General features: G+C 65.9%; 51 protein-coding genes and 1 tRNA gene (2 of these 52 only partly in view). 33 read left to right on the forward strand and 19 right to left on the reverse strand.

Features of this window, described 5'->3' with window-relative positions; all coding sequences use genetic code 11:
- The 5 genes from NRG23_RS00455 to NRG23_RS00475 form a co-directional block, all read left to right on the forward strand.
- Window positions 1-24, forward strand: partial view of a cytochrome c oxidase subunit 3 gene (locus NRG23_RS00455; RefSeq protein ID WP_135006701.1) — the final stretch only. It extends 576 nt beyond the left edge of the window; 24 of the gene's 600 nt are visible here — the last part of the coding sequence; the start codon falls outside the window, past its left edge; its stop codon occupies window positions 22-24.
- Window positions 25-34: 10 nt separating this feature from the next.
- Complete coding sequence (locus tag NRG23_RS00460; RefSeq protein ID WP_016702477.1) at window positions 35-295, forward strand: cytochrome C oxidase subunit IV family protein; 261 nt, start codon at window positions 35-37, stop codon at window positions 293-295.
- A 98-nt stretch (window positions 296-393) separates the two neighbouring features.
- Window positions 394-834 (forward strand): cytochrome c, encoded by a 441-nt coding sequence (locus NRG23_RS00465; protein ID WP_016702476.1) that lies wholly within the window; start codon window positions 394-396, stop codon window positions 832-834.
- Between the two features lie 3 nt (window positions 835-837).
- Complete coding sequence (locus NRG23_RS00470) at window positions 838-2265, forward strand: cbb3-type cytochrome c oxidase subunit I (protein WP_257373488.1); 1428 nt, start codon at window positions 838-840, stop codon at window positions 2263-2265.
- A gap of 803 nt (window positions 2266-3068) precedes the next feature.
- On the forward strand, window positions 3069-4904 hold the full coding sequence (locus NRG23_RS00475; RefSeq protein WP_257373489.1) for a nitric oxide reductase activation protein NorD: 1836 nt from the start codon (window positions 3069-3071) through the stop codon (window positions 4902-4904).
- Window positions 4905-5370: 466 nt separating this feature from the next.
- Here NRG23_RS00475 and NRG23_RS00480 read toward each other — a convergent pair whose 3' ends face one another.
- Both NRG23_RS00480 and NRG23_RS00485 read right to left on the reverse strand, forming a co-directional pair.
- The gene (locus tag NRG23_RS00480) at window positions 5371-5565 is read right to left on the reverse strand and encodes a hypothetical protein (RefSeq protein ID WP_028682730.1); all 195 of its coding nucleotides are present in this window, start codon (window positions 5563-5565) and stop codon (window positions 5371-5373) included.
- Window positions 5562-6245, reverse strand: coding sequence for a Crp/Fnr family transcriptional regulator (locus NRG23_RS00485; RefSeq protein WP_009049464.1), 684 nt, complete (start codon window positions 6243-6245; stop codon window positions 5562-5564). The genes NRG23_RS00480 and NRG23_RS00485 overlap by 4 nt, the downstream gene beginning before the upstream one ends.
- 597 nt (window positions 6246-6842) lie before the next feature.
- Between NRG23_RS00485 and NRG23_RS00490 the strand changes: the two genes are divergently transcribed.
- Complete coding sequence (locus tag NRG23_RS00490; RefSeq protein WP_124345051.1) at window positions 6843-8033, forward strand: NnrS family protein; 1191 nt, start codon at window positions 6843-6845, stop codon at window positions 8031-8033.
- A gap of 28 nt (window positions 8034-8061) precedes the next feature.
- Window positions 8062-8502, forward strand: coding sequence for a CopD family copper resistance protein (locus tag NRG23_RS00495; RefSeq protein ID WP_016704283.1), 441 nt, complete (start codon window positions 8062-8064; stop codon window positions 8500-8502).
- A gap of 41 nt (window positions 8503-8543) precedes the next feature.
- On the opposite strand, the gene ytfE is transcribed toward NRG23_RS00495, so the two are convergent.
- Window positions 8544-9260, reverse strand: a complete 717-nt coding sequence (ytfE, locus tag NRG23_RS00500; protein ID WP_257373490.1) for an iron-sulfur cluster repair protein YtfE — start codon at window positions 9258-9260, stop codon at window positions 8544-8546.
- A 155-nt stretch (window positions 9261-9415) separates the two neighbouring features.
- Between ytfE and norR the strand changes: the two genes are divergently transcribed.
- From norR to NRG23_RS00535, 7 genes are all read left to right on the forward strand, one after another.
- Window positions 9416-10942: a nitric oxide reductase transcriptional regulator NorR gene (gene norR, locus NRG23_RS00505; RefSeq protein WP_009049460.1), complete on the forward strand. Its 1527-nt coding sequence runs from the start codon at window positions 9416-9418 to the stop codon at window positions 10940-10942.
- A gap of 443 nt (window positions 10943-11385) precedes the next feature.
- Complete coding sequence (gene pdxH, locus NRG23_RS00510; protein ID WP_257373491.1) at window positions 11386-12033, forward strand: pyridoxamine 5'-phosphate oxidase; 648 nt, start codon at window positions 11386-11388, stop codon at window positions 12031-12033.
- Between the two features lie 97 nt (window positions 12034-12130).
- Window positions 12131-12697, forward strand: a complete 567-nt coding sequence (moaB, locus tag NRG23_RS00515; protein ID WP_016704278.1) for a molybdenum cofactor biosynthesis protein B — start codon at window positions 12131-12133, stop codon at window positions 12695-12697.
- A complete protein-coding gene (gene glp / locus NRG23_RS00520; RefSeq protein WP_257373492.1) occupies window positions 12694-13929 on the forward strand; it encodes a gephyrin-like molybdotransferase Glp in 1236 nt (411 codons plus the stop codon). Before moaB ends, glp begins: the two co-directional genes overlap by 4 nt.
- 110 nt (window positions 13930-14039) lie before the next feature.
- On the forward strand, window positions 14040-15035 hold the full coding sequence (locus NRG23_RS00525; protein ID WP_028682735.1) for a peptidase U32 family protein: 996 nt from the start codon (window positions 14040-14042) through the stop codon (window positions 15033-15035).
- Window positions 15036-15045: 10 nt separating this feature from the next.
- Complete coding sequence (locus tag NRG23_RS00530) at window positions 15046-15936, forward strand: U32 family peptidase (RefSeq protein ID WP_016704275.1); 891 nt, start codon at window positions 15046-15048, stop codon at window positions 15934-15936.
- Window positions 15930-16412, forward strand: coding sequence for an SCP2 domain-containing protein (locus NRG23_RS00535; RefSeq protein WP_016704274.1), 483 nt, complete (start codon window positions 15930-15932; stop codon window positions 16410-16412). The genes NRG23_RS00530 and NRG23_RS00535 overlap by 7 nt, the downstream gene beginning before the upstream one ends.
- Window positions 16413-16714: 302 nt before the next feature.
- Here the strand turns inward: NRG23_RS00535 and NRG23_RS00540 are convergent, their stop codons facing one another.
- From NRG23_RS00540 to NRG23_RS00550, 3 genes are all read right to left on the reverse strand, one after another.
- Window positions 16715-17392: a Crp/Fnr family transcriptional regulator gene (locus NRG23_RS00540; RefSeq protein ID WP_016704273.1), complete on the reverse strand. Its 678-nt coding sequence runs from the start codon at window positions 17390-17392 to the stop codon at window positions 16715-16717.
- Between the two features lie 95 nt (window positions 17393-17487).
- Window positions 17488-18135 carry a two-component system response regulator NarL gene (gene narL, locus NRG23_RS00545; RefSeq protein WP_009049452.1) on the reverse strand — a complete coding sequence of 216 codons (648 nt, stop codon included), beginning with the start codon at window positions 18133-18135 and terminating at the stop codon, window positions 17488-17490.
- Window positions 18132-19946: a HAMP domain-containing protein gene (locus tag NRG23_RS00550; protein ID WP_053269275.1), complete on the reverse strand. Its 1815-nt coding sequence runs from the start codon at window positions 19944-19946 to the stop codon at window positions 18132-18134. Before NRG23_RS00550 ends, narL begins: the two co-directional genes overlap by 4 nt.
- Window positions 19947-20274: 328 nt before the next feature.
- On the opposite strand from NRG23_RS00550, the gene NRG23_RS00555 reads away from it, so the two are divergent.
- From NRG23_RS00555 to NRG23_RS00605, 11 genes are all read left to right on the forward strand, one after another.
- Complete coding sequence (locus tag NRG23_RS00555; RefSeq protein ID WP_101282671.1) at window positions 20275-21570, forward strand: nitrate/nitrite transporter; 1296 nt, start codon at window positions 20275-20277, stop codon at window positions 21568-21570.
- Window positions 21557-22954, forward strand: coding sequence for a NarK family nitrate/nitrite MFS transporter (locus NRG23_RS00560; RefSeq protein ID WP_101282670.1), 1398 nt, complete (start codon window positions 21557-21559; stop codon window positions 22952-22954). Before NRG23_RS00555 ends, NRG23_RS00560 begins: the two co-directional genes overlap by 14 nt.
- Before the next feature lie 67 nt (window positions 22955-23021).
- The gene (locus NRG23_RS00565; protein ID WP_257373493.1) at window positions 23022-26789 is read left to right on the forward strand and encodes a nitrate reductase subunit alpha; all 3768 of its coding nucleotides are present in this window, start codon (window positions 23022-23024) and stop codon (window positions 26787-26789) included.
- Window positions 26790-26798: 9 nt separating this feature from the next.
- Window positions 26799-28337, forward strand: coding sequence for a nitrate reductase subunit beta (narH, locus tag NRG23_RS00570; protein ID WP_025810408.1), 1539 nt, complete (start codon window positions 26799-26801; stop codon window positions 28335-28337).
- Window positions 28338-28339: 2 nt separating this feature from the next.
- Entirely contained in the window at window positions 28340-29095 is a 756-nt protein-coding gene (gene narJ, locus NRG23_RS00575) for a nitrate reductase molybdenum cofactor assembly chaperone (protein ID WP_039968062.1), read from the forward strand.
- A complete protein-coding gene (gene narI / locus NRG23_RS00580; protein WP_009049445.1) occupies window positions 29088-29768 on the forward strand; it encodes a respiratory nitrate reductase subunit gamma in 681 nt (226 codons plus the stop codon). The genes narJ and narI overlap by 8 nt, the downstream gene beginning before the upstream one ends.
- 10 nt (window positions 29769-29778) lie before the next feature.
- Window positions 29779-30741, forward strand: coding sequence for a peptidylprolyl isomerase (locus NRG23_RS00585; RefSeq protein ID WP_257373494.1), 963 nt, complete (start codon window positions 29779-29781; stop codon window positions 30739-30741).
- 10 nt (window positions 30742-30751) lie between these two features.
- Window positions 30752-31744 (forward strand): GTP 3',8-cyclase MoaA, encoded by a 993-nt coding sequence (gene moaA / locus NRG23_RS00590; RefSeq protein ID WP_103331834.1) that lies wholly within the window; start codon window positions 30752-30754, stop codon window positions 31742-31744.
- Window positions 31745-32728: 984 nt separating this feature from the next.
- Window positions 32729-34741 carry a ribonucleoside triphosphate reductase gene (locus NRG23_RS00595; RefSeq protein WP_009049442.1) on the forward strand — a complete coding sequence of 671 codons (2013 nt, stop codon included), beginning with the start codon at window positions 32729-32731 and terminating at the stop codon, window positions 34739-34741.
- Window positions 34742-34773: 32 nt separating this feature from the next.
- On the forward strand, window positions 34774-34941 hold the full coding sequence (gene nrdD / locus NRG23_RS00600) for an anaerobic ribonucleoside-triphosphate reductase (RefSeq protein WP_103331758.1): 168 nt from the start codon (window positions 34774-34776) through the stop codon (window positions 34939-34941).
- Window positions 34938-35633, forward strand: coding sequence for an anaerobic ribonucleoside-triphosphate reductase activating protein (locus tag NRG23_RS00605; protein WP_172833377.1), 696 nt, complete (start codon window positions 34938-34940; stop codon window positions 35631-35633). The genes nrdD and NRG23_RS00605 overlap by 4 nt, the downstream gene beginning before the upstream one ends.
- Before the next feature lie 55 nt (window positions 35634-35688).
- Here NRG23_RS00605 and soxR read toward each other — a convergent pair whose 3' ends face one another.
- Window positions 35689-36174: a redox-sensitive transcriptional activator SoxR gene (soxR, locus tag NRG23_RS00610; protein WP_009049439.1), complete on the reverse strand. Its 486-nt coding sequence runs from the start codon at window positions 36172-36174 to the stop codon at window positions 35689-35691.
- A gap of 95 nt (window positions 36175-36269) precedes the next feature.
- Between soxR and NRG23_RS00615 the strand changes: the two genes are divergently transcribed.
- The 3 genes from NRG23_RS00615 to NRG23_RS00625 all read left to right on the forward strand — a co-directional run bounded on the left by NRG23_RS00615 (window position 36270) and on the right by NRG23_RS00625 (window position 40959).
- Complete coding sequence (locus NRG23_RS00615; RefSeq protein WP_053269268.1) at window positions 36270-37466, forward strand: efflux RND transporter periplasmic adaptor subunit; 1197 nt, start codon at window positions 36270-36272, stop codon at window positions 37464-37466.
- Between the two features lie 12 nt (window positions 37467-37478).
- Window positions 37479-40622 carry an efflux RND transporter permease subunit gene (locus tag NRG23_RS00620; RefSeq protein ID WP_009049437.1) on the forward strand — a complete coding sequence of 1048 codons (3144 nt, stop codon included), beginning with the start codon at window positions 37479-37481 and terminating at the stop codon, window positions 40620-40622.
- A gap of 121 nt (window positions 40623-40743) precedes the next feature.
- Window positions 40744-40959: a DUF3079 domain-containing protein gene (locus NRG23_RS00625; RefSeq protein ID WP_009049436.1), complete on the forward strand. Its 216-nt coding sequence runs from the start codon at window positions 40744-40746 to the stop codon at window positions 40957-40959.
- Between the two features lie 146 nt (window positions 40960-41105).
- On the opposite strand, the gene NRG23_RS00630 is transcribed toward NRG23_RS00625, so the two are convergent.
- From NRG23_RS00630 to NRG23_RS00655, 6 genes are all read right to left on the reverse strand, one after another.
- Window positions 41106-41939, reverse strand: coding sequence for an enoyl-CoA hydratase/isomerase family protein (locus NRG23_RS00630; protein WP_257373495.1), 834 nt, complete (start codon window positions 41937-41939; stop codon window positions 41106-41108).
- A 124-nt stretch (window positions 41940-42063) separates the two neighbouring features.
- Window positions 42064-43347, reverse strand: a complete 1284-nt coding sequence (locus NRG23_RS00635; protein ID WP_257373496.1) for a cation:proton antiporter — start codon at window positions 43345-43347, stop codon at window positions 42064-42066.
- Window positions 43348-43359: 12 nt separating this feature from the next.
- Window positions 43360-43803 carry a thioesterase family protein gene (locus NRG23_RS00640; RefSeq protein ID WP_016703260.1) on the reverse strand — a complete coding sequence of 148 codons (444 nt, stop codon included), beginning with the start codon at window positions 43801-43803 and terminating at the stop codon, window positions 43360-43362.
- Complete coding sequence (locus NRG23_RS00645; protein ID WP_257373497.1) at window positions 43793-44524, reverse strand: glutathione S-transferase family protein; 732 nt, start codon at window positions 44522-44524, stop codon at window positions 43793-43795. Before NRG23_RS00645 ends, NRG23_RS00640 begins: the two co-directional genes overlap by 11 nt.
- 52 nt (window positions 44525-44576) lie before the next feature.
- Window positions 44577-45521, reverse strand: coding sequence for a DMT family transporter (locus NRG23_RS00650; protein ID WP_257373498.1), 945 nt, complete (start codon window positions 45519-45521; stop codon window positions 44577-44579).
- 29 nt (window positions 45522-45550) lie between these two features.
- Window positions 45551-46579, reverse strand: coding sequence for a class 1 isoprenoid biosynthesis enzyme (locus NRG23_RS00655; protein ID WP_038633114.1), 1029 nt, complete (start codon window positions 46577-46579; stop codon window positions 45551-45553).
- Window positions 46580-46855: 276 nt separating this feature from the next.
- Here NRG23_RS00655 and NRG23_RS00660 point away from each other — a divergent pair, with 276 nt between their 5' ends.
- The gene (locus NRG23_RS00660) at window positions 46856-47416 is read left to right on the forward strand and encodes a TetR/AcrR family transcriptional regulator (RefSeq protein ID WP_223815595.1); all 561 of its coding nucleotides are present in this window, start codon (window positions 46856-46858) and stop codon (window positions 47414-47416) included.
- Window positions 47417-47429: 13 nt separating this feature from the next.
- Here NRG23_RS00660 and NRG23_RS00665 read toward each other — a convergent pair whose 3' ends face one another.
- Window positions 47430-48353: a LysR family transcriptional regulator gene (locus NRG23_RS00665; protein ID WP_257373499.1), complete on the reverse strand. Its 924-nt coding sequence runs from the start codon at window positions 48351-48353 to the stop codon at window positions 47430-47432.
- Window positions 48354-48447: 94 nt separating this feature from the next.
- Here NRG23_RS00665 and NRG23_RS00670 point away from each other — a divergent pair, with 94 nt between their 5' ends.
- On the forward strand, window positions 48448-48843 hold the full coding sequence (locus NRG23_RS00670; protein WP_009049427.1) for a heme-binding protein: 396 nt from the start codon (window positions 48448-48450) through the stop codon (window positions 48841-48843).
- A gap of 35 nt (window positions 48844-48878) precedes the next feature.
- Entirely contained in the window at window positions 48879-49658 is a 780-nt protein-coding gene (locus NRG23_RS00675; RefSeq protein ID WP_009049426.1) for an SDR family oxidoreductase, read from the forward strand.
- Between the two features lie 59 nt (window positions 49659-49717).
- On the opposite strand, the gene NRG23_RS00680 is transcribed toward NRG23_RS00675, so the two are convergent.
- The gene (locus NRG23_RS00680) at window positions 49718-50494 is read right to left on the reverse strand and encodes an NAD(P)H-dependent oxidoreductase (RefSeq protein ID WP_041990209.1); all 777 of its coding nucleotides are present in this window, start codon (window positions 50492-50494) and stop codon (window positions 49718-49720) included.
- An 85-nt stretch (window positions 50495-50579) separates the two neighbouring features.
- Here NRG23_RS00680 and NRG23_RS00685 point away from each other — a divergent pair, with 85 nt between their 5' ends.
- Entirely contained in the window at window positions 50580-51473 is an 894-nt protein-coding gene (locus tag NRG23_RS00685) for a LysR family transcriptional regulator (RefSeq protein ID WP_257373500.1), read from the forward strand.
- Between the two features lie 6 nt (window positions 51474-51479).
- On the opposite strand, the gene NRG23_RS00690 is transcribed toward NRG23_RS00685, so the two are convergent.
- Both NRG23_RS00690 and NRG23_RS00695 read right to left on the reverse strand, forming a co-directional pair.
- Window positions 51480-52418: a LysR family transcriptional regulator gene (locus tag NRG23_RS00690; protein ID WP_257373501.1), complete on the reverse strand. Its 939-nt coding sequence runs from the start codon at window positions 52416-52418 to the stop codon at window positions 51480-51482.
- A gap of 45 nt (window positions 52419-52463) precedes the next feature.
- Window positions 52464-53438, reverse strand: a complete 975-nt coding sequence (locus tag NRG23_RS00695) for a quinone oxidoreductase (protein WP_257373502.1) — start codon at window positions 53436-53438, stop codon at window positions 52464-52466.
- Window positions 53439-53890: 452 nt separating this feature from the next.
- Here NRG23_RS00695 and NRG23_RS00700 point away from each other — a divergent pair.
- Window positions 53891-53964 (forward strand) — tRNA-Cys (locus NRG23_RS00700).
- A 401-nt stretch (window positions 53965-54365) separates the two neighbouring features.
- Here NRG23_RS00700 and NRG23_RS00705 read toward each other — a convergent pair.
- Together NRG23_RS00705 and NRG23_RS00710 are read right to left on the reverse strand one after the other, a co-directional pair.
- On the reverse strand, window positions 54366-55304 hold the full coding sequence (locus NRG23_RS00705) for a fimbrial protein (protein ID WP_257373503.1): 939 nt from the start codon (window positions 55302-55304) through the stop codon (window positions 54366-54368).
- 386 nt (window positions 55305-55690) lie between these two features.
- Window positions 55691-56070, reverse strand: the end of a protein-coding gene (locus NRG23_RS00710; protein WP_028682451.1) for a fimbrial protein. The gene runs 550 nt beyond the window's last position; 380 of the gene's 930 nt are visible here — the last part of the coding sequence; the start codon falls outside the window, past its right edge; its stop codon occupies window positions 55691-55693.

Below are 56070 nucleotides of genomic sequence, written 5' to 3' on the forward strand. Positions count from 1 at the left end.
CCGCTGGTCTACGTCCTGGATTGACGAGGTGCGCATGTCCGCTGGCAGGTTCTTGCTGAGCTGTTGGGTCGCCCTGGCCGGTCTCAGCGTCGGCACCGTATGGCTGGGCAGCTGGCTGGGGCAGGGCGCGCCGCGCGGGGTGGTGGTGCTGATCCTGCTGCTGGCGGTGGCCAAGGCCTGGCTGATCGCCGACGGCTTCATGGAACTGCGCCACGGGCCGCGCCTGTGGCGCTGGCTGCTGCTCGGCTGGCCGTTGGCGCTGGCCTTGCTGCTGGGCCTGATCCTCAGCCTGTAAATACCCGAGTAAAACCATCGGCGTTTCTTGATTGCCATCAAGCGGGTTTGCCCCCCGCGCTTCCTAGAATGGCCGGGCCAAGCCAAGAGGAAGCGAGCATGTCGGAAACCTTCACCAAAGGCATGGCCAGGAACATCTATTTCGGGGGAAGCGTGTTCTTCTTCCTGATCTTCCTGGCCTTGACCTATCACACGGAGCAGACCTTTCCCGTACGCAGCAACGACGCGCTGTTGAGCGCGGCGGTGGTGCGCGGCAAGACGGTCTGGGAGCAGAACAACTGCATCGGCTGCCACACCCTGCTGGGCGAGGGCGCCTACTTCGCGCCGGAGCTGGGCAACGTGTTCCAGCGCCGCGGCGGCGAGGAGGGCTTCAAGCCTTTCCTGCAGGCCTGGATGAAGATGCAACCCCTGGGCGTGCCCGGACGCCGGGCCATGCCGCAATTCAACCTGAGCCAGCAGGAGGTCGACGACATCGCCGAATTCCTCAAGTGGAGCTCGAAGATCAATACCAATGGCTGGCCGCCAAACAAGGAGGGCTGAACGATGCGTCTTGCCAATCCACACCTGAAATTCGCCTCGCAAGCCGTGGCCAAACCCTACTTCGTGTTTGCCCTGATGCTGTTCCTCGGCCAGGTGCTGTTCGGTTTGATCATGGGCCTGCAATACGTGATCGGCGATTTCCTGTTCCCGATCATTCCCTTCAACGTGGCGCGCATGGTCCACACCAACCTGCTGATCGTCTGGCTGCTGTTCGGCTTCATGGGGGCGGCCTACTACCTGATCCCGGAAGAGGCCGACCGTGAACTGCACAGCCCGAAACTGGCGCTGCTGCTGTTCTGGGTGTTCGCCGCCGCCGGCGTGCTGACCATCCTCGGCTACCTGCTGGTGCCCTACGCGGGCCTGGCGCGGCTGACCCACAACGAGCTGCTGCCGACCATGGGCCGCGAGTTCCTCGAGCAGCCGACCATCACCAAGATGGGCATCGTGGTGGTGTGCCTGGGCTTTCTCTACAACATCGGCATGACCCTGCTCAAGGGCCGCAAGACCACCGTCAGCATGGTGATGATGACCGGGCTGATCGGCCTCGCGGTGTTCTTCCTGTTCTCCTTCTACAACCCGGCCAACCTGGCCCGCGACAAGTTCTACTGGTGGTGGGTGGTGCACCTGTGGGTGGAAGGCGTGTGGGAGCTGATCATGGGCGCGATGCTGGCCTTCGTGCTGATCAAGGTCACCGGCGTGGATCGCGAAGTGGTGGAGAAATGGCTCTACGTGATCATCGCCATGGCGCTGATCAGCGGGATCATCGGCACCGGTCACCACTTCTTCTGGATCGGCGCCCCCGAGGTCTGGCTGTGGGTCGGCTCGATCTTCTCGGCCCTGGAGCCGCTGCCGTTCCTGGCCATGGTGATCTTCGCCTTCAGCATGGTGAAGAACCGCCGCCGCCAGCACCCCAACCGCGCCGCCACGCTGTGGGCCAAGGGCACCACGGTGACCGCGTTCTTCGGCGCCGGGGTCTGGGGGTTCCTGCATACCCTGGCGCCGGTCAACTACTACACCCACGGCACGCAACTGACCGCGGCCCACGGCCACCTGGCGTTCTACGGCGCTTACGCGATGATCGTCATGACCCTGATCAGCTACGCCATGCCGCGCTTGCGCGGCCTCGGCGAGGCGGCGGACGAACGCTCGCAGACCCTGGAGGTCTGGGGCTTCTGGCTGATGACCCTGTCGATGGTGATGATCACCCTGTTGCTCACTGCCGCCGGCGTGGTCCAGGTGCTGCTGCAACGCTGGGCCGAGGACGGCACGGCAATGCCGTTCATGGCCACGGTGGAGCATCTCAGTGGACTGTTCTGGGCGCGCCTGGTCAGCGGGCTGGGGTTCTTCGCCGGGCTGCTGTGCTACCTGCTGAGCTTCCGCCAGCGCGGCCGCGCCGCCTTGCGCGCACCGGCCCCGGTGGTGTCCTCATGAACGACCGCTGCTGGCGAAACGTATCCCTGTAGCCGCTGTCGAGCGCAGCGAGGCTGCGATCGGCAGCGCAGCGGCCGCAAACCGGGCCATGCGGTCTTTCAGGCAAACCGCGTGCGCAGGTTTTGCGAGGACTACGTCGGAATGCCGCCCACCTCGATCGCAGCCTCGCAGGCTCGGCAGCGGCTACAGGACAACGCACGATGATCTCTATGTAGCCGCTGCCGAGCGAAGCGAGGCTACGATCGGTCGCGCAGCGGCCGCAAACCGGGCCATGCGGTCTTTCTGGCAAACCGCGTGCGCAGGCTTTGCGAGGACTGCGTCCTCGATCGCAGCCTCGCAGGCTCGGCAGCGGCTACAGGACAGGCACGACGACGATCTCTATGTAGCCGCTGTCGAGCGAAGCGAGGCTGCGATCGGCAGCGCAGCGGCCGCAAACCGGGCCATGCGGTCTTTCCGGCAAACCGCGTGCACAGGTTTTGCGAGGACTGCGTCGGAATGCCGCCCACCTCGATCGCAGCCTCGCAGGCTCGGCAGCGGCTACAGGACAACGCACGATGATCTCTATGTAGCCGCTGCCGAGCGAAGCGAGGCTGCGATCGGCAGCGCAGCGGCCGCAAACCGGGCCATGCGGTCTTTCCGGCAAATCGCGTGCACAGGTTCTGCGAGGACTACGTCGGAATGCCGCCCACCTCGATCGCAGCCTCGCGGGCTCGGCAGCGGCTACGAAGATTGGATAGCGCTGGAAAAGGTCGGTCCGGCTGACGTAGCGGACCGTTTTTCTGTACTGGAAAAAAGGAGGTTCCATGGCCTTCACCCTGGAACTGGAAGAGTGGGTCGGCAGTGTCTGGCACCGCTTTATCACCCGCCGCGCCAGCGTGGATTTTCCCGAGGCGCGGGTTGAGCTGGCGCCGCGCCAACGGGCCCTGGCCCTGCTGTTGCGGGCCATGGGCGGCGACGGTCGCGGCGTCGAGGCGGCCAGCGAGCGCGACCTGCTGTTGCGCCGCAGCCTGTTGCAGCAGATCGCCGGCACTTGCCGGCAACTGCCCCTGGCCTGGTGCGATGCCGACAACCTGCGTCTGCCGGCCAGCCTCGCGGTGTTTCCCGAGGCGGCGTTGAACGAAGAGCTGTATCGCTGGCTGGCCCTGCTGGCGGCGCAGTCCGGGCCGATGCGCCATTGGGGCCGGGACAATCAGCGCTGGACCCGGCGCCTGTTGCAACGCTACCCGGCGTTGCAGGATCGCTACCAGCGGCTGGTCGAGGCGCATCTGCAACTGCGCCCCGATCCGGCCTCGCTGAGTCGCCCCGAGGCCGCGCTGGAGCGGGCCTTGTGCCAGGCCCTGCGCGAGCCCGGCAGTGTCGCCGAATTTCCCCGCAGCGAACGCGCGGCCTGGCCCGTGCCGTTATGGCTGTACCCACCGCTGCACCTGGCCAGCCCGCTGGCCGCCGATCTTGAGGGCTCGCCGGAGGATCTGGCGACCACGGCCGGCGAGCAGGCCGGCGGACGCAAGCGCGCCAGCCGGGTCGAGGACCATAGCCGCGACGGCGGCCTGCTGATCCTGCGCCTGGAGAATCTGTTCAGCTGGACCGAGCATGTGGACCTCGACCGCTGGGCCGACGACAGCGAAGACCCGGACGCCGCCCGGGTCGCCGCCGACCTGGATGAGCTGACCCTGTCGCGCACCCGCCTGCGCAAGGGCGGTGGCCTCAAGCTGCACCTCGACCTGCCGCCGGCGGATGTCGATGACATTCCCCTGGGCGAGGGCATCCACTTGCCGGAATGGGACTATCGCAAGGGGCGGCTGCAGGAAGCTTTCGTCAACCTGCAGATGCTGGTGCCGCGCGATTGCCAGGCGCAGCCGCTGCCGTCGCGCCTGAAGCCGTCGGCGCAGCTGTTGCGACGGCAGTTCCAGCAGCTGCGCAACGACCGCCAGTGGTTGCGCCAGCAGCCCCAGGGGTCGGAGCTGGACATGCAGGCCTGGCTGGATTTTCACGTCGAGCGCGCCCATGGCGCCTGTGCCGAGCGCGGCCTGTTCATGGAGCAGCGCCAGACCCGGCGTGACCTGGCGTGCCTGCTGCTGGCTGACGTCTCGATGTCCACCGATGCCCACCTCAACGACGAGCACCGGGTGATCGAGGTGATCCGCGACAGCTTGCTGCTGTTCGGCGAAACCCTGGCTGGCCTGGGTGATGACTTTGCCTTGTACGGGTTTTCCTCGCTGCGTCGCCAGCAGGTGCGCATGCAGGAACTCAAGGCCTTCGACCAGCGCTACGATGACCACACCCGCGGGCGGATCCAGGGGCTCAAGCCGGGGTTCTATACGCGCATGGGCGCGGCGATCCGCCAGGCCACGCGCCTGCTCGCGGGCTGCAAGCGCCAGCGCAAGTTGTTGCTGCTGTTGACCGACGGCAAGCCCAACGACCTCGACCTCTACGAAGGCCGCTATGGCGTCGAGGACACCCGCGAGGCGGTACTGGAAGCGCGCCGCCAGGGGCTGACGCCGTTCTGCATCACCATCGACCGCGAAGCGGCGGCTTACCTGCCGTACATGTTCGGCGCCAATGGCTACACCTTGATCCGCCAGCCCGAGCAACTGCCGCTGCGTTTGCCGCAGTTGTATCGACAGCTGACCCAGCCTTGAGGCGCAACACCCCTCGACGGCAGGCGCCTGGCTCGCCAGTGAAGAGACCCTCGGCTGTTGCCCGCGCCTGGGACACCTTCGCCGGCGAGGGCAGGCGAGGGGGAAGGGTTCAAGGTTCCAGGCAAACCTGGTGTGCAGGCCTTGCGGGGACTGCATCGCAATGCCAATCAGGCAACGCGTTATTTCAGGTAAATCTTGCGCATAGGTTTTGCGAGGACTGCGTCCTCGATCGCAGCCTCGCTAACGCTCGACAGCGGCTACACGTAGAGACCAGAGCCATGCGCGGTCCTGTAGCCGCTGCCGAGCCTGCGAGGCTGCGATCGGCTGCGTAGCGGCCGCAAAACGGGCAACTCGGCAGCGGCTACAGGACCGTGCACGACTCCAGACCTGTAGCCGCTGTCGAGCGTTAGCGAGGCTGCGATCGGCTGCGTAGCGGCCGCAACGGTGTTCCAGGCAAAAGCGTCCGCTAGGAGCGCGGCAGCCAGAAGAACATCGCCACGCAGAACAGCGTCAGACCGATGCAGAACCCGGTAAAGCGCCGCAACCGGCGTTGTTCGGCGTGCGCCGCGGTGGCCGGCAACGGCATGCCGCAATGACGGCAGGCGCTTTGCCGAGGCGGGTTGGACTGTTGGCAATACAGGCAGACCGGCCCGGCGCTCATTCGAATTGCTCCAGGCGCGGGCGGTCGAGAATCACGATCTGGCGGCCGTCCTGGCTGATGATCTTTTCATCGATCAGGCGGCGGATGATCCGCGAGAAGGTCTCCGGCTGGATCGCCAGGTGGCCGGCGATCAGCTGCTTGGCCATCGGCAGTTCGAACTGGCGCTCCACCGGTTGCAGCTGCATCAACTGCGTCAGCAGATACCGCACCACCCTGTGGGTGGCGTTCTTCAGCGACAGGGTTTCGATCTCGTTGACCCGCTGGTGCAGGCGCACGCAGAGCTTGCCGAGCAGGGCGAAGGTCAGGCGGCTGTTGCTTTGCAGCAGCCGCAGGTAGGTGTCGTTGGACAGCCGATAGAGCTGGGTCGGGCCGATGGCTTCGGCCGAGGCCACATAGTCCGGCGTGTCCATCAGCATCATGGCCTCGGCGAAGGTCTGGCGCGGGCCGATGACCTCGAACACTTTCTCCTGACCGTCCGGCGTCAGGCGGTAGATCTTCACCGCGCCGGCGATCACGAAATAGAAGGCCTCGGCCGGCTCGCCCTGGCGAAACAGCGGGTCACCCTTGTCGAGGCTGAGCAACTGGCTGGCCGCCATCAGCTCGTCCAGCTGTTCCTCGTTGAGGGGCTCGAACAGGTGATGGCTGCGCAGGATCTGGTGATGCACGCGATGAAGCACCATGAATATTCATCCTTAATGGTTTGGAGGGGAGGGCGGCTGCCAGGCAAGAGCTGCCGGAGCAGGGCTGTCAGACAAGGCCGAGGGCGACACGGCTGGCGAGGGCGAGGATCGCGCCGAGGACGACAAACCACGTCAGTGGCTGAAGGGTTTTTTTCAGGAAGGCTCCGGCGGTGTTCATGGTGGCTCCGGTAATTCGGGAGGGATGGGGGTGGCCTGTGTTCAGCAAGACCCGGGCCAGGCGCCAGGGCCCCTGTACGCGGGGGATCTGCGGTTGCATGGTCAAAAAGACCTGGCGATTTCGGGTGTAAATGACTAGCGAATGGTCAATTTGACCCGCTCATTGAAAGACGAACCCCGGTACCGCGCCAGCCGCACCCCCGGCCCGCCGGCTTATGGCCGCGCGAGGCTGCGACCGGGCCCCGGGGCACGCCCCTTGCACTGCCAGAAAGGACGGCGGGCACAACGGCCCACCGCATCCCGGGCAAGCTTGATTTGCGACAACGGCAAGGGCGCGCCAATGGCCGATGATGGCCGGGGATTTCATTCGCCGCGTGTCGACCGTCGCCGGGTCGGCCGCTGGGTAAAGGAGTGGGCTTGATGCAAGTACTTGACCGTCGTGCAGCGCTGGCGATCGTGCCGCTGTTACGCCTGGCCTTCCGGCCGTTCTTTCTCGCCGGTTGTGTCCTGGCGCTGCTGGTGGTGCCGCTGTGGCTGACGGCCCTGCAGGGTGCCCTGGGCGACTGGCAACCGGCGGGGGGCTGGCTGGGCTGGCACCGCCACGAACTGCTGTTCGGTTTCGGCCTGGCGATCATCGCCGGCTTCCTGCTGACCGCGGTGCAGACCTGGACCGGCCAGCCGGGCCTCTGCGGCAAGCCGCTGGCGGCCCTGGCCCTGCTCTGGCTGGCCGCGCGCCTGGCCTGGCTGGGCAGCGCGCCCTGGCCGCTGCTGGCGGTGCTGGAGCTGGGCTTTCCCCTGGCGTTGGCTGGGTTGATGGGCCGCATGCTGTGGAAGGTACGGCAGCAACGTAATTACCCGATTGTCCTGGTGCTGCTGTTGCTCGCCGCGGCCGATGGCCTGTCGGTGGCCGGCCTGCTGCAGGGCCATGAAGGCTGGCAGCGCCAGGGCGTGCTGAGCGGCCTGTGGCTGGTGGCGGCGATGATGAGCCTGATCGGCGGGCGGGTGATTCCGTTTTTCACCCAGCGCGGCCTCGGTCGGGTCGCGGCCGTGGCGCCCTGGCCGTGGCTCGATTATCTGCTGCTGGTGGGCTCGGCCTTGGTGGCGCTGCTGTATGCCGCCGGGCCGGCGCTGGTGGCCAATACCTGGGTCGGCGCGCTGTTCCTGCTGCTGGCGGCCGGGCACCTGCTGCGGCTGTGGCGCTGGCAGGACCGCGGGCTGTGGCGGGTGCCGCTGCTGTGGTCGCTGCACCTGGCCTACGCCTGGCTGGCGCTGGCCTGCCTGGGTATGGCGCTGTGGCATTTCGGCGCGCCGCTCAACCCCAGCCTGGCCCTGCACGGCCTGACCATCGGCGCCATGGCCGGGCTGATCCTGGCGATGATCGCCCGGGTCAGCCTGGGCCACACCGGGCGTGCGCTGGAGCCGCCGGCGGGCATGACCCTGGCGTTCATCCTGCTCAACCTGGCCTGCCTCAGCCGGGTGCTGCTGGTGCTCTGGCTGCCGGTGGCGGCGTTGTGGCTGGCGGGCCTGTGCTGGGCCCTGGCCTTTGCCCTGTACGTCTGGCGCTACGGGCCGATGCTGCTGCGGGCGCGGCTCGACGGGCATCCGGGTTGAGCCTGAACGCAGAGCTAGGAGAAGGGCAATGATCTACCCCTGGTTACTGGTCACGCATTTGCTGGCCGCCATCGCTTTTATCGGCACGCTGTTCTTCGAGGTGTGCATCTGGCATACGGCGCGCCGGCAACTGGCGAGCGACGCCCAAGTGGCGGCGGACCAGGCCATCGCGGTGCGTTCGCGCAAGGTCCTGCATGGCGTGGTGCTGCTGTTGTACGGCGCCGGTATCGGCCTGGCCTGGCAGCATCGCGGCGCCTTGAGCCAGCCCCTGGGCAGCAGTTTCGCCAGCCTGTTGAGCCTGAAGATTGTCCTGGCCCTGAGCATCATCGGCCATTACCTGTTGCTGGCGTACTGGCTCAAGACCGCGCGGTTGAGCGCCGGCCGCGCCTGCTGGATCCGCCGCAGCGTGCTGGGGCACATGCTGCTGATCGTGGTCCTGGCCAAGGCGATGTTCTATTGGCACGGCTGAATGAACGTGCCAGCCCCAGGGCTGGCACGCAAGGGCGGGGCTCAAGCGTTCAGGACATTGACGAACAGCACGTTGTTTTCCAGGTGGATGTGCTGCATCAGGTCGTCGCGAAATTCGCTCAGCCCGCGGTACAGCGCGCGCCAGGTGTTGCAGGCGTCGGCGGGCGGGGTGATGTGGTCGGTCAGCACCAGCAGCTTCTCCAGGGCCTCGCCATGTTGCTCGTGTTCCAGGCGCAGCACATGGATTGGCGGCGCCGCCCGGCGGCCCAGGCCTTGTTGCAGCATCGGGAACAGCACCTGTTCTTCCTTGAGCATGTGGCCTTCGAGCTCCTGCTGCATGTCCCGCAGGTGATCGGCCAGGCCGTTGGGGCAGTTGCTGCGGGCGCCATGCACCTGCTCCACGCGGCAGGCCAGGCGGATCAGTTCCGGCAGCTGTTCGCGGTGGCGGGCGTGGTAGCGGGTGAGGATATGGGCGATCAGCGCCTCGCTCGGTTCATCGCGCCAGTCCTGCTGCCGGGCGGCGCTGTCTTGCAGCAGGTGCAGGGCCTCGGCGATCTGCACCGGGTCGAGGCCTTTGCCGAGGGCGGCGTCGCGCAGGGTTTTCTGCCCGCCGCAGCAGAAGTCCAGCTTGAACTCATGAAATACCCGGCTGGCGCCGGGGATGTCGCAGGCCAGTTGGCCGAGGCTTTGCTCCAGGAGATTGTGCTTCGAAGCGTCTGGTTGGGAAGGAGCGGGTCGTTCCAGCAGTGTCGGGTTCATCAGGTTTTCCTTGTTGGAGTGGCAACGGTTCCCCTGGGCCGTTGCAGCCGCCATGCCAGCTGTAACTTTTTGAAAATAATGGATTAATTTTTTGTCGTGGTGCGGATGACCCCGAAACCAAGGGGTTAAAACCACCAGAAAGGGTGATGACTACCATGTTGCGTGAAAGTCTGGCGGCCGACCTGATTGTCGAGTTGCCCAATGCCGTGCGGTTGCAGCGTCTGGTGCAGACCCTGCGGGAATACTTCAAGGCCGGGGCCGTGGGCCTGCTGCGCCTGGACGACGACAGCCTGCGGCCGCTGGCCACCGTCGGCCTGGTGCACGAAGCCCTCGGCCGACGTTTCGTGATCGCCCAGCACCCGCGCCTGGCGGCGATCATGGCGTCCCGCGAGCCGACCTGGTTCGAGCCCGACAGCCGCCTGCCGGACCCCTATGACGGGCTGCTCGACCACCCGGACAACGGGCCGCTGGCGGTGCACGACTGCATGGGCGTGAGCCTGTATGTGGAAGGGCGGGTCTGGGGCGCGATCACCCTCGACGCGCTGCGCCCCGGCACCTTCGACCGCCAGGCCCGCGACGAGCTCAAGCGCTGCAGCCTGCAGATCGAGGCGGCGCTGCGGGTCACCCGCCTGGAGCAGGAGAACCGCAGCCTGCGCCTGTCCCGCAGCGAGCCGCAGGATGCGCGCGGGCCGGTCGAGGAGGGCGAGATCCTTGGCCAGAGCGAAGTCCTGCACCAATTGCTCAACGAGCTGGACGTGCTCGCCGATTCCGAGTTGCCGGTGTTGCTGCTGGGCGAGACCGGGGTTGGCAAGGAGCTGTTCGCCCGCCGCCTGCATCGCCTGTCGCGGCGTGCCCACAAACCGCTGGTGCAGGTCAACTGCGCGGCGCTGCCGGAGTCCCTGGCCGAGAGTGAGCTGTTCGGCCACGTCAAGGGCGCCTTCTCCGGTGCCACCAGCGACCGTGCCGGGCGCTTCGACGCGGCCAACGGCGGCACGCTGTTTCTCGACGAGGTCGGCGAGCTGCCGTTGAGCGTGCAGGCCAAGTTGCTGCGCACCCTGCAGAACGGCGAGATCCAGCGCCTGGGGGCGGACAAGCCGCTGCATGTGGATGTGCGCATCATCGCCGCGACCAACCGCCACCTGCCGGACAGCATCCGCGACGGGCTGTTTCGCGCCGACCTGTACCACCGGCTTTCGGTGTACCCGGTGCCGATCCCGCCGCTGCGCGAACGCGGCCCGGATGTGCTGGTGCTGGCCGGGCATTTCCTCGAGCTCAACCGCAGCCGCCTCGGCCTGCGTGGCCTGCGCCTGTCGCCGGCGGCCGAACGGGCGCTGCTGGCTTACCCCTGGCCGGGCAATGTGCGGGAACTGGAACATGTGATCAGCCGCGCCGCGCTCAAACAGCTCAGCCGTGGCGGCAGTCGCAGCCAGATCCTGACCCTGGAGCCGGACGTGCTCGATCTCGACAGCTCGGTGAAGGGCGCGGAGCCGCTCGAACCGTCGCCACTGGCGGCCGACGACGGACCCTTCCAACCCCTGAGCGAAGCCGTCGACGATTACCAGCGGCAGAAGATCCACCAGGCCCTGAGCCGCTGCCGCAACAACTGGGCCCGCGCCGCCCGCTTGCTGGAAGTCGACCCGAGCAACCTGCACAAACTGGCCCGGCGCCTGCGGCTCAAATAGCAGGCCGGCCGACGTTCGATTGCCTCTGTAGGAGCGAAGCTTGCTCGCGATGAACCTGAGAACGATGCGGGGTGTCAGGTTATGCGCGTCACCGTTGACGACCATCGCGAGCAAGCTTCGCTCCTACAGAAGCTGCTGCTGGCGCGCCACATGTAGCCGCTGCCGAGCCTGCGAGGCTGCGATCGAGGACGAAGTCCTCGCAAAGCCTGTGTACCGGATCTACCTGGAATACCGCGTCTCCTGGATTGGCGGCTGCTGCGTCGGAATGCCGCCCAGACCGATCGCAGCCTCGCTGCGCTCGGCAGCGGCTACGGAACATGGGTGTCTAGAGGGCGGCGCAGTTGCTACAGAAGATAGCGATCGGCAACTGCCGTTGATGGCGATCAAGGTCATGCCCGGCGCGGCCTCGCAGACTGCGGCAAACCCCAACGGAGATCACCCTCATGCCGCTTTCCCTGGCCCAGATGCGCCGTAACTATTGCTGCGATGGCCTGTCCGACGAAGCCGCGCCGGACGATCCGCTGCCGCTGTTCCAGCAGTGGCTGCAACAGGCCCGCGACACCGAGCAGGCGCCGGTGGAGGCCAACAGCATGTGCCTGGCCACGGTCGACGAGCAGGGCCAGCCCCATTGCCGGGTGCTGTTGCTCAAGGGCTTGAGTGCCGAGGGTTTTACCTTCTTCGGCAACTACCAGAGCGCCAAGGGCCTGGAACTGGCGGCCAATCCCCGGGCCGCCATGACCTTCTTCTGGCCCACCCTGGAGCGCCAGGTGCGGATCGAAGGATTAGTCTCGCGGTTAGCGCCGCGGCTGTCGGATGTGTATTTCGATTCGCGCTCCCTGGCCAGTCGCCTTGGTGCCTGGGCGTCGCCGCAAAGCCAGCCCTTGGCCAACCGGCTGCAACTGGAATCCCTGCTGGCCAGCACCACCAGCCGCTTCGACGGCCAGCCGGTGCCGCGCCCGGAACACTGGGGCGGCTACTGCCTGCGCCCGCAGCGCATGGAGTTCTGGCAAGGGCGCAGCGACCGCCTGCATGACCGCCTCGACTACCGCCTGCATGAGGGCGCCTGGCGCCACGGCCGGCTGGCGCCCTGAGGCTTGTCGCCCCGTCGAGGTACCTCCTTGGAGGAATAGGTTCCTCCAAGGATTCGGTTCAGGCTGGGGCCAATCTCATTCACGGGAAGGCTTGGATATGGCCCATCTGGCGCAACGCACGTTTCACCCCCTGAACATCGCCGTGCTGACCATCAGCGATACGCGCACCCTGGACACCGACACCTCGGGCCAGACCCTCAGCGACCTGCTGCAAGCTGCCGGTCATGTGCTGGTCGATCGCGGCCTGGTGCCGGACGACATCTACCAGATCCGCGCCCGTGTCTCGCAGTGGATCGCCGACCCCGAGGTGCAGGTGGTGTTGATGACCGGCGGCACCGGCTTCACCGCGCGGGACAACACGCCCCAGGCGGTGCTGCCGCTGCTGGACAAGCATGTGGAAGGTTTCGGCGAGCTGTTCCGCCAGGTGTCGGTGGAGGAAATCGGCATGTCCAGCCTGCAGTCGCGGGCCCTGGCCGGGGTCAGCAACGGCGTGCTGGTGGTGTGCGTGCCGGGCTCGCCGGGGGCCTGCCGCACCGCCTGGAACATGATCCTGCGCCCGCAGCTGGACAGCCGCACCGGCCCGTGCAATTTCGCCCCCCATCTCAAGCCGCAACCCCATCAGGCGCCAGGGCAGCAGATCGAGGCCTGTGGGGTGCGGCCGTGACCGGCTGTGGCTGCGACAGCGGCCAACTGATCCCGGTGGACCAGGCCATCGCCCATCTGCTGGACCAGGTGCCACCACCGCCCACGACCCAGGACATCGCCCTGGAGCAGGCCCTGGGCCGGGTGCTGGCGGCGGACATCCATTCGCCACTGAACCTGCCCGGCTGGGACAACAGCGCCATGGACGGCTACGCCTTGCGCGCCGCCGACCTGCCGCCTGCCGGTGGCTGCCTGACCCTGGGCGGGCGGATCGCCGCCGGGCAGGCGGCGGACACACCCTTGGCGGCGGTGCAGGCGGTGCGCATCTTCACCGGCGCGCCCTTGCCGCCGGGGGCCGATACGGTGGTGCCTCAGGAGAGTTGCCGGGTCGAGGACGGGCAGCTCTGGCTGCCGCCGGTGACGGTGGGCAATCACGTGCGCCGGCAGGGCGAGGAGGTGGCCCGCGGCGAGCTGTTGCTCAAGGCCGGCAAGCGCCTGCGCGCCCAGGAGCTGGGGTTGCTGGCCGCTGCCGGGATCGCCCGGGTCGAGGTCTATCGGCCATTGCGCGTGTGCCTGCTGAGCAGCGGCGACGAGCTGCGCGAGCCCGGCCAGCCCCTGGCACCGGGGCAGATCTACAACAGCAATCGGTATTGCCTGTCGGCACTGCTGCGCGGTTGGGGCGTGGAAGTACACGACTACGGGGTGATGGCCGACGAGCTGGCGGCCAGCCGCCACGCCTTGAGCCTGGCCTCGTCGGAGTGCGACCTGCTGCTGACCTCGGGCGGGGTCTCGGTCGGCGAGGAGGACCACCTCAAGCAGGCGATCGAAGAGCTGGGCCACGTGGATTTCTGGCGCCTGGCGATCCAGCCGGGCAAGCCCCTGGCCTTTGGCGAAGTGGCCGGCAAGCCGTGGATCGGCATGCCGGGCAATCCCTCAGCGGCGCTGGTGACCGCGCTGGTGGTGGTGCGGCCGTTCCTGCTGCGGGCCCAGGGCGTGACGGATGTGTTGCCGCGGCCCCTGGCGTTGCCGGCGGGTTTCGAGTGGCTGCAGCGCAACCGGCGCCGCCAGTATCTGCGTGCCCGCCTGGTGCCCGGCGAGGATGCCCAGACCAGCGTGCAACTGCACCCCCAGCAAAGCTCGGCGATGCTCAGCGCCGCCTGCTGGGCCGATGGCCTGGCGCTGGTGGAATGCGAGCGTCAGGTGCATGCGGGCGACCCTGTGCCCTTCCTGTCGTTCGCCGAGCTGATGCAGTGACGGCAATTGATTGCGGTCAAGGCCGTGGCTGCCGGTCTGGCTAGACTGGCAGCGCATTTCCGATCGCAGCATACGCGTCGTCCCGGCGCGTTCTTTGATGAGGAACCCCCATGCAACTGGTCTGCCCCGCAGGCAACCTGCCTGCGCTGAAAGCGGCGGTGCGCCAAGGCGCCGATGCCGTCTATGTCGGCTTTCGCGACGACACCAACGCCCGGCATTTCGCCGGCCTGAACATGGACGACAAGCAGTTCGACGCGGCGGTCGCGCACATTCGCCAGCACCAACGCAAACTCTATGTGGCGGTCAACACCTACCCCCAGCCCCAGGGCTGGGCGCGCTGGCAACGGGCGGTGGACCGCGCCGCCGATCATGGGGTCGACGCGCTGATCGCCGCCGACCCCGGGGTCCTGGCCTATGCCAGCCAGCGCCACCCGCAATTGAACCTGCACCTGTCGGTGCAGGGCTCGGCGACCAATGCCAGCGCCCTGGCGTTCTACGCCCAGCACTACAACATCCGCCGCGCGGTGCTGCCGCGGGTGCTGTCGCTGGCCCAGGTGCGCCAGGTGGCGGCCAGCAGCACGGTGCCGATCGAGGTGTTCGCCTTTGGCAGCCTGTGCATCATGGCCGAGGGGCGCTGCCACCTGTCTTCCTACATCACCGGCGAGTCGCCGAACCTGTGCGGCGTCTGCTCGCCGGCCAAGGCGGTGCGCTGGAGCGAGGACGCCGAAGGCTTGAGCGCACGCCTCAGCGAAGTGCTGATCGACCGCTACAGCGATAATGAAGCGGCCGGCTACCCGACCCTGTGCAAGGGCCGCTTCCTGGTCGAAGGCAGGCGCTTCCATGCCCTGGAGGAACCCACCAGCCTCGACACCCTGGACCTGCTGCCGGAGCTGGCGGCGATTGGCGTCGAGGCGGTGAAGATCGAAGGCCGCCAGCGCAGCCCGGCCTATGTCGAGCAGGTCACCCGGGTCTGGCGCGCGGCGCTGGATGCCCATCGCGCCGCGCCCGCGAATTTTGCGGTCAAGGACCAGTGGCGCCTGGTGCTGGCCGCTCTGTCCGAGGGCAGCCAGACCACCCTGGGTGCCTACCACCGATCATGGCAATGAGGAATTCGCGATGAAGCTCAGCCTGGGCCCCGTCCTGTTCTACTGGGACAAGGAACAATTGGGGCGTTTCTATGCCGAGATGTCGGCCTTGCCCCTGGATGTGATTTACCTGGGGGAAACCGTGTGTTCGAAACGCCGGGCGCTGTCCCTGGACCAGTGGCTGGGCCTGGGGCGCGAACTGCAGGGCTGTAGCCGGGCGCAGATCGTGCTGTCCAGCCTGACCCTGATCGAAGCCGCCTCGGAGCTGTCGAGCCTGCGGCGCCTGTGCGACAACGGCGAGCTGCTGGTGGAGGCCAACGACATGGGCGCGGTGCAGTTCCTCGCCGAGCGCAAGCTGCCGTTCGTCGGTGGCCCGGCGCTCAACCTGTACAACGGCCACGCCCTGGCGCAGTTGCAGGCCTGCGGGATGATCCGCTGGGTGCCGCCGGTGGAGTGTTCGGCGACGCTGATCCGCGCGGTGCTGGATCAGGTACGGGAATTGGGCCAGGCCGTGCCCGAGGTCGAAGTCTTCGCCTATGGGCATCTGCCGCTGGCGTATTCCGCGCGCTGCTTTACCGCCCGGGCCCAGGACCGGCCCAAGGACGACTGCCAGTTCTGCTGCATCCAGTACCCCGACGGCCTGGCGCTGAGCAGCCAGGAAGGCCAGGCGCTGTTCACCCTCAATGGCATCCAGACTATGTCGGCGGAGGTCACCAATCTGCTGGCGGACTACGCCGGGCTGGTGGCCTGCGGCGCCGACCTGCTGCGCCTGAGCCCGCGGGCCCAGGGCATGGGCGAGGTGATCGAGGCCTATCAGCGGGTGCGCCAGGGTGCGACGCCACCGCTGTTCGTCGAGGGCTGCAACGGTTACTGGCATGGCCAGGCCGGGATGTTGCGCGTCGAGGAGGTGGGCCTGTGCTGAGTGGCAAATCCAAACGCAAGGAATGGCTGCTGCGCAGCGCCGACCGGCTGCTGCCATGGCTGCGGCGGGTGCCGTTCGGCGTGCAGCGCCTGGCCTTGCAGCAGGGGCTCAACCGCTGCCTGGCCGAGCCGCTGCGCGCCGGCGAATTCGACCTGCTGCGCCGGCGCTGGCTGTGCCTGCGGATTCCCGACCTGGGCCTGGCCTGGTACGTGACCCGCGACCGCGACGGCCTGCGCATCGCCGCCCGGGCCCGGGCCGACGTGACCATCAGCGGCAACTGGCGTGAGTTCCTGCTGCTGGCCAGCCGCCAGGAAGACCCGGACACCCTGTTCTTCCGCCGGCGCCTGGTGATCGAGGGCGATACCGAACTGGGCCTGACCCTGAAGAACCTGATCGACAGCCTCGACCCGGATGTGTTGCCGGTCTGGCTGTGGCGCGGCCTGGAGCGGGCGGGGAAGGGGCTGGCGGCGGGTTGAGTCACGGGGGCGCCGGGCAATGCCTTTTGCAGGCGCCGGCGACCGGGATAACGCGGCGTGCCTGAGACGACGCCTCGCGAGCAAGCTGCGCTCCTACAGGTGTCCGGCCAGTCCTCGTTCGCAGCCTCGCTGCGCTGGGTAGCGACCACAAGACCGTGTGCGGCTCCGGCTACCCCCTGTAGGAGCGCAGCTTGCTCGCGATGGTCGTCAACGATGACGCGCGCAACCTGACACCCCGCATTGCCCTCAGGTTCATCGCGCGCAAGCTGCACTCCTACAGGGGCGGTGTTCACCGATTGGGGTCAGCCCTGGTAGGTGGCTAGTTGCTCGGCGCCGAGGATCAGGATAGTGCGCCGTTCCATGGCGATCAGGCCGCTGTCCACCAGACGATGGAGGATGCGCGAGAAGGTCTCCGGCTGGATCCCCAGCTTCGAGGCCACCAGGCGCTTGGACACCTGCAGCACCACCTCGCCGCTGAGCGGGTCGCGTTCCTGCAACAGGAAATTCACCACCCGCCGGCTGGCGCTGCCCAGGGTCAGGGTGTCGATGTCCTTGAGGCGCTGGTGCAGGTGCACGCTCATGCTCGCCAGGATTGCCAGGCACACCTGCGGCTGGTCCTCCAGGGCGTGGCGGTAATGGTTGCCGTCGATGCTGATCAGCACGCTGTCTTTCAGCGCGCTGGCGTTCACCGGGTAGAAGCGCGCCTGGCTGAACAGCAGGGCCTCGGCGAAGGTCTGCCCGGGCTGGATGATTTCCACCAGGTTTTCCTGGCCTTCGCCGCTGATGCGGTACAGCTTGACCTGGCCGCTGACCAACAGGAAAAAGCGTTTGGCCGGGTCGCCCTGGTGCATCAGGGTGTTGTGGCTGGGCAGGCGCCTGAGCCTGGCCTGGGCGCAGACCTCCTCGAAGACCTTGTCCGGCAACTGGCTGAACAGATGATGGCGCCGCAGGAACAGCACGATGGAAGGGTGGGTCAGCATGGGTACCTCCGCTGCCGGCCATGGTAGAGCGCGGGGCTGCCATGGCCTATGCCTCCGCCGGCCTACCTCTAAAGGGGCAGAGGGCGAGACGCGGCTCAGCCGGCGTTGCGCAGGTGCTCCATCGCCCACACCGCGGCCTCGACCCGCGAGCGCAGGCCGAGCTTGTGCAGCAGGTTCTTCACATGGACCTTGACCGTGCCTTCGGTGATGCCCAGCTTGTGGCCGATGACCTTGTTGCTGTAGCCGCTGGCGATGGTCTTGAGCACCTGGCGCTCGCGTTCGGTCAGCTCCACTTCCGGCTGGCGCGGCGGTGAACGCAGGGCCTGGGCCATGACCCGGGTCAGCCCCGGGCTGATCACCAGGGCGCCGTTCAGCGCATCGCGCAGGTACTGGATCAGCAGCTCGGGTTCCATGTCCTTGAGCAGGTAGCCGTCGGCGTCCAGGCGCAGGGCGTCGCGAATGTCGTCCTCGGCGTCGGACACGGTGAACAGCAGCACCTTGCCGCGATAGTCCATGGTCCGCAGGCGGCGCAGGGTCTCGATGCCGTTGAGTTGCGGCATGTTGTTGTCGAGCAGCACCAGGTCGGGCTGCAACGGCTCGATCAGGCCCAGGGCTTCTTCGCCGTGGCTGGCCTCGCCGACGATCTGCAGGTCGTCTTCCAGTTCGAGCATCTGGCGGATGCCGCGACGCATCATCGGATGGTCGTCGACCAGCAGGATCCGGTAGGTGGGGGATGGGTTCATGCGGCGCTACCTTCTGTGGGGACTCCGAGAAACTCCGGACGGAATTCCATCTGCACCAGGGTGCCCTGGGGCGTCCTGGAAAAAATCTGCAACTGGCCATGCAGGCTGCGGGCCCGCTCATCCATGATGTTCAGGCCGTGGTGTTCGCGCTGGTTGCCGCTGGTGTCGTGGCCGCCGCTGAAGCCGCGGCCATCGTCCTCGATCGACAGGCGCAGGGTTTCGCCGTGCTGGCGCAGTTGCAGCCAGACATTCTCCGCGTGGGCGTGGCGCAGGCAGTTGGAAAGCGCCTCGCGGGTGATCTGCAACAGGTGGATCTGCTCGCTGGCCGACAGCTCGAAAGCCAGGCTGTCGAGCTGCAGGTGCACCTGGAAATCGCCGCGGCGCGAGAACTCCTCGGTGGTCGCTTCGAGCTCGCGCACCAGCCCGGCATCGTGGATCTGCAGGCGAAAGGTAGTCAGCAGTTCGCGCAGTTGGCGGTAGGCATTGTTTACCCCTTCGCGCAGTTCGGCGGTGACGTTCTCCAGGGTGCTCACCGGTTCGCCACGGCGCATCAGGGTTTGCATGCGGCTGACCTGCAGCTTCATGTAGGACAGGGCCTGGGCCAGGGAGTCGTGGAGCTCGCGGGCGATGATCGCGCGCTCCTCGAACAGCAGCAGGCGATGGTCCTGTTCGCGCTGGCGCTTGAGCGACAGCGAGGTGCCGATCAGGTTGGCCAGGGCCTGGATCAGTTCGGTTTCCCAGGCTTGCGGGGCATGGCCGTCGAGGAAGTGCGCCTTGAGCTCGCCCAGTTCGCTGCCCTGGTTGCTGATGCTGAAGCTCTGCCGGCTGATGGACTGGTGGCGCTGGCAGCTGGCGCAATCGCTGACCGCGCAGACATCCCGGCTGCTGGCGCCATGCAGGGCGATCAGCTGCTGCGCCGGGGCCTGCAACTGGCCTTGCAGGCACAGCGACAGGCGCAGCCCCGGCAGGCGCTGCTGGAAACGCCGGATCAACTCGTCCAGGCCTTCGGCGTTGGCCAGTCGCGTGGCCAGGCTGCGGCTGCTCTGGTACAGCAGCTCGAGGGCGGCATTGGCCTGTTGCAGGTTATGGGTCTTTTGCCGCACCAGGGTTTCCAGGGTGCGGTGGGATTGCTCGATGGTCTCGGCCATGGCGTTGAAGCTGGTGGCCAGCTGGCCCAGCTCGTCCTGGGACTGGTGGTTGACCCGCACCTGGAACTCGCCGCGACGAAAACCCTGGGTGGCTTCCACCAGTTCCTGCAACGGCGTGACCACGCTGTATTGCAGCTCGTACAGGCCCAGCAGCAGGACGAACAGGGTGGTGAACAGCGCCGCGCCCTGGATCAGCTGTTGCCAGGTCTGCTTATGTTCGCTCTGGCGTTGCAGCAGGCTGACGAACTGGTTCAGCTGTTCGACGAAGGGCAGGGCCAGGGCCTGGAACGCCGCGGCATCTTGGCGTTCCAGGGCCGGCTGCAATTCGTCGTTCCAGCGTTGCTGGATCTGCCGGTAGCTGCCCAGCAGGTCGGGGTCGGCGCCGTCTTCCAGCACGGCCCTGAGCGACTGGCTGTCGAGGCGCTGTTGCAGGCTCTGGCGGATACGCTGGAGGTCTTCGGCGCTGGCGCCGGCGGCCAGCTTCCAGCTCAGGTGGTAGGTCTCCATGCGCACCGAGCCCGCGGTATTGATGGCCGCCGCGTCGCCCTGGCTGAACCAGGCGATCAGCCCGGCGCTCAGGGAACTGGCCAGCGCCAGCACGGCGATCAGGATCACCGCCAGGCCGGCGCGGGCGGGCAGGGAGCTGCGCAGCCAGCGGATCATGGGCGCGGGCCACAGCTGAGCAGGCTGTGGATGAATGAGGGGAGGGCAGGCATGGACGGCTCCAGGGGCGGCTGGCGATGGTTTTGCCGCCGGTCCCTGGCGCTCTACCTCTAAAGAGTTGTTGTCCATCGGATCCGTGCAAGCGCCTCGTGGAGCCAAGGCAAGAGCCTGATAAACAAAGGGTTCAGAGGTTTTTCGGCACTACCTCGTTGGAGGTAGGCGGCGCAAGCATAGGCCCGTGAGGCCCCGGGCTTCATTGACCCGGGTCAAGTTTTTACCGGGTTCGCCTCTCTAGTCTGCGGCCATGAATGACTGACTGGAGAGCGAGATGACCCAACCGCGTGTGCGACAAGGCCTGGTGCTGGGCATGAGTACGCTGGCCTTCACCGTGTGCTTCATGGTCTGGATGATGTTCGCGGTGCTCGGGGTGCCGATCAAGGAGCTGCTCCAGCTCAACGAAACCCAGTTCGGCCTGCTGGCCGCCACCCCGGTGCTCACCGGTTCGCTGGCGCGCCTGCCGCTGGGCCTGCTGACCGACCGCTTTGGCGGGCGCAGCGTGTTCTTCCTGCTGATGCTGTGCTGCGTGTTGCCGCTGTACCTGATCAGCCACGCCACGGCCTACTGGCAGTTCCTGGTCCTGGGCCTGTTCGTCGGCCTGGCCGGCGGTTCGTTTTCGGTGGGCATCGCCTACGTCGCCAAGTGGTTCGACCAGGACAACCAGGGTTTCGCCATGGGCATCTTCGGCGCCGGTAACGCTGGTGCCGCGCTGACCAAGTTTCTCGCCCCGGCGCTGATCGCCGCCGGCAGCTGGCAACTGGTGCCAAAGGCCTTCAGCGCCATCCTGTTCATCACCGCGCTGCTGTTCTGGTTTCTCAGCGCCGACAACAAGGCCCACCGCAGTGCCTCCGGCGCCACCTTGCGCGAGCAGTTGGGCGCGCTGAAGGACCCGGCGGTGTGGCGCTACTGCCAGTACTACTCGATCGTCTTCGGCGGCTACGTGGCCCTGGCGCTGTGGATGACCCAGTACTACGTGCAGGAATACGGTTTCAGCCTGCAGAGCGCGGCGCTGCTGGCCGCCTGTTTCTCCCTGCCGGGCGGCGTGCTGCGCGCCGTCGGCGGCTGGATGTCGGACCGCTGGGGCGCCCAGAGCGTGACCTGGTGGGTGCTCTGGGTCAGCTGGATCTGCCTGTTCCTGCTGTCCTACCCGCAGACCCAGCTGCAAGTGCACACCGTCGATGGCTCCCTGGATTTTCACATCGGCCTGAGCCCGGCGCTGTTCACCGTGCTGCTGTTCGTCATGGGCATCGCCTTCGCCTTCGGCAAGGCCTCGGTGTTCAAGTACATCGCCAACGACTACCCACAAAACATGGGCGCGGTGTCCGGCATCGTCGGCTTGGCCGGCGGCCTCGGCGGCTTCGTCCTGCCGATCCTGTTCGGCGCCCTGGTGGACCTCACCGGCGTGCGCTCTTCCTGCTTCATGTTGATGTACGGCGTGGTCTGGGTGTCGCTCACCTGGATGTACTTCAGCGAAATCCGCAAGCGCCCGCTGCTGGGCAAACAGCCGCCGGCCACCTCGTCCCCGTTTTCCAGCATTGCCCAAGGAGAAGAACATGTCGGTTCTTAACAAGCCCGATTCAGGCCCGGTGATTCATGACTGGCGCCCGGAAGACCCCGCTTTCTGGGGGCGCAGCGGCAAGCAGACAGCGACCCGCAACCTGTGGATCTCGATTCCCGCGCTGCTCTTGGCCTTTGCCGTGTGGATGGTCTGGAGCACGGTGATCGTGCGCCTGAACGCCATCGGCTTCAGCTTCAGCACCGACCAGCTGTTCTGGCTGGCGGCGCTGCCGGGGCTGTCCGGCGCCACCTTGCGGGTGTTCTATTCGTTCATGGTGCCGATCTTCGGCGGCCGCCGCTGGACCGCCCTGAGCACCGCCTCGCTGCTGCTGCCGTCGCTGTGGATGGGCTTTGCCGTGCAGGACCCGAACACCCCCTACAGCGTATTCGTGCTGATCGCGCTGCTCTGCGGTTTCGGCGGCGGCAACTTCGCCTCGAGCATGTCCAACATCAGCTTCTTCTACCCCAAGTCGCAGCAGGGCACGGCCCTGGGCCTGAATGCCGGGCTGGGCAACCTCGGGGTGTCGGTGATGCAGTTCTGCGTGCCGCTGGTGATCACCTTCGGCCTGTTCGGCTGGCTCGGCGGGCAGCCCCAGGTGCTGGCCGATGGTAGCCAGCTGTGGCTGCAGAATGCCGGCTTTCTTTGGGTGCCGTTCATTATCGCGGTGACCCTGCTGGCCTGGTTCGGCATGAACGACCTGTCCAGCGCCAAGGCCTCGTTCAGCGAGCAGGCGGTGATCTTCAAGCGCAAGCACAACTGGCTGATGTGCTGGCTGTACCTGGCGACCTTCGGCTCGTTCATCGGCTTCTCGGCGGCCTTTCCGCTGCTGATCAAGACTGCGTTCCCGGAGGTGGTGGCGCTGAAATTCGCCTTCCTCGGCCCGCTGGTGGGCGCCCTGGTGCGGCCGCTGGGCGGCTGGCTGGCGGACAAGCTGGGCGGTGCCCGGGTCACCTTGTGGAACTTCGTGGCGATGATCGTGATGGTCTTCGGGGTTCTTCATTTTCTCCCGCACAACGGCGCCGGCGGCAACTTCTACGGCTTCCTCGGCCTGTTCATGCTGCTGTTCATCACCACCGGCATCGGCAACGGCTCCACCTTCCGCATGATCCCGGTGATCTTCCGCACCCTGCACGAAAAGGCCGCCGCCGGGCAAAGCGCCGCGGTGCGCGAGCAGGCGCTGAAAAACGCCGGCAAGGAGTCGGCCGCGGTTCTCGGCTTCAGCTCGGCCATGGGCGCCTTCGGTGCGTTCTTCATCCCCAAATCCTTCGGCACTTCCATGGCCCAGACCGGCGGCCCGGAGATGGCCTTCTACATGTTCGTCGGCTTTTACCTGAGCTGCATTGTGGTGACCTGGTGGTGGTACGCGCGCAAAGGCGCGGCGACTCCCTGCTGACACGACCCGAATCCAAACCTTGCCGGCGGGGCACAGAACCCCGCGGCAAGCCTGAGAGGAAAGCACCATGAGTCATTTGTTGGATCAACTGCGGTTCTTCAACCGCAAGCAAAGCGAGTTCGCCGAGGGCCACGGGGAGACCCGCAAGGAATCCCGCGACTGGGAGAACGTCTACCGCTCGCGCTGGCAGTACGACAAGATCGTGCGCTCCACCCACGGGGTGAACTGCACCGGTTCCTGCTCGTGGAAGATCTACGTGAAGAACGGCCTGATCACCTGGGAAACCCAGCAGACCGACTACCCGCGCACCCGCAACGACCTGCCCAACCACGAGCCGCGCGGCTGCCCGCGGGGCGCCAGCTACAGCTGGTACATCTACAGCGCCAACCGCCTGAAGTACCCGAAGATCCGCAAGCCGCTGCTCAAGCTGTGGCGCCAGGCGCGCCAGAGCCTGGCGCCGGTGGAAGCCTGGGCGAGCATTGTCGAGGACCCGGCCAAGGCCGAGTCCTACAAGAGCAAGCGTGGCATGGGCGGCTTCATCCGTTCCAGCTGGGATGAGGTCAACGAGATCATCGCCGCGGCCAACGTCTACACCATCAAGCAGTACGGCCCCGACCGGGTCGTCGGTTTCTCGCCGATCCCGGCCATGTCGATGGTCAGCTACGCCGCTGGCGCCCGCTACCTGTCGCTGATCGGCGGCGCCTGCCTGAGCTTCTACGACTGGTACTGCGACCTGCCGCCGGCTTCGCCGATGGTCTGGGGCGAGCAGACCGACGTGCCGGAATCGGCCGACTGGTACAACTCCAACTACATCATCGCCTGGGGGTCCAACGTTCCGCAGACCCGTACCCCCGACGCGCACTTCTTCACCGAGGTGCGCTACAAGGGCACCAAGACCGTGGCCATCACCCCGGACTATTCGGAAGTGGCCAAGCTCACCGACCTCTGGCTCAACCCCAAGCAGGGCACCGACGCGGCGCTGGCCCAGGCCTTCAATCATGTGATCTTCAAGGAATTCCACCTCGACCGCCCGAGCGCCTATTTCACCGAGTACGCCAAGCGCTACACCGACCTGCCGGTGCTGGTGCTGCTCAAGCCGATGCTCGGCACCGCGCCGGGGGCCGGCTACCAGCCGGACCGTTTCCTGCGCGCCTCGGACCTGGCCGGCAACCTCGGCCAGGACAACAACCCGGAATGGAAAACCATCGCCATCGACGCCAGCGGCGAGCTGGTGTCGCCCCAGGGCTCCATCGGCTATCGCTGGGGCGAGCAGGGCAAGTGGAACATCCTCGCCCGCGAAGGCGGCGAGGGCCGCGAGATCGACCTGAACCTGAGCCTGATCGGCGGCGATGTCGCCGAGGTGGCCTTCCCGTACTTCGCCGGCGAAACCCAGGAGCACTTCCAGCACGTGGCCGGCGACGCCGTGCAATACCGCCGGGTGCCGGTGCGCAGCCTGACCCTGGCCGACGGCAGCCAGGTCAAGGTCGCCACGGTGTTCGACCTGTCGGCGGCCAACCTGGCCATCGACCGTGGCCTGGGCGGCGCCAACGTGGCCAAGGACTACGACGACGCCAGCGTGCCCGGCACCCCGGCCTGGCAGGAGCAGATCACCGGCGTCAGCCGCGAGAAAGCGATCCAGATCGCCCGCGAGTTCGCCGACAACGCCGACAAGACCCGTGGGCGCTCGATGATCATCGTCGGCGCGGCGATGAACCACTGGTACCACATGGACATGAACTACCGCGGGCTGATCAACATGCTCATGCTCTGCGGTTGCGTCGGCCAGACCGGTGGCGGCTGGGCCCACTACGTGGGCCAGGAAAAACTCCGTCCGCAATGCGGCTGGCTGCCCCTGGCCTTCGGCCTGGACTGGAGCCGTCCGCCACGGCAGATGAACGGCACCAGCTTCTTCTACGCCCACAGCTCGCAATGGCGCCACGAGAAGATGAGCATGCACGACGTGCTCTCGCCGCTGGCCGACAAGAGCCAGTTCCCCGAGCACGCCCTGGACTACAACATCCGCGCCGAACGCGCCGGCTGGCTGCCCAGCGCGCCGCAGCTCAACAGCAACCCGCTGCACATCTGTCGCGACGCCGCCGCAGCCGGCATGGCGCCCAAGGACTATGTGGTCAAGAGCCTGCACGAAGGCAGCCTGCGTTTTGCCTGCGAACAGCCGGACAGCCCGCAGAACTTCCCGCGCAACATGTTCATCTGGCGTTCCAACCTGCTGGGCTCCTCGGGCAAGGGCCACGAGTACATGCTCAAGTACCTGCTCGGCACCCGTAACGGGGTGATGAACGAGGACATCGGCCAGGTCGGCGACTGCAAGCCGCAAGAGGCCGAATGGGTGGACGAGGGCGCCATCGGCAAGCTCGACCTGGTCACCACCCTGGACTTCCGCATGTCCTCGACCTGCGTGTATTCCGACATCGTCCTGCCGACCGCCACCTGGTACGAGAAGGACGACATGAACACCTCGGACATGCACCCCTTCATCCACCCGCTGTCGGCGGCCATCGACCCGGCCTGGGAATCGCGTTCCGACTGGGAAATCTACAAGGGCATCGCCAAGGCGTTTTCCAGCATGGCGGTGGGGCACCTCGGCGTGGAGCAGGACCTGGTCACCGTGCCGCTGATGCATGACAGCGTCGGCGAACTGGCCCAGCCGTTCGGCGGCACCGACTGGAAAACCGCCGGCGTGGCCCCGCAGCCGGGCAAGAACGCGCCGAACCTGCAAGTGGTGGAGCGCGACTACCCGAACATCTACAAGCAGTTCACCTCCCTCGGGCCGCTGCTGGAGAAACTCGGCAACGGCGGCAAGGGCATCAACTGGAACACCGACAAGGAGGTGAAATTCCTTGGCGAGCTGAATTACCGCGAAGGCGCGGCGGGCATCAGCCAGGGCCGGCCGAAGATCGACACGGCGATCGACGCCGCCGAGGTGATCCTGTCCCTGGCCCCGGAAACCAACGGCCATGTGGCGCTCAAGGCCTGGGCCGCGCTGTCCGCGTTCACCGGCATCGACCACAGCCACCTGGCGCTGTCCAAGGCCCACGAGGCGATCCGCTTCCGCGATATCCAGGCGCAGCCGCGCAAGATCATTTCCAGCCCCACCTGGTCGGGCCTGGAGGACGATCACGTCAGCTACAACGCCGGCTACACCAACGTCCACGAGAACATCCCGTGGCGCACCATCACCGGCCGCCAGCAGTTCTACCAGGACCACCCGTGGATGCAGGCGTTCGGCGAACAGCTGATGAGCTACCGGCCGCCGGTCAACACCCGGACCATCGAGGCGGTGAAGGGCAAGCGCACCAACGGCCACCCGGAAATCGTCCTGAACTGGATCACCCCGCACCAGAAATGGGGCATCCACAGCACCTACAGCGACAACCTGCTGATGCTCACCCTGAGCCGTGGCGGGCCGATTGTCTGGCTCTCGGAAATCGACGCGCAACGCGCCGGCATCGAGGACAACGACTGGATCGAATGCTTCAACGCCAACGGCGCGGCGACCGCCCGGGCGGTGGTCAGCCAGCGGGTCAAGGAGGGCATGGTGATGATGTACCACGCCCAGGAACGGATCGTGAACGTGCCCGGTTCCGAGACCACCAAGACCCGCGGCGGCCACCACAACTCGGTGACCCGGGTGGTGCTCAAGCCGACCCACATGATCGGCGGCTATGCCCAGCAGGCCTACGGTTTCAACTATTACGGCACGGTCGGTTGCAACCGCGACGAATTCGTCGTGGTGCGCAAGATGGCCCGCGTCGACTGGCTCGATGGCTCGGACGGCGATGAGCTGCCACGCCCCCTGCCGACCGAGATGGATTGAGGAGTTGTCATGAAGATTCGTTCACAAATCGGCATGGTCCTGAACCTGGACAAATGCATCGGCTGCCATACCTGCTCGATCACCTGCAAGAACGTCTGGACCAGCCGCGAAGGCATGGAATACGCCTGGTTCAACAACGTCGAGACCAAGCCCGGGATCGGCTACCCGAAAGAATGGGAAAACCAGGACAAGTGGAAGGGCGGCTGGGTGCGCAACGCCAACGGCTCGATCAACCCACGGATCGGCGGCAAGTTCCGGGTGCTGGCGAACATCTTCGCCAACCCCGACCTGCCGAGCCTCGACGACTACTACGAGCCGTTCGACTTCGACTACCAGCACCTGCACACCGCGCCCCTGGGCGACCATCAGCCGACCGCGCGGCCGCGCTCGGTGGTGTCCGGCAAGCGCATGGAAAAGATCGAGTGGGGGCCGAACTGGGAGGAAATCCTCGGCAGCGAATTCGCCAAGCGGCGCAAGGACAAGAACTTCGACCAGATCCAGGCGGACATCTACGGCGAATACGAAAACACTTTCATGATGTACCTGCCGCGCCTGTGCGAGCACTGCCTGAACCCGGCGTGCGCGGCGTCCTGCCCGAGCGGGGCGATCTACAAGCGCGAAGAGGACGGCATCGTCCTGATCGACCAGGAGAAGTGCCGCGGCTGGCGCATGTGCATCAGCGGCTGCCCGTACAAGAAGATCTATTTCAACTGGAAGAGCGGCAAGTCGGAGAAGTGCATCTTCTGCTACCCACGGATCGAGGCGGGCATGCCCACCGTGTGCGCCGAGACCTGTGTCGGGCGCATCCGCTACCTCGGCGTGCTGCTGTATGACGCCGACCGTATCGCCGAGGTGGCGAGCACCGCCAGCGAGCAGGACCTGTACGAGAAGCAGTTGGAGATCTTCCTCGACCCGCATGACCCGGCGGTGATCCGCCAGGCCCTGGAAGACGGGGTTCCGCAATCGGTGATCGACGCCGCGCAGCGTTCGCCGGTGTACAAGATGGCGGTCGACTGGAAGCTGGCGCTGCCGCTGCACCCGGAATACCGCACCTTGCCGATGGTCTGGTACGTGCCGCCGCTGTCGCCGATCCAGAACGCCGCGGCCGCCGGCACCGTGGGCATGAACGGGGTGATCCCGGATGTCGACAGCCTGCGCATCCCCCTGCGTTACCTGGCCAACCTGCTGACCGCGGGCGACGAGAAACCGGTCAAGCGCGCCCTCAAGCGCCTGCTGGCGATGCGTGCCTACAAGCGCGCCGAACAGGTCGAAGGCGTGCAGGACCTGCGGGTGCTCGAAGAGGTCGGCCTGAGTGTGAGCCAGGTCGAGGAGATGTACCGCTACCTGGCCATCGCCAACTACGAAGACCGCTACGTGGTGCCCAGCGCACACCGCGAGGAGGCCATGAGCGACGCCTTCGCCGAGCGTTCCGGCTGCGGCTTCAGTTTCGGCAGTGGCTGCAGCGGCAGCTCCGACACCAATATGTTCGGGGCGAAGAAGGCCAACCGCCGCGACGTCCTGAAAACCGTGCAGCTGTGGGAGGAATGAGCATGCGCATCCTGAAAGTGATTTCGCTGCTGCTCGACTACCCGAGCGCAACCCTGGTCGAGGGCCGCGACGAACTGGAGCAGGCGATCATCCAGGCCCGGGAAATCAGCCCGAAGCAGCGCGGCGCGCTGTTCGAGCTGCTGGAACTGATCTGCAACAACGACCTGATGGATGGCCAGGAGCACTACGGTGCGCTGTTCGGCCGTGGCCGCTCGCTGTCGCTGCTGCTGTTCGAGCATGTGCACGGCGAGTCCCGCGACCGCGGCCAGGCCATGGTCGACATGCTCGCCCAGTATGAAGCCGCCGGCTTTGCCATCGGCATCAAGGAGCTGCCGGACTACATCCCGCTGTACCTGGAGTTCCTCTCCACCCGCGACGACCTTGAGGCCCGCGAGGGCCTGGCCGATGTCGCGCATCTGCTGGCCTTGCTCGCGGCGCGCCTGGAGGAGCGCGAGAGCGCCTACGCCAGTTGCTTGCGCGCCTTGCTGCAGATCGCTGGCGAGGAGCCGCACCAGGCGGTGGCCGACCTGCGCGAGCAGGTGGCGGCCGAGCCGCGCGACGACTCCCTCGAAGCCCTGGACAAGGTCTGGGAAGAGGAGGCAGTGGACTTTCTCAAGGCCGAGCAGCAGGAACGTTGCAGCGCCATGCCAAGCGCGCCGGGCAAGCCCCGGGAGGAAAGCGCGGTACCGCTGCACTGGGTGGATTTTCAGCATCAGGGGCTGGCCGCCGCGCCAGCCGGGGAGGTGGGCAATGTCTAAGTGGAATCTGTTGGTGTTCGGGATCTATCCCTATGTCGCCCTGGCGATCTGCCTGCTGGGCAGTTGGGCGCGCTTCGACCTGTCGCAGTACAGCTGGAAGGCCGGCTCCAGCCAGATGCTCGACAACCGCGGCATGCGGGTGGCCAGCAACCTGTTCCATGTCGGCGTGCTGTTCGTCCTGGCCGGGCACTTCGTTGGCCTGCTGACCCCGGCCTCGGTCTATCACCACGTGATCAGCACCGAGCACAAGCAGTTGCTGGCGATGGTTTCCGGCGGCTTCTTCGGCCTGCTGTGCCTGATCGGTTTGCTGATGCTGATCAAGCGCCGCCTCACCGATCCGCGCGTGCGCGCCACCTCGAGCCCCTCGGACATCCTGATCCTGCTGGTGCTGCTGGCGCAGTTGCTGCTGGGCCTTTTGACCATAGTCGCCTCCACCGCGCACATGGACGGCTCGGTGATGGTGATGCTCGCCGATTGGGCGCAGAACACCGTGATGTTGCGGCCCATGGACGCGGCGGCGGCCATCGCGCCGGTCGGCCTGACCTACAAGCTGCACGTGTTCCTCGGCCTGACCCTGTTCGTGCTGTTCCCCTTTACCCGCCTGGTGCACATGGTCAGCGCGCCGGTCTGGTACCTGGGGCGGCGTTATCAAATCGTTCGGCAGAAAATCTGAGGAGGCAGTCATGTCTGGATGTGGATGTGGCGGCGGTAAAGGCGGCAGCGGCGGTTGCGGGTCTTCGGCCCGCGAAGAAACGCTGCTGCCAGAGAGTGAAGTAGAGGCGGGCGTGCAGGCTTTCACGCCGCCGGGCCATGAGCCGGCGGCCGCTGACGAGGCGCCTGTGCAACTGATCGCCAGCAGTGAGCAGGAGTGGCCGATCATCAGCGTCAACCAGGTGCCGATCACCCCGCAGGCGCTGGCCCAGGAGCTGCAATATCACCCGGCGGCCAGCCGCGAGGAGGCGGTGTACCAGGCGGCCAGGGCGCTGGTGATCCGCGAGCTGTTGCAGCAGCGCATCGCCGAACTCGGCCTGACGTTGCAGATCGGCGCCGGCGAGAACGAAGAGGAGGCCGCCACCCGCTTGCTGCTCGAACGCGAGGTGCAGGTGCCGGAGTGCGACGAGGCCACGTGCTGGCGTTACTACGACAACAACCGCGGGCGCTTTCACAGCGCGCCGTTGCTGGCGGTGCGGCACATCCTCCTCGAATGCGCGCCGGACGATGCCGGCGCGCGCAGCACGGCCCAGGTCCAGGCGGAGATTTTGCTGCAACGCCTGGACGAGCAGCCCGACAGTTTCGCTGCCCTGGCGCTGAAGTATTCGGCCTGCCCGTCGAAGGCCCAGGGCGGCTCCCTGGGGCAGATCAGCAAGGGCCAGACTGTGCCGGAACTGGAGCGCCAGTTGTTCGGTCTGGCGACGGGGCTGGCGGCCAAGCCGCTGGAAAGCCGTTACGGCTGGCACGTGGTCAGCGTCGACCAGCGGGTCGAGGGTCAGGCCTTGCCTTACGAGGCGGTGGCGACGGCGATCCGCAACCAGCTGCAACAGGGCGTCTGGCAGAAGGCTGTGGTGCAGTACCTGCAAACCCTGATCGGCGCCGCGGACATTCGTGGCATTCATCTGCAAGGCGCCGACTCGCCGCTGGTGCAGTAAGGGGAAGGCCATGAGCAATGGGATGCGGGACGGCTTTGGGCGGCAGATCGATTACTTGCGGATGTCGGTGACCGATCGTTGCGATTTTCGCTGTGTGTATTGCATGGCGAAGAACATGACCTTCCTGCCGCGCCAGCAGGTGCTGACCCTGGAGGAGTTGCAACGGTTGGCGGCGCTGTTCGTCGGCCAGGGCGTGCGCAAGATCCGCCTCACCGGCGGCGAGCCGCTGATTCGCCCGGGCATCGTCGACCTGTGCCGCAACATCGCCGCCTTGCCGGGCCTGCGCGAACTGGTGATGACCAGCAATGGCTCGCAACTGGAACGGCTGGCCCGGCCGCTGGCGGAGGCCGGGGTCAAGCGCATGAACATCAGCCTCGATAGCCTGGACGGGCAGAAGTTTCGCGCCATCACCCGCAACGGCGATCTCGACCCGGTGCTGCGCGGCATCGAGGTGGCGCGCGGGGCGGGGTTCGAGCGGGTCAAGCTCAACTGCGTGGTGATGAAGGGCCGCAACTTCGAGGAGGTGCCGCAACTGGTGCAGTACGCCATCGAGCAGGGCATCGACATCAGCTTTATCGAGGAAATGCCCCTGGGCGACGTCGGCCGTTCCCGGGGCGAGTCTTTCTGTTCCAGCGATGAGGTGCGGGCGCTGATCGCCAGTCGCCATGCCTTGCTCGACAGCACCGAGAACAGCGGCGGGCCGGCGCGTTACGTGCGCCTGGAGCGCCATCCGCGGACGCGCATCGGTTTTATCTCGCCCAACAGCCACAACTTCTGTGGCAGCTGCAATCGGGTGCGGATGACGGTCGAAGGCAAGCTGTTGCTGTGCCTGGGGCAGGACGATGCCCTGGACCTGCGCGGTTTGCTGCGGCGGTATCCGCTGGACGATCAGCCGTTGATCGATGCCTTGCAGCAGGCTTTGCGGCGTAAGCCATGGCGCCACGACTTTAGCCCCGGAGGTACGGTGCAGTTGGTGCGGTTTATGAATATGAGTGGGGGGTGAGGCGGTGTGTATATCCGTTGCTGCGGTAACGGCTACTTAAGGTTCCGCCCTTACGGCGGCTTACTTTTGAAAAGCGCAAAAGTAAGCAAAACGCTTTGCCCCACCACTCGGCACCTCGCTGAGGCTCGGTGTGCCCGAACGAAGGCATTACGGAGCGGGCCGCCGCCACGGGCCATCCATGGCCCGGGGCGGCTAAACCGGCATCCCTGCCGGTTTACCCGCTCCGTAATACCTCCGTTCGGCCAGCGTGGTTAACGGGGCGTCAGAGATCAAGATCAAGATCAAGATCAAAAGCCAAAGCCAAAACACAGCCTTCGCCGGGCGAAGCTTGCGGCTTTTGCCACCCTACGGCTCTTCTGCCGGACACGGCCGTTGATGGACGGATTTGGTCGCTCAGGCAACACGTTTTGTGTAGCCGCTGCCGAGCACAGCGAGGCTGCGATCGGCCCGCAGGGCCGCTAAACCTGACACCTCGTAGGATCTGGGGATATGCGGTGCCTGCCTGGCGAGTCCTTCGGCCTCGATCGCAGCCTCGCTGTGCTCGGCAGCGGCTACAGGGCCCGCGTTCTCAGCCAGGCCGGCCGGTAGGCCGCCGTCTTGCTTTTGATCTGAGCGCCCCGTTAACCACGCTGGCCGAACGCAGGCATTGAGCCGTGGGTAACCCGGCAGGGATGCCGGGTTAGCCGCCCCAGGCCATGGATGGCCTGTGGCGGCGGCCCACGGATCAATGCCTTCGTTCGGGCACGCCGAGCCTAGGCGAGGCGCCGAGTGGTGGGGCAAGAGCGTTTTGCTTACTTTTGCGCTTTTCAAAAGTGAGCCGCCGTAAGGGCGGAACCCTAAGCCGCCGTTACCGCAGAAACGGATATGCACACGAACCAAAAAAACTTGATCACGATCAATGGCAATCCACCCGACTCTCCGTAACCTCACTGCATCTTGTGTTTTAAAAGTCAAAAACATCTATATGTAGTATGCGGAGGTCAAATGCACAGCACGCTGATCAGGGTGGGCAACAACCGCCTGCACAAACGCGATGGCAGCCTGGTTGCCTTCGATGCGGACAAGATCCGCCAGGCGTTGATCGCCGCCGGCAAAGCCAGCGGCGAGTACGCCGACGTCGAGGCCGAGGGTTTGCTCAAGGCGGTGCTGGCCCACCTTGAGGGGCATGCGCGGCTGCATGTGGAGCAGATCCAGGACCGGGTCGAGCGGGTACTGATGGACGCCGGGTTCTTCCTCGCCATGCGCGCCTACATCGTCTACCGCGAACAGCATGGGCGCCTGCGTCGCGACCGCAAGACCCTGGTCGAAGTGGCGGCCTCGATGAACGAATACCTCGACCGCGAGGACTGGCGGGTGCAGGCCAACGCCAACCAGGGGTATTCCCTGGGCGGGCTGGTGCTCAACGTGTCCGGCAAGGTCACCGCCAACTACTGGCTGGACGAGGTCTACAGCCAGGAGATCGGCCGCGCCCACCGCGAGGCGGACCTGCATATCCACGACCTCGACATGCTCGCCGGCTACTGTGCCGGCTGGTCGCTGCGCACGCTGTTGCATGAAGGCCTCAATGGCGTGCCGGGGCGGGTCGAGGCCGGGCCGCCCCGGCACCTGAGCAGCGCCCTGGGGCAGATGGTGAATTTCCTCGGCACCTTGCAGAACGAATGGGCCGGGGCCCAGGCCTTCAGTTCTTTCGATACTTATCTGGCGCCCTATGTACGCAAGGACCGCCTGAGCTACCCGCAGGTGCGCCAGGCGATCCAGGAGTTCATCTACAACCTCAACGTACCGTCGCGCTGGGGCACCCAGACGCCCTTTACCAACCTGACCTTCGATTGGGTCTGCCCGGAGGATCTGCGCGAGCAGGTCCCGGTGATCGGCGGCGAGGAAATGCCCTTTGCCTACGGCGAGCTGCAAACGGAAATGGACCTGCTCAACCGCGCCTATATCGAAGTGATGCAGGCCGGCGACGCCAAGGGCCGGGTGTTCACCTTTCCGATCCCGACCTACAACATCACCCATGATTTTCCCTGGGACAGCGAGAACGCCGACCGCCTGTTCGAGATGACCGCCCGCTACGGGTTGCCGTATTTCCAGAACTTCCTCAATTCGGACATGCAGCCCAACCAGGTGCGCTCCATGTGCTGCCGCCTGCAACTGGACGTGCGCGAGCTGCTCAAGCGCGGCGGCGGGCTGTTCGGCTCGGCGGAGCAGACCGGCTCCCTGGGCGTGGTGACGATCAACTGCGCGCGCCTGGGCCATGTGTTCAAGGGCAATACCAGCGGCCTGCTGCAACGCCTGGACGCGCTGATGGAGCTGGCGATGGAGAGCCTGGAGGTCAAGCGCAAGGTGATCCAGCACCATATGGACGCCGGCCTGTATCCCTACACCCAGCGTTACCTGGGCACGCTGCGCAATCACTTCTCGACCATCGGCCTCAATGGCCTGCACGAAATGCTGCGCAACTTCAGCGGCGACGAGCAGGGCATGCACACCGAGCAGGGCCGCCAGTTCGCCCTCAGGCTGCTGGACCATGTGCGTGCGACCCTGGTGCGCTTCCAGGAAGAAACCGGCCACCTCTACAACCTCGAGGCGACCCCGGCCGAAGGCACCACCTACCGTTTCGCCAAGGAAGACCTCAAGCGTTACCCCGGCATTCTCCAGGCCGGCAGCCGCGAGGCGCCGTACTACACCAACTCCTCGCAGTTGCCGGTGGGCCACACCGACGATCCGTTCGAGGCCCTGGAGCTGCAGGACGAACTGCAATGCAAATACACCGGCGGCACCGTGCTGCACCTGTACATGGCCGAGCGGATTTCCTCGACCGCGGCTTGCAAGCAGCTGGTGCGCAAGGCCCTGGGACGCTTCCGCCTGCCGTACCTGACGGTGACCCCGACCTTTTCCATCTGCCCGGTGCATGGCTACCTCGACGGCGAACACGAGTTCTGCCCCAAGTGCGACGAAGCCCTGCTGCAGGCCCAGGCCTCGGGCGCTGTGCACTGACCTGTCTTCCCCCAACCGCAAGGAGTTCCACCATGACCCCACAGCACACACTGCCCCAGGCGCAACGCCAGCGCTGCGAAGTCTGGACCCGGGTGATGGGTTATCACCGTCCGGTCTCGGCGTTCAACCCGGGTAAACAGTCCGAGCACCGCGAGCGCGTGCACTTCACCGAACAGGCGACCGCGGCAGGGCGCCAATGAGCCGAAAGATGCGGGTCGGGGGCATGGTGCCCCTGACCACTCTCGACTACCCGGGCCTGCTCGCCTGCGTGCTGTTCTGCCAGGGCTGCGCCTGGCGTTGCCGCTACTGCCACAACCCGCAACTGATCCCGCCGCGCGGCAGCGAGGAGCTGGACTGGTGCCGGGTCCTGAGCTTCCTGCAACGCCGCCAGGACCTGCTGGACGCGGTGGTGTTCAGTGGCGGCGAGCCGACCCTGCAGGACGGTTTGCCGGGGGCGATGGAGGAAGTGCGCGCCATGGGCTTTCGCATCGGCCTGCACAGCGCTGGCATCAAGCCGGCGGCCTTTGCCCGGGCGGTGGCCGGCGCCGACTGGGTCGGCTTCGACGTCAAGGCCCTGGCCGAAGACGCGCCGATGCTCACCGGTGTCCCGGGCAGCGGCAAGGCCAACTGGCGCAGCCTGGAGCTGTTGCTGGACAGCGGCGTCGACTACGAATGCCGCACCACCGTGCACTGGCACCTGTTGCAGCCGGCGCGCCTGCTGCTCCTCGGCCAGCGCCTGCAAGCCCTGGGGGTCAAGCGCTTCGCCGTGCAGATGGTGCGCACCGCACGCATGCTCGACCCGCAACTGCCGAGCACCCCGCAACAGGTGCTGGTGCCGGACCTGTGGCAGCACCTGCGCGAGATGTTCCCGGTGTTTGTGTTGAGGGGGTAGGGGCGGGGCATTCAGGTATATCGGTCGCCGCCCAGGGGGGCAGGCGACCCTGTGATCAATCCGCCTCCTGCCCAGCGGCGATAACAATCTTCTGGTCCCCCAGCCAGCGCCGGGCGCCGCAGCCGTTGCGCGAGTAGATGTCCTCGGGGTTGTTGAGCCCGCAGTGTTCCAGCGACATGCAGCCGCAGCCTATGCATTCCTCCAGGTTCATGTTCAGCCGTTCCAGTTCGGCGATGCGTTGCTGCACCCGGGTTTTCCAGGTGGCGGTCAGGCGTCGCCAGTCCGCGCCGGCCGGTGCGGTGTTGATGGGCAGGCCGGTCAGTTGCTGGATGATTTCATCCAGCGAGAAACCGATGCGCTGGGCGAACACGATGTAGGCGATGCGCCTGAGGACCGAGCGCGGGTAGCGGCGGTGGCCGCTGCCCACGCGGAGCGAGTGGAGCAGCCCGCGGGACTCGTAGAAACGCAGCGCCGAGGCCATGACGCCGCTGCGCCGGGCGACTTCGGTGATGGTCAGCAGCGGCTCGCTTGATTTGTTCATGGGGCCTCCGAAGGGGCTTTACTTAAAGTTAGCTTTAACTTTTATATTCCGCCTGCCTATAAATCAACAGTGCAGTGACAGCGGAGTCCACTTTCATGAATCGAATTCGCCGGGTGCTCGGTCGAAGCAGTTCTTCAACCCATCGACTCGGAGCGCTGTGCCTCCTGTTGGCGCTGGGCGGCTGTAACGAGAAGGGCGAGCCGGTCGCCGCCGCGGCGCCGGTGGTCGAGGTGACGACCGTGAGCGTGCAGGCGGTGCGTGAGTGGGACCTGTTCAATGGCCGCATCAGCGCGATCGATGCCGTCGACCTGCGGCCGCGGGTCAGCGGTTATGTCGACCGGGTGGCGTTCCGCGAGGGCGACGAGGTGGAAAAGGGCCAGACCCTGTTCGTCATCGACCCGCGCCCGTACCGCGAGGCGCTGGCCAGTGCCCAGGCCCGGCTGGCCCGGGCTCGCGCCACGGTGCGCCTGGCCACCGAGCAGGACCGCCGCGGCCAGGCGCTGGTCAAGCAGTCGGCGCTGTCACGGGAGGAGGGCGACATTCGCAGCGCCTCCCTGGCCCAGGGCGTGGCGGATGTCAACGCGGCCGTCGCCGAGGTGGCCACGGCCCAGCTCAACCTCGACTTCACCCAGGTCCGCGCGCCGTTTTCCGGGCGCGTCGGGCGGGCCATGCTGACCCTCGGCAACCTGGCCCAGGCCGACCAGAGCATATTGACCAGCATCGTTTCCCAGGACCCGATGTACGTCTATTTCGACGCCGACGAGCAGAGCCTGCTGCGCTACACCGAGCTGCTGGGCAAGGGCCAGCGCCCGGGGGTGAGCAATACCGTGCGGGTGGGTCTTGCCAACGATGTCGGGACCTTCCCCCTGACCGGCACCGTGGACTTCCTGGATAACCAGGTTGACCCGGCCACCGGCACCATCCGCGTGCGCGCGGTGCTGCCCAACCCCGAGCGCCGGCTGACCGCGGGCCTGTTCGCCCGGGTGCGTCTTGAAGGCGGCAGCGAGACCCGCGCCGTGCTGATCGACGACCGTGCGGTGCAAACCGATCAGGACCGCAAATACGTGTACGTCATCGGCCCGCAAAACCAGGCCTTGCGCAAGGACGTGACCCTCGGTCGCCAGCTGGATGGCCTGCGGGTGATCAGCGCCGGGCTGGCGGCCGGCGATCGGGTGGTGCTGAACGGGGCGCAGAAGATCTTCTACCCGGGCATGGCGGTGGAGCCCAAGGAAATCGCCGCGCCGACGCAGCAGGCCTCGACCGCCGCGCCCCAGACGCCAGTGGCGAAATAAGGGAGAGCGGCCATGGATTTTTCCAAATTCTTCATCGACCGACCGATCTTCGCCATCGTCCTGTCGATCATCATTTTCGCCCTCGGCCTGATCGCCATCCCGGTGCTGCCGTCGGGGGAATACCCCGAGGTGGTGCCGACCAGCGTGGTGGTGCGCGCCACCTACCCGGGGGCGAACCCCAAGGAGATCGCCGAGTCGGTCGCCGTGCCCCTGGAAGAGGCGATCAACGGCGTCGAAGGGATCATGTACATGAAGTCGGTCGCCGGCTCCAACGGCAGCCTGGCGGTGAGCATCACCTTCGTCCCCGGTGTCGATCCAGACACCGCCGCGGTGCGCGTGCAGAACCGCGTGAGCCAGGCGCTGTCGCGGCTGCCGGAGGAGGTGCGGCAGTATGGCGTGACCACCCAGAAACAATCGCCGACGCCGCTGATGTACGTCAGCCTGCTGTCCCCGGACAACAGCTACGACTCGCTGTACCTGCGCAACTACCTGACCCTGCACGTCAAGGACGAGCTGTCGCGGCTGTCCGGGATCGGCGATGTCGGGGTCTACGGTTCGGGCGACTACGCGATGCGCATCTGGATGGACCCCAACAGCCTGTCCGCCCGCGGCCTCACCGCGGCCGACGTGGTCAATGCGATCCGCGAGCAGAACGTGCAGGTCTCGGCCGGCCAGTTGGGCGCCGAGCCTTCGCCGCAAGGCGCCGATTTCCTGGTGTCGATCAGCGTGCGCGGGCGTTTGCGCAGCGAGCAGGAGTTTGCCGATATCGTCCTCAAGAGCGGGGCGGACGGGCAGTTGGTGAAGCTGTCGGACGTGGCCCGGGTCGAGCTCGGCGCGGGCGACTACACCCTGCGCGCGCGCCTGGATGACCGTAACCAGGCGACGGTGGGGATTTTCCTGTCGCCGGGGGCCAACGCCTTGCAGGTCGCCGAGGCGGTCTACGGCAAGCTCGACGAGTTGTCCCAGCGTTTCCCCGAAGGCGTGGCCTACAAGGCGGTGTGGGACCCGACGGTGTTCGTCCGCGAATCCATCAGCGCGGTGCAGCACACCCTGATGGAGGCGGTGGTGCTGGTGGTGCTGGTGGTGATCCTGTTCCTGCAGACCTGGCGCGCCTCGATCATCCCGCTGATCGCGGTGCCGGTGTCGGTGATCGGCACCTTCGCCTGGCTGTATTTGCTGGGCTATTCGATCAACACCCTGACCCTGTTCGGCCTGGTGCTGGCCATCGGCATCGTGGTCGACGATGCGATTGTGGTGGTGGAGAACGTCGAGCGTTTCATCGAGAAGGGCTATGACCCGCGGGAGGCGGCGCACCGGGCGATGAAGGAGGTGTCCGGGCCGATCATCGCCATTGCCCTGGTGCTCTGCGCGGTGTTCATTCCCATGGCCTTTCTCTCCGGTGTCACCGGCCAGTTCTACAAGCAGTTCGCGGTGACCATCGCGATTTCCACGGTGATCTCGGCGATCAACTCCCTGACCCTGTCGCCGGCCCTGGCGGCCAAGCTGTTCAGGCCCCACGGCGCGCCGCAGGACTGGCTGGAGCGGGGCATCCAGAAGGTCTTCGGGGGCTTTTTCCGCGCCTTCAACCGGATGTTCAAACGCCGCTCCGACGGTTATCACGGCCTGGTGTCCTACTCCCTGGGGCGGCGCGGCTCGGTGTTCTTCCTCTACGCCTTGCTGCTGGTCGGCACGGCCTGGCTGTTCAACCTGGTGCCGGGCGGTTTTATCCCGACCCAGGACAAGCTCTACCTGTTCGCCGGCGCCAAGCTGCCGGAAGGCGCGTCGCTGGCCCGCACCGATGCGGTGACCAGCGAGCTGATCGAGACGGCACTCTCGGTGGAGGGGGTGGATACCGTGCCGGCCTTCAGCGGCCTGAATGCCTTGCAATCGGTCAACACGCCGAATGTCATGGCCGCCTACGTGATCCTCAAGCCGTTCGACCAGCGTCAGCGCGGCGCGGTGGAGATCAGTGCCGAACTCAACGCCAAGCTGTCCCAGGTCCACGAAGGGTTTGCCTATGCGCTGTTGCCGCCGCCGATCCAGGGGCTGGGCAACGGTTCGGGCTATTCGCTGTACCTCGAAGACCGCGCCGGCCTCGGCTACGGCGCCTTGCAGAATGCCTTGAGCGCCTTCCAGGCCGCGGTGGCGCAGACCCCGGGCATGACTTACCCGGTCAGCTCCTACCAGGCCAACATCCCGCAGCTGGAGGTGCAGGTGGACCGGGTCAAGGTCAAGGCGCAAGGGGTGTCGTTGAGCGATGTGTTCAATACCTTGCAGACCTACCTGGGCTCGGTCTACGTCAATGACTTTAACCTGTTCGGCCGGGTCTACCGGGTCATGGCCCAGGCCGACAGCTCCTACCGGCAGACCGCCGAGGACATCGCCAACCTGCGGGTGCGCAACGACCGGGGCGAGATGGTGCCGCTCGGCGCGATGATCACCGTGACGCCCAGCTACGGCCCCGATCCGGTGGTGCGCTACAACGGCTACCCGGCCGCCGACCTGATCGGCGACTCCGATCCCAAGCAGCTGTCGTCGGGCCAGGTGATCGCCAAGCTGGAAGAAATCGCCGCTCGGGTATTGCCCCGCGGCATCACCCTGGAATGGACCGACCTGAGCTACCAGCAGGTCACCCAAAGCCATGCCGCGGCGGTGGTGTTCCCGCTGGCGGTGATGCTGGTGTTCCTGGTCCTCGCGGCCCTGTACGAGAGCTGGACGCTGCCCCTGGCGGTGATCCTGATCGTGCCGGTGTGCATGCTCGCGGCCTTGTCGGGGGTGTGGCTCAGCGGTGGCGACAACAATGTCTTCGTCCAGGTGGGGCTGGTGGTGCTGATGGGCCTGGCCTGCAAGAACGCGATCCTGATCGTCGAGTTCGCCCGGGAGCTGGAGCTCCAGGGCAAGGGCATCATCGAGGCGGCGCTGGAGGCCTGCCGCCTGCGCCTGCGGCCGATCGTCATGACTTCGGTGGCGTTTATCGCCGGTTCCGTGCCCCTGCTGATCGGCAGCGGCGCCGGCAGCGAGATCCGCCGCGCCACCGGGGTCGCGGTGTTCTCCGGCATGCTCGGGGTGACCCTGTTCGGCCTGTTCCTGACCCCGGTGTTCTATGTCGCCTTGCGCAAGCTGGCGGTGCGCTACGCGCCGGCGGTCACGGCGTAGCAGGCAGCCCGGGGTGCCGAGGCGGGCGCCCCGGGCCTGTCATTCTTGACCCCGATCAAGGGCATTTCCCCGCGGGCGTCGTAGCCTGGGAATCACTCCTACCCGCGATCCGGGGAACGCCATGGCCAAGAATTTTCCCATCAGCCCCAAGCACCCCGAACGCATCTGCTGGGGCTGCGACCGCTACTGCGCGGCCAATGCCCTGGCCTGCGGCAATGGTTCGGACCGCACCATGCACCCCGCCGAGATGCTCGGCGACGACTGGTACCTGCACGGCGACTGGGGCATCGAGCCGCCGATCGTGTCGGACAAGGCGCTGGACGAGGAGCGGTCCTGAGCCGGGAGCGCGGTTTTTCCCAGAATCCCTGGTCAAGGGATTGCCCCTACAGCGTCACAACGCTGTTCTTGGTTGAACCTGTGAAGCCGTATTGGTTTGCGCTGTTTGAAGCCGGTGCGTGAACTACAGCGGTAACGCCGTAGCCCTCAATCCCTGGTCAACCCCGGTGTCTGGGGCGGCACGTCGCCGCGCAGGTCCGGGTGGTCGCGTTCGCGGAAGCGGCGCAGTCCTTCCTGGGTTTCCGGTTGATGGATGGAGCGGTTGAAGCACTCGGCTTCGATGCGCAGGCCCTCGGCCAGGGGCTGGCCGTAGCCGCGGATGAGTGCTTCCTTGTCCGAGCGCATGGCGGGCTGGGGCAGGGTGCAGAGCAGGTGCGCCAGTTCCAGCGCGCGCTCCAGCGAGCGGCCCTTGGCGACGACCTCGTTGACCAGGCCGATAGCCAGCGCCTCGCTGGCGCAGATGACCTTGCCGGTGAGGATCAACTCCAGCGCCCGGCCCATGCCGACGATGCGTGGCAGGCGCTGGGTGCCGCCATCGCCCAGGCCGATGTTCCAGCGGCGGCAGGTCACGCCGAAGGTGGCGTGTTCCTCGGCGATGCGCATATCGGCGAAGCAGGCCCACTCCAGGCCACCGGCGTAGGCCGCGCCGTTCACCGCGGCGATCACCGGTTTGTAGATATCCGTCCAGCGGCTCGGGCCGATGATCCCGGGGCGCTCGCCGCGGTTGTGCGCGGCGATCTCGTCCGCGGTGGTGGGCACCAGATCGAGCGCCGCCTTGAGGTCGCCGCCGGCACAGAAGGCCTGGTCGCCGGCGCCGGTGATGATGGCCACGAGGGCGTGCGGATCGTCGCGAAAACGACTCCAGGCCTCGATCAGTTCCAGGTGGGTGGTGGGGCCGATGCAATTGCGTTTCTGCGGCCGGTTGAAGCGGATGATCCTGATCGGTCCCTGGGTTTCGTAGTCGATTTCGGTGAAGACCATGGCCGCCGCACCTCCTGTGGTTGGCGAGGAATGTCCGGTACCCGGCCAGGCTTTCGGGCGCAGGCAAGGCACAACCTGCGAGTGTAGCTCCCGGGTTTTTCCGGCCTTCCCGGTCGCTCGATGGTTACCGATCGGAAGTCTGCAGCCCGCCTTTCGCCAGGGCGGATGGAAGGACCTCGGTCCTGGCCAGGCGCCGGAGCAGCGGGGTGGTCATCAGGGTGGTGGCGATGGCCACCATCAGCAGCAGGAAGAACGCGCTCTGGGAGATCAGCCCCATGTCCAGGCCCACGGAGAGCACGATGATCTCGATCAGGCCGCGGGTGTTCATCAACACCGCAACGCTGCGCGAGACCTCCACGGACAGGCCGGCCAGGCGTCCGGCGAGGTAGCAGCCGGCGGTTTTACCCAGCACCGCGGCGACGAAGAAGGCCAGCAGCCACAGCCAGCTGTCGAGCGGCGCCAGGGCGCCGAGGTCCATCTTCAGTCCGGTGGCGGCGAAGTAGAAGGGCACCAGCCCGATGTTGACGAAGCCTTCCATATGGCGGTGCCAGTGCTGGCGCTGCTCGCGCAGCAGCCAGCCGGCGATCAGCCCGCCCAGGGCGCTGTGCAGGCCGATCAGGGTGGTGATCCAGCCGCACAGCAGGGCGGTCGCCAGCATCAGCGCCATGCTCATGTCGGCGGCGGGGGTCGCGCCGCGGGTCGCGAGCAGCCGTGTCAGGGCGTGCAGCAGCGGGCGCAGGCCCCAGCGGGCGAGGACCAGGAACAGGGCGATAAAGGCCAGCTGGCGCAACACCCCGAACAGCGAGCTGTCGCTGCTGGACAGCGCGATGATGAGGGTCAGCAGCACCCAGCCAATGATGTCGGTGATGGCGGCGGCCGCGATGCCCACCGTCCCGGCCAGCGAGTGCTCCAGCCCCAGGTCGCTGATGATTCGCACCAGCACCGGCAGGGCGGTGATCGACAGCGCGATGCCACAGAACAGCACGTAGCCGAGCCGGGGCTGGGCGGGCGCCAGGGCGCCGTGGGAGAGCAGCCCGACCATGGCCCCGAGGGCGAAGGCCAGGATCACCCCGCCGGCGGCCACCGAGAGGGCGCTGAAACCGATCTTCTGGTTGCTCAAGTGACTGTTGTCGAAACGCAGGCCGATCTGGAACATCAGCAGGACCAGGCCGATATTGCCCAGGGTCTCGATGCCTAGGCGGATGGCCGCCGGGAAGACCGCCGCATGCCACTGCGCGCCGAGGGCCAGCAGCAGGCAGGGGCCGAGCAGGATGCCCACGCAGATTTCGCCGATCACCCGCGACTGCCCCCAGCGGGCCAGCAGCGCGCCACACAGCTGGCTGGCGACGATGATCACCGCCAGCTGGAAAAACGGCAGGGCCGAGAACAGTTGCTGTAGCGTCGACATGGCGTCCTCCGCCTATTTCACCGCGAACGAGTCCGCGGTCGTGGTCAGGGCGCTCAAGCGGCGCCGTGCCTCTTCGCCAAAGGGTTTCGAGCGCCGGCTCTGGGCATCGATCTGCACGATCACCGTGGTGGCCAGGGCCGCGCAGCGTCCGTCCTGGAACAGCGCCTGCTCCAGTGTCATCGAGCTTTTGCCGAGGGTGGCGACCCGGGTGCCGATCTGCACCGTGCCGGGCCAGCGCAGTTCGGCGCGCAGGTCGAGTTCCAGGCGCGCGATGACAAATTCGCTGCCGGGCTCGGCGAGCGGTGCGTGCGGGTCGTAGATGATCTCCACCCGCCCGGTTTCCAGGAAGGTGGCGAACACCGCGTTGTTCACATGGCCCTGGCGGTCGGTGTCGGCATAGCGGATCTTGTCCGAGGAACGGACGGCGAAGTCGTGCAGGGCGGGGTCATTGGACATGGCGTGCTCCAGTCGCGAGAGGGGTGGCCAGGGTCGCCGCGCGCGCCAGCCCGCCAAAGGCGTCCAGCAGGCGTTCGCGCCAGGCATGCAGGGCGTCGTTGGGTGCCAGCAGCTCTTCACTACTGGTGCAGCGCGCCCACATGAACATGCCGAACACACAATAGTCGGCGTAGGCCGGGGCCTCGCCGGCCAGGAAGGGTTGGCCCTTGAGGGTCTGGCGAAGCGGGGTCAGGACCTGGCGCAACTGCTCCAGGTGCCTGGCTTGCGGGGCTACCAGCTGTTCCAGCGAGGTGCCGAAATGCGCTTCCCGGGAGCTGCGGAAATACTCCCGGTCCTCGTCGGCCAGTTGCTCGTACACATCCAGCAGGATCACCCGGGCCACGGCGGGCAGCAGCATGCTGTCGGCCCAACGGTTGACGAAGCCCGCCAGCGCGATGGCGTCGCGGCTGCCGAACAGGGACGGGCGCTCGGGGTAACGCTGCTCCAGGTGCAGGGCGATGCGCCAGGAGTCGCTGATGCTCTGGTCGCCGTCCACCAGCACCGGGACCGCGCCCTGCCGGGAAAAGGCGATGCGCGCTTTGTCGCTGAAGCGCCAGGCGATGCGCTGGCTTTCCAGGCCTTTGTGGGCCAGGGCCATGCGGGTTTTCCAGCAGTGCGGGCTGAAGCGCAGGTCCGGGTCGGCGCCGGCCAGTTCGTAGAGAGTCAGGGATGCGCTGCTCATGCTTGGTTTTCCTTTGCTATGGACGTGGTTGCGCACCGCTCATGCAGGTCGCTCATGGCGTGGGCCCTGGTGGCCTGGGCGTCGGCTGGCCGATGGCGCCCGGCAGCGGGCGCGGGCGTTGCGGCAGCAGGGTCAGGAGCATGCCGGCGGTCACCACCAGCAAGCCGGCGATGGCAGTGCTGTTGGCGCGCTCGCCGAGCAACAGGGCGGCCAGCACCATGGCCGTGCCCGGCACCAGCGCGGCGAAGGTGGAACCGAGCGAAGCGCCGAGCAGCTGGACCGAGCGGCTGTAGAAGAACAACGCCACCGTCGACACCAGCAGGCCCTGGTAGACCACCTGGATGCCGATATCCCAGAGCGGCGCCTGGAGGATCCGCAGTCCGCGGCTGGCCAGGTAGGCCGGCAGGTACAGGACCATCGAGCACACCGAGACGATCGCCGTGGCGTGCAGCGCGTCGCTGCCGGACCATTTCGACACCAGGGTGTAGATCGCCCACAACAGGCCGCCGAGCAGGAACATCAGGTAGGCGTAGGGCGAGGCCTGGGCCCCGGCGAAACTGTGCCAGCCGGCCAGCAGCACGCCGCCGATGATCAGCGCGGTGCCGGCGTTCGCCCGGGCGCCGAGGCGGGTGCCGAACAGTCGTGCGCTGAGCAGGATCGACAACAGGATCATGCTGCCGGGGGTCACCACCGCGAACAGTTCCACCGGGGCCAGGGCCAGCCCCTGGGCCACCACCAGCATGTACGGCGCGCCGATGCCGACGACCATCAGGCCGATGGTTGTCCAGCTCAGGCCCCGGCGGCCATGGCGGAGCAGGTACGGCAGCAGGATCAGCCCGGAAACGCCGTAGCGGATGCAGGTGATGTCGTAGGCATCCAGCGGCGTGCGGGTCAGCCCCAGCCGGGTGACCACCGGGAACGCGCCCCAGATCAAGGCCGCGGCGAGGCCGCACAGAATGCCGGCCCAACGCTGTTCGGGACTGACGGTGAGCGTCATGAGCGGGTCCTCGCTGCGGCGCCTGGGGGCTAGCGGTGGCCGATCTTCACCGAGCCGGCGTTGCCGCGCTTGCGCAGGTAGGCGTACTCGAGGTCGTTGAGCAGCATCTGCGCCCGGTTGATGTGGCGCGAGGCGTAGTTGAGGCTGGTGAGGAAGTGCGCCAGCTCCTCGGTCTCGGCGAAGCTGCCGTTGTCATGGGCAACCTTGGAGAGGTCCAGGTTGCGGCGGTTCTCCAGCTTGTCCAGGTAGTCGATGTCGATCACCCGGAACGCCGCGCCGATGCTCAGGCCGCGGGCATTGAGCACCTTGTGCCATTCGAAGGGCGGGTTGATCAGCACGTCGCCCGGCTCGACATAGACGGTGTCGGCCTCGTAGTCGCCGCCCGGCGCTTCGCGGCCGCTGCTGGTTTCGAACATCAGGTCGTAGTCGCGGAACTGGTCGCCCAGCTGCGGTGGGCGGGTGCTCCACTTCTTGGTGCCGGCGATCATCACGAAGATGTTGAGGGTGGGGAAAATGTGCCAGTCGCTGCCCACCGCGCCGCGGGCCGGCTCGCCGTATTCCTGGGTGCTGTAGCCGAGGAACATGTGGCCGGTGACTTTCCAGGCGTCGATGCTGAACCAGGGTTTGCTGAAGACGTGCTGCTTGACCAGGTTGAAGGCGTCCTTGCCCCACTCGTAGGGGTCGTTGTAGCTCGAGGAAATCGTGCCCAGGTGCGAGTAGACGTCGAGGTTATGGGTGAAGATGTCGTCGAGGAATTCCTGCCCGGTGCCGACGCGGCCGGTGACGTAGTTGTAGTCCGAGGCGCCGTTCTCGTCGCGCATCGACACCGGCTGGTCGCCGGACTTGACCCGCCATTGCAGGTTTTTTCCCGAGCCGACCTGGTCGAAGAACGACCGTTGCGCGAACTCCTCGCCGATGGGTGCGAGTTTGCGTAGCAGGGCGGGTTTGGTGAAGCCCTCGGTGAAGCGCTCGACCTTGTCGCGGGTGAGCTCGCCCTTGTGCTCGGCGGGCTCGATGACATTGATGTAGCCATACTGGATACGACTGTTCGAAACCATTTCGTAGACTCCTTTTTCCTGACGTAAAAAGAGAAAACCGCTCGCGCCCACGCCCGCTGTTAGCGGGCGTGGCTGCGCAGGTGAAGCCGACTTCCTTGCGTGGCGCGCAGCGGAAGTCGTGGACCAGTACATCAAGCATGCTTACCGCACAGCACCTATCGGGTATGATTGACAGGTGTGTCAAAGATCGCAGTGTTGGTATCTTTGACAAGGTTGTCAACAATTATGTGAGCAGTGATTTTTATGGCGGGTGTCAGGCAGTTTGACGAAGAAAAGGTGTTGTCGGCGGTCCTTGATGTGTTCTGGCGCAAGGGCTGGCAGTCCACCTCCATGGCCGACCTGGCCGAGGCGGCCGAGGTCCAGCGCGGCTCGCTGTACCACGCCTACGGCGGTAAGGAGGCGTTGTTCCTGCTGGCGTTCGAAGCCTACGCCACGCGCTTTTTGGGCAACGCCGCCAAGGCCCTCGAGGCCGCGGACGCCGAGACCGCGCTGCGGCAGTTTTTCCAGGTGGCGATCAGCAACATGACCAGCGGCACGCCAGCCAAAGGTTGCCTGACCACCAAGACGGCCACCGACGCCGACACCATCGGCCCACGCATCCAGCAACGCTTGCGCGACCTGTTGGACGCCCTGCAACTGACCATCAGCACCGCGTTGTCGGCCGAGCCGATCCAGGGCGACCTGGCCCTGGCGCCGGATGAAGTGGCGCAGGTCATGGTCACCTTCACCCGCGGGCTGGCGGTGATGGAACGCATCTACCAGGAGCCGGAACGTTTGCGCACGACTGCCGATTCCCTGGTGCGGTTGCTGGTGCCGAGCGTCCGGGCGCGGGCCTAGGCCTTACGGTGGTTTACCGGACGTCACGCCCGAGCGACTGCTTCCAGTCCCGCAACACCTCGATCAGGGCACGCAGCTTGGGCGGGACGTGCCGGCGGTTGGCGTAGTACAGCCACATGGCCGGCAGCGGCTGGCAGGTGCCGGGCAGGACTTCCACCAGCTGGCCGCTGGCGAGGTCGGCGGCGATCCGTTCGCGAATGAACACATGGGCAATGCCGATGCCGGCGCGGGCGGCTTCGATCACCGCCTGGGTGTCGGTGCTGATGAAGCGTCCGGGCACATCCAGCCTCACCTCGTGCTGGCCGTCGTGCAGCTGCCATTTGTGCATCTGCCCGCTGCTGGGAAAACGAAAACGCACACAGGAATGCTGGTGCAGCTCGTCGATGCTGCGCGGCGCCGGGCGGCGCGCCAGGTACTGCGGGCTGGCCACCAGGGCGCATTGCAGCGGCGGGGTGATCTGCACCGCGTGCATGCCCGGATGCAGGGCGTCGGCCAGGCGGATGCCGGCGTCGAGCTGCTCCTTGACGATGTCCACCAGTTGATCTTCGTAGCGTATTTCCAGGGTGACCCTGGGGTAGCGCTGGAAGAAGTCCTCGAGCAGCGGGGCGACGATCAGGTGCTTGGCCATGTGCAAGGCACTGATGCGCAGATGCCCCGACGGCTCGCCCTGGGTTTCCCCCAACTCGTCCCGGGCCTGCAGCAGGCTGCGGTAGCCGGCTTCGCTGCCTTCGTGAAAACGCTGGCCGCTTTCCGTCAGGCTGACGCCGCGGGTGGTGCGGTGGAACAGCCTGGTCTGCAGTTCGCTTTCCAGCTGGGTGATGGCCAGGCTCACGGCCGCCGGGGTCACGCCCAGCACGGCGGCGGCGCGGGTGAAGTTGCCGGTCTCGACCACCGCCATGAAGAGGTGCAGCCCGGCCAGTGGATCGCGTCGGCTCATTGTTAGGAATACTTAATAGTGTTGTAGGAAGAATGCGGATTCTCTTAAAGCTACGAGCTTCATAGACTCTTTTCAACCGCAAAGGAGTCCTGCCATGCACTGGCCCGTCACCCTCAAACCCGCCCGACAGATGCTCGACAAGGGCATCGCCAAAGCCATGCAGATGCAGCTGTCGGTGTGCATCGCCATCGTCGATTCGGGCAGCAACCTGCTGGCGTTCGTGCGCATGGACGACGCCGTGCCGGGGGCGATCGACCTGGCCCAGCGCAAGGCCCGGACTTCGGCGCTGTTTCGTACCGCCAGCGCCGAACTCGGCGCCTTGTCCGGGCCGGGGCAGTCGTTGTGGTCGATCGAGCAGAGTAATGGCGGCTTGACCAGCTTTGCCGGCGGCCTGCCCATCGTCGATCAGGCGGGGCGCTGCCTGGGCGCCATCGGCGTCTCCGGTGGCACCGCGGTTGAAGACGAAATCATCGCCCGGGCTTGCCTCTGAGCCCTGGCCTGCGACATTTTCCTGGAGAACCCAAAATGAGCAAAAAACGTATTCTGGTCACTGGCGCCGGTTCGGGCTTTGGTCGCGCGGTGGCGCTGCGCCTGGCTGCCAACGGCCATGAAGTGATCGCCGGGGTGCAGATCACCCCGCAGGTCACCGAACTGCGCGAACTCGCCGCCAGCCTCGACCTCAAACTGCGGGTGGAGAAGCTCGACATCACCTCGGCCCGCGACCGCGCCTATGCCTGGCAATGGGAGATCGACGTGCTGCTGAACAACGCCGGCGATGCCGAGACCGGCGCCATCGCGGAAATCCCCGTGGATATCCTGCGCGCCCAGTTCGAGACCAACGTGTTCGCCAACCTGGAGCTGACCCAGGGTTTCGTGCGGCAGATGGTCGAGCGACGCAAGGGCAAGATCGTCTTCGTCTCGTCGATCGCCGGCCTGCTCACCGGGCCCTTCACCGGCGCCTACTGCGCCTCCAAGCACGCCCTGGAGTCCATCGCCGAGGCCCTGCACATGGAGCTGGCGGAGTTCGGCATCCAGGTCGCGACCATCAACCCCGGGCCCTATTCCACCGGCTTCAACGACCGGATGATGGAGACCTGGAAAAGCTGGTACGACCCGCAGAAGCACTTCACCGATCACTCCGGGCTGAAGTTCCCCTTCGAGCAATACGACCCCGAGGAAATGGTGGCGAAGATGGTCGAGGTGGTGGAGGGCGACGGCGGGCCGTTCCGCAACCTGCTGCCGGCGCACTTCGTCGACATCGTCAAGCAGGATCAGCAGGACGCCTGGACGCGCCAGCAGTCGTAGGTGAGTCGGCCCTGCATCTCGACAGCCGGCCGGTACGTGTATGGCAGTGAGCTCACTACCTACATCAGGTGGGCGGCGAAGCCTTGCTGGTCGGCGGCGATCTCCGGGTGCAGGGTGAGTTCGGGGATCCGGTAGGCGCCGGCGTTCTGTGGGCGGAAGGCGATGGGCGCGGTCTGTTGCAGTTGGTCGAGGCGCTGCCCGAGCTGGTCGCAGATCGCCGCGAAACGCGCCTCGTCGATGCGCCCGGTGCGGTAGACCACGAACGGCGGCAGCACGTCGAAGCCGGGGTAATAGAGGATGCCGTGGTGGATCGGGAACAGCAGGTCGTCCATCGGCCCGTTGATGCCCCGCGGGCCATAGTGCGATTCCCAGCCGCCGGCGCTGACGATCAGCATCGCCCGCTTGCCGGCCAGGGTGCCTTCGCCGTAGCGATCGCCCCAGCGCGCGTCCGAATGCTCGCCCACGCCATAGGCGAAACCGTAGGCGTAGACCCGTTCCACCCAGCCCTTGAGAATCGCCGGCATGGAGAACCACCACAGGGGAAATTGCAGCAGCACGGTGTCGGCCCAGAGCAGTTTTTCCTGCTCGCGGGCGATGTCCGCCGATTGCCGGCCTTCTTCGAACGCGCGCTTGGAGTCCAGGGACGGATCGAAGCGGCTGTTGTCCGGCCGGCCCAGGCTGTCGTCGGCATCCAGCGGCGCCTTCCAGTTCATCGCATACAGGTCCGAGACCTGGACCGCGTGGCCGGCGGCCTGCAGGCGCTTGATCGTGAAGTCCTTGAGCGAGCCGTTCAAGGAGCGGGGTTCGGGGTGGGCATACACCAGCAGTACATTCATCACAGGGTCTCCAATGTCGGGAGACAGCAGGATCGATCGTCGCCAGGTATATTGGAAATGAATATCCAATATCCCAGGTATTGTCGTGAATAATTTGAGGCGCTTGGACATCAACCTGCTGCTGACCCTGGATGTGCTGCTGGCGGAGCACAACGTGACCCGCGCGGCGCAACGCCTGAACCTGTCGCAACCTTCGGTCAGCGTGCATTTGGCCAAGCTGCGGGAGATCTTCGGCGACCCGTTGTTGCTGCCGGGCCCGCGGGGCATGCGGCCCACCGCCAGGGCCGACGAATTGCGCGAGCCGTTGCGCCGGGCGCTGGAAGCACTGGAGCTGGCGGTGTCGCCGGCCAGCCCGTTCGACCCGGGCGCGGCGGCCAATACCTGGAGCGTGTCGGCGTCCGACTACGGCGAGTCGACGGTGATCCTGCCGGCGCTGGCCGGCTTGCGCGCGGCGGCCCCCGGCACCCGGCTGGCGGTGCTCGAACTGGAGCCCGGACGCCTGGTCCGGCAGGCCGAGCAGGGCAGCATCGACCTGGCCCTGCACACCAGCGAGGACTCACCCCCCGGGCTGCGCCGCCGGGTGCTGTTCAGCGAGCGGTATGTGCTGGTGGGCCGCGCGGGCCATCCACGGCTGCAACGACGCCCGAGCCTGGCGCAGTTCGGCAAGCTGGAGCACGTTGTGGTGTCGCCCGATGGCGGGGGTTTTCATGGCGTCACCGACAGCGCGCTGGGGGAGGTGGGCCTGACGCGCCGGGTGGTGCTGTCGGTGCCGCACTTCCTGTTTGTCCTCTCCGTGCTGGCGAGCACCGACCTGGTGGCGATGCTGCCGTCGCGCCTGGTGTGCGACAACCCGGCGCTGAAGGTGGTCGAGCCGCCGCTGGAAGTCCCGGGTTATGAAATGGCCATGCTCTGGCACGAGCGCTGCCACCGCGACCCGGCCCACCAATGGCTGCGGGAGTTCATCGTCGCTTCGCTGTGAACGCTGCTACGCCTCGTCCCTGGCCGGCGTTTCCCACGGCGCGCCCTGGGCAAAAAACGCCTCGATCCACTGCTTGAAGGCCTGGGTGGTGGCGCTGCTGAAGCGCGCGGAGGGGCGCAGCAGGTAGATTCCCGAGTCGCTGTCCAGCTGCCACTGCGGCAGCACCCGGACCAGATGCCCCGACGCCAGGTCCTGGTGCATCAGCCAGTCGCCGCCGGCGAGGATGCCGACCCCGGCCCGGGCCGCGGACAACAGCGCCTCGTTGTCATTGCTGTGCAGGGTGCCGTGGATGCGCACGGTTTCCTGCCGGCCCTGGCGGGTCAGGCGCCAGTCGGGGTAGGAGCGCAGGCCGGTAAAGCCCAGGCAGTTGTGGCTGGCAAGGTCGGCAGGCACCTGCGGTTCGCCATGGCGTTGCAGATAGGCGGGCGCGGCACAGAGGATGCGCCGGTGCGCACAAAGCTTGCGGGCCACCAGTTGGCTGTCGGCCAGCTCGCCGATGCGGATCGCCGCGTCGAAACCCTCACCGACAATGTCGACGAAGCGGTCCGAATACTCGGTCTCCAGCACCACCCCGGGATGGGCCAGGGCGAACTGGGCGAGGATCGGGCTGAGCCAGCGCCGGCCCATGGCGGCCGGCAGGGCCAGGCGCAGGCGCCCGCGGATCTGCGCAGCGCCCTGGGCAGCTTCGTGTTCGGCTTCGCTGATCAGGCTCGCCGCCTGCCGCAGGCGTTCGACCAGGCGCGCGCCTTCGTCGGTGAAGCGCAATTGCCGGGTGGTGCGCTGCACCAGGCGAATGCCCAGGCGGCTTTCCAGGGCCGCCAGGCGCTTGGACAGCACCGAAGGGTGGCGCTGCAAGGCGCGGGCGGCGGCGGCGAAAGAACCATGCTCGAAGAGCGCCATCAGGGTGGCGAGTTCATCGGCCTGTCGACTGTCGAACAGATCCATGTGCCGGGATACCTCGCTATGCGGCCAGAAGGGAAGGAAACGGCCTCAAGGTATCAATACGATGGCTCCTTGCGCGCGTCCGTCGTGCAGATCGGCGTGGGCCTGGGCCACCTCGTCCAGGGGATAACGCTGCCAGATCCGCGGCTGGATGATACCCGCGGCGAAGGCGTCCAGCACATCGGCGGCGCGCGCCTGGTACTCGCTGGCACTGGTGGTGTGGGCGGCGAGGGACGGGCGGGTGAGGAACAGCGAACCTTTGGCGTTGAGCGTGCCGACCTGCACCGCGTCCGGAGCACCTGACGTCGCGCCGAAGGACACCAGCAGGCCGCGCGGGCGCAGGCTGTCGAGGGAGGCTTCGAAGGACACCCGGCCTATCGGGTCGTACACCACATCGACCTTGTGTCCTTGGGTAATCTCGACGACCTGTTGGGCGAGGGTCGCGGCATCGAACACCAGCACTTCGTCGCAGCCGGCCGCCCGGGCCCGCTCGACACTTTGCGCCTTGGACACCACGCCGATGACGCTGGCCCCCAGATGCTTGGCCCAAGGCACCATCAACTGCCCCAGGGCACCAGCGGCGCCATAGATCAGCACCCGGGTGCCAGGCCCGACGGGGTAGGTGGACTTGAGCAGGTACTGGGCGGTGATACCCTTGAACAGCAGCGCCGCGGCGGCGTCCGAGGCCAGCTGCGGCGGCAGCTTGACCAGGCGCTCGGCCGGGTACAGGCGGGCGCTGGCATAGGCGCCGAGGGGCCCGGTGGCATAGGCGACGCGGTCGCCCACCTGGACCTGGGTGACCCCGGGACCGATCGCCTTGACCAGCCCCACGCCTTCCAGCCCGAGCCCGCAGGGCAGGGCAACCGGCACGGCGCCGCTGCGCTGGCTGAGGTCCAGCGGATTGACGCCGATGGCCGTCTGCTCCAGCCAGACCTCGCCGGCACCGGGTGCCTGGGCTGGCACCTGCTCGAACTGCAGGACCTGGGGGGCGCCGACTTGGTGAAGCTGTATGCGGGTGACCATGCTCGATCTCCTTGGAAACTTGGGATGGGAACATGAGGATAGGGTCGTGCTGCGGGGTCAACAATCAGGCCGTTTGCATTTGACTGCTGCATCAAATGCAGTAGTTGAGGGCCTTCGGAAGTCGCCCGCGGCAGGTTCACCGATGTTTTGTGGATTCAGAAGGGACAGGGAAAGGATGGCGAGGCTGGAAAGTATCCTCGGGCCCGATGAGGATTAGCGGAGAACGGGACAACCGGGCCTGTCGCGGCCTGAAGTAAAGACTGGTGCTAAAGCATTGAATTATTTCACTTCCGTTCTTGACATGCCCTGCGAACAAGTCCAGAATTGCGTCCATTCCTGATTCAGGAACGCGAAAAACCCCTTAGAATTCAAAGGGTTGGAAGGTAGATTAAGTTCAGGCTTCCAGCTTAGAGTTGTATACCTTTGATGCGGTTGTAAGGCATCGAAAGTTTGGCCGAGTAGCAAAATGGTTATGCAGCGGATTGCAAATCCGCCTACGCCGGTTCGATTCCGACCTCGGCCTCCAAACTGAAAACCCCGTAGATCAATGGTCTACGGGGTTTTTTATTGGCTGGAAAAAACATCGTTGGCGCCTTTTTCGGAATCGTTTCCGTGCTCATTCTCAAGCCGCTCAGATTGGTGATCGGGGGCCCTGCAAGGCTTTGTGCTCAAGCAACACCTTGGTGAAGAGGCCGGCCCCGTCTGCTGCTACCGGGTGTTTGCTGATGCTGGCGACCGGTCGCGCGTTGCCGCAGGCTGATAAAAGAGCGGCGGAATTGATGGGCGGCGCATGGTCGATCCTGAATAGCGGGGCTGGCGTGCGAGTGGGCCGGCAGCATTTTATCGATTGGCATTTATCAATTCGAAGCCCTGGCCTCCCATGGCTGCGTCGCTTGGGGAATGTTGCGAGATTGCAGCCGTGAAGAATCACTGATAGTCCAGCAGAACGTTCAGTGCCCCGTTTACCGTTCCCGGTGTGGCCGTGACGCCAGTCCTTAGGTAGGACGCTTGCATGGGAATCGCATGCGAACCACCGGTTTCCTTTTTGTAACCGTCCACTTGTATCGAGGTCCCCATGGTTGCTGGCTGACCCTTGTCATCGGTGATCTGGATTTTCACACCACTGGCGGTTGAGCCGCCGGTAAGCGGTAACACACCCGGCGCATTTTCGATTACGCCGCCGACCGGCTCAAGCAGGTAGCCAATTCGGTTGTACCCTTTCGGGCAGTTGTTGACTTGAATCTGGAAATTCTTGGTACCGGCTGTCGAACCGACCTGGTCTAATTTGTTCAACATTGTGCTGGGCAATTTGACGGTTTGACTTGGCACCGAGCAGGTGCCGGCGATCGGCGTAATTGTTCCAGTCATGTAGATATAGGTAGAGCCGTATTTCGTAAAGATCTTGTAATAGGGCACAGTCCCCGACGCGGCGCCTGCAAGCGAGCCACCTAAGTTTGGGTATTCATTACTGAGCAACTGCACCTCGATCGGTTGGGTGAACGAGGTCGCTGATGAAAATACGCTTCCATTGATCAGCAAGCGAGTCGATATGCCTGAAACGTTTGTTTTGATGATCGGTCCTGAGTGTGGAGCTCCACCAGCTGAATAATTAGTCACGCCTATGACGTAGCATCTCAGAGAGCCGCATGCCTGCGTTGGCGTGATGTAATGCCGGGCCAACACTTGCCCGCTGGCGGTGTTTTGCGGAATCGACAGTTGCTGTCCGAATGCGTACACATTGTACCTGTCCGCCTTAACGGATGGTGATGTGGCGATGGCCATGAATGCTACCGTGCATAGTCGCCGTGCGACGATAGTGCGCGTTATTTTCTTTGCTGTAGACTTCATTGGAAAGTGCTTTTTCATGATGTTTCCAGAGCGTTGAGAAAATGACGATTTGCCACTTTTTGCCAGATTGTTTCTAAACTTTTTGACTTGGTTTATTGATTCGCTTCAGGCTTCTTGGCTGAAAAAAAACAATATAATAATTTTATGAGAGTGACACGAACATCAGGCCATTCTTAAATCTGCCAACGAATTTATCTACAGTTAATGGTTTGCCCTGAGTGAAGGTTTTTAGTGGGCCTTGATTTGTATTGATTGGTTTTTTATGTGTTTGATTTTAGTTTGCCGCTAAGTCAATGTTGAGTTGGGCTTCTAGCCTATATTCGAAAAATAACACCATGTGCTCGACTGGCGAAGCCTCCTGTCGTTGATTCGAAGGAGGCAAGCAGGATGGCGAGCGGAAAGGGTTACCGGTAATCCACAAACACGGTCATCGCACCGTTTACCGTTCCCGGTGTGGCGACTGTGTCGGTTCTGATGTAGGACGCCTGCATCGGAATGACAAACGAGCCACCTGCCGCCTTGCTGTATCCATCGACCGTTATCGAACTCCCCATGGTTGCTGGAGTGCCCTGGGCGTTTTCGACCCGGATCTTTATGCCGCTCGCGGTCGAACCGCCAGCCAGCGGCAACACCCCTGGCGAGTTCTCGATCACGCCGCCAACCGGGTCAAGGGTATAGCCAATCCGGTTATAGCCCTTGGGGCAGTTGTTGACCTGTATCTGGAAACTCTGGGTGCCGGCTGTCGAGCCGATGCGCTCCAGGCGCTGAATCAAGGTTTTAGGTA

It is taken from the genome of Pseudomonas sp. T8 (assembly GCF_024610635.1).
GTDB lineage: Bacteria > Pseudomonadota > Gammaproteobacteria > Pseudomonadales > Pseudomonadaceae > Aquipseudomonas > Aquipseudomonas chlororaphis_I.

Excerpts from the sequence above, each read along its gene's own strand:
- nrdD (WP_103331758.1), top strand. The coding sequence starts at position 34,774 with ATGACCCCACAGCACACACTGCCCCAGGCGCAACGCCAGCGCTGCGAA.
- NRG23_RS00555 (WP_101282671.1), top strand. The coding sequence starts at position 20,275 with ATGACCCAACCGCGTGTGCGACAAGGCCTGGTGCTGGGCATGAGTACG.
- NRG23_RS00650 (WP_257373498.1), bottom strand. The coding sequence starts at position 45,521 with ATGACGCTCACCGTCAGTCCCGAACAGCGTTGGGCCGGCATTCTGTGC.
- narI (WP_009049445.1), top strand. The coding sequence starts at position 29,088 with ATGTCTAAGTGGAATCTGTTGGTGTTCGGGATCTATCCCTATGTCGCC.
- norR (WP_009049460.1), top strand. The coding sequence starts at position 9,416 with ATGTTGCGTGAAAGTCTGGCGGCCGACCTGATTGTCGAGTTGCCCAAT.
- NRG23_RS00690 (WP_257373501.1), bottom strand. The coding sequence starts at position 52,418 with ATGGATCTGTTCGACAGTCGACAGGCCGATGAACTCGCCACCCTGATG.
- NRG23_RS00605 (WP_172833377.1), top strand. The coding sequence starts at position 34,938 with ATGAGCCGAAAGATGCGGGTCGGGGGCATGGTGCCCCTGACCACTCTC.
- NRG23_RS00485 (WP_009049464.1), bottom strand. The coding sequence starts at position 6,245 with ATGGTGCTTCATCGCGTGCATCACCAGATCCTGCGCAGCCATCACCTG.
- NRG23_RS00490 (WP_124345051.1), top strand. The coding sequence starts at position 6,843 with ATGCAAGTACTTGACCGTCGTGCAGCGCTGGCGATCGTGCCGCTGTTA.
- NRG23_RS00525 (WP_028682735.1), top strand. The coding sequence starts at position 14,040 with ATGCAACTGGTCTGCCCCGCAGGCAACCTGCCTGCGCTGAAAGCGGCG.
- NRG23_RS00680 (WP_041990209.1), bottom strand. The coding sequence starts at position 50,494 with ATGAATGTACTGCTGGTGTATGCCCACCCCGAACCCCGCTCCTTGAAC.
- NRG23_RS00645 (WP_257373497.1), bottom strand. The coding sequence starts at position 44,524 with ATGAGCAGCGCATCCCTGACTCTCTACGAACTGGCCGGCGCCGACCCG.
- narH (WP_025810408.1), top strand. The coding sequence starts at position 26,799 with ATGAAGATTCGTTCACAAATCGGCATGGTCCTGAACCTGGACAAATGC.
- narL (WP_009049452.1), bottom strand. The coding sequence starts at position 18,135 with ATGAACCCATCCCCCACCTACCGGATCCTGCTGGTCGACGACCATCCG.
- NRG23_RS00635 (WP_257373496.1), bottom strand. The coding sequence starts at position 43,347 with ATGTCGACGCTACAGCAACTGTTCTCGGCCCTGCCGTTTTTCCAGCTG.
- NRG23_RS00495 (WP_016704283.1), top strand. The coding sequence starts at position 8,062 with ATGATCTACCCCTGGTTACTGGTCACGCATTTGCTGGCCGCCATCGCT.
- soxR (WP_009049439.1), bottom strand. The coding sequence starts at position 36,174 with ATGAACAAATCAAGCGAGCCGCTGCTGACCATCACCGAAGTCGCCCGG.
- NRG23_RS00670 (WP_009049427.1), top strand. The coding sequence starts at position 48,448 with ATGCACTGGCCCGTCACCCTCAAACCCGCCCGACAGATGCTCGACAAG.
- NRG23_RS00530 (WP_016704275.1), top strand. The coding sequence starts at position 15,046 with ATGAAGCTCAGCCTGGGCCCCGTCCTGTTCTACTGGGACAAGGAACAA.
- NRG23_RS00630 (WP_257373495.1), bottom strand. The coding sequence starts at position 41,939 with ATGGTCTTCACCGAAATCGACTACGAAACCCAGGGACCGATCAGGATC.
- NRG23_RS00620 (WP_009049437.1), top strand. The coding sequence starts at position 37,479 with ATGGATTTTTCCAAATTCTTCATCGACCGACCGATCTTCGCCATCGTC.
- NRG23_RS00615 (WP_053269268.1), top strand. The coding sequence starts at position 36,270 with ATGAATCGAATTCGCCGGGTGCTCGGTCGAAGCAGTTCTTCAACCCAT.
- NRG23_RS00640 (WP_016703260.1), bottom strand. The coding sequence starts at position 43,803 with ATGTCCAATGACCCCGCCCTGCACGACTTCGCCGTCCGTTCCTCGGAC.
- NRG23_RS00565 (WP_257373493.1), top strand. The coding sequence starts at position 23,022 with ATGAGTCATTTGTTGGATCAACTGCGGTTCTTCAACCGCAAGCAAAGC.
- pdxH (WP_257373491.1), top strand. The coding sequence starts at position 11,386 with ATGCCGCTTTCCCTGGCCCAGATGCGCCGTAACTATTGCTGCGATGGC.
- NRG23_RS00595 (WP_009049442.1), top strand. The coding sequence starts at position 32,729 with ATGCACAGCACGCTGATCAGGGTGGGCAACAACCGCCTGCACAAACGC.
- NRG23_RS00550 (WP_053269275.1), bottom strand. The coding sequence starts at position 19,946 with ATGATCCGCTGGCTGCGCAGCTCCCTGCCCGCCCGCGCCGGCCTGGCG.
- NRG23_RS00675 (WP_009049426.1), top strand. The coding sequence starts at position 48,879 with ATGAGCAAAAAACGTATTCTGGTCACTGGCGCCGGTTCGGGCTTTGGT.
- NRG23_RS00695 (WP_257373502.1), bottom strand. The coding sequence starts at position 53,438 with ATGGTCACCCGCATACAGCTTCACCAAGTCGGCGCCCCCCAGGTCCTG.
- NRG23_RS00470 (WP_257373488.1), top strand. The coding sequence starts at position 838 with ATGCGTCTTGCCAATCCACACCTGAAATTCGCCTCGCAAGCCGTGGCC.
- NRG23_RS00705 (WP_257373503.1), bottom strand. The coding sequence starts at position 55,304 with ATGAAAAAGCACTTTCCAATGAAGTCTACAGCAAAGAAAATAACGCGC.
- NRG23_RS00625 (WP_009049436.1), top strand. The coding sequence starts at position 40,744 with ATGGCCAAGAATTTTCCCATCAGCCCCAAGCACCCCGAACGCATCTGC.
- NRG23_RS00655 (WP_038633114.1), bottom strand. The coding sequence starts at position 46,579 with ATGGTTTCGAACAGTCGTATCCAGTATGGCTACATCAATGTCATCGAG.
- narJ (WP_039968062.1), top strand. The coding sequence starts at position 28,340 with ATGCGCATCCTGAAAGTGATTTCGCTGCTGCTCGACTACCCGAGCGCA.
- NRG23_RS00480 (WP_028682730.1), bottom strand. The coding sequence starts at position 5,565 with ATGAGCGCCGGGCCGGTCTGCCTGTATTGCCAACAGTCCAACCCGCCT.
- NRG23_RS00665 (WP_257373499.1), bottom strand. The coding sequence starts at position 48,353 with ATGAGCCGACGCGATCCACTGGCCGGGCTGCACCTCTTCATGGCGGTG.
- NRG23_RS00460 (WP_016702477.1), top strand. The coding sequence starts at position 35 with ATGTCCGCTGGCAGGTTCTTGCTGAGCTGTTGGGTCGCCCTGGCCGGT.
- moaB (WP_016704278.1), top strand. The coding sequence starts at position 12,131 with ATGGCCCATCTGGCGCAACGCACGTTTCACCCCCTGAACATCGCCGTG.
- NRG23_RS00465 (WP_016702476.1), top strand. The coding sequence starts at position 394 with ATGTCGGAAACCTTCACCAAAGGCATGGCCAGGAACATCTATTTCGGG.
- NRG23_RS00475 (WP_257373489.1), top strand. The coding sequence starts at position 3,069 with ATGGCCTTCACCCTGGAACTGGAAGAGTGGGTCGGCAGTGTCTGGCAC.
- ytfE (WP_257373490.1), bottom strand. The coding sequence starts at position 9,260 with ATGAACCCGACACTGCTGGAACGACCCGCTCCTTCCCAACCAGACGCT.
- NRG23_RS00560 (WP_101282670.1), top strand. The coding sequence starts at position 21,557 with ATGTCGGTTCTTAACAAGCCCGATTCAGGCCCGGTGATTCATGACTGG.
- NRG23_RS00585 (WP_257373494.1), top strand. The coding sequence starts at position 29,779 with ATGTCTGGATGTGGATGTGGCGGCGGTAAAGGCGGCAGCGGCGGTTGC.
- NRG23_RS00540 (WP_016704273.1), bottom strand. The coding sequence starts at position 17,392 with ATGCTGACCCACCCTTCCATCGTGCTGTTCCTGCGGCGCCATCATCTG.
- moaA (WP_103331834.1), top strand. The coding sequence starts at position 30,752 with ATGAGCAATGGGATGCGGGACGGCTTTGGGCGGCAGATCGATTACTTG.